This window comes from Rhizobium sp. BK399 (assembly GCF_014194695.1).
In the GTDB taxonomy this organism is placed as follows: Bacteria; Pseudomonadota; Alphaproteobacteria; order Rhizobiales; family Rhizobiaceae; genus Rhizobium.
In genome coordinates, this window is record NZ_JACIAH010000006.1 from 169,702 (window position 1) to 225,989 (window position 56,288).

At 60.4% G+C, this 56,288-nt stretch carries 55 protein-coding genes, 1 tRNA gene and 1 pseudogene (2 of these 57 only partly in view); 29 read left to right on the forward strand and 28 right to left on the reverse strand.

Translation table 11 applies throughout. The features are described from left to right. Nucleotides 1-219: the end of a mannitol dehydrogenase family protein gene (locus FHT97_RS15090; RefSeq protein WP_183863280.1), read on the forward strand. 1,236 nt of this gene lie to the left of the window's left edge; 219 of the gene's 1,455 nt are visible here — the last part of the coding sequence; the start codon falls outside the window, past its left edge; the stop codon is at nt 217-219. Between the two features lie 253 nt (nt 220-472). On the opposite strand, the gene FHT97_RS15095 is transcribed toward FHT97_RS15090, so the two are convergent. The 7 genes from FHT97_RS15095 to FHT97_RS15125 all read right to left on the reverse strand — a co-directional run bounded on the left by FHT97_RS15095 (nt 473) and on the right by FHT97_RS15125 (nt 9,197). Further along, nucleotides 473-2,923 carry an FAD-dependent oxidoreductase gene (locus FHT97_RS15095; RefSeq protein ID WP_183863282.1) on the reverse strand — a complete coding sequence of 817 codons (2,451 nt, stop codon included), beginning with the start codon at nt 2,921-2,923 and terminating at the stop codon, nt 473-475. Between the two features lies 1 nt (nt 2,924). Next, nucleotides 2,925-3,800, reverse strand: coding sequence for a choline/ethanolamine kinase family protein (locus FHT97_RS15100; RefSeq protein ID WP_183863284.1), 876 nt, complete (start codon nt 3,798-3,800; stop codon nt 2,925-2,927). A 66-nt stretch (nt 3,801-3,866) separates the two neighbouring features. Further along, on the reverse strand, nt 3,867-4,946 hold the full coding sequence (gene ugpC, locus FHT97_RS15105) for a sn-glycerol-3-phosphate ABC transporter ATP-binding protein UgpC (RefSeq protein ID WP_113365370.1): 1,080 nt from the start codon (nt 4,944-4,946) through the stop codon (nt 3,867-3,869). Between the two features lie 24 nt (nt 4,947-4,970). Next, a complete protein-coding gene (locus FHT97_RS15110) occupies nt 4,971-6,044 on the reverse strand; it encodes a Gfo/Idh/MocA family oxidoreductase (protein WP_183863286.1) in 1,074 nt (357 codons plus the stop codon). Nucleotides 6,045-6,065: 21 nt separating this feature from the next. Then, entirely contained in the window at nt 6,066-6,950 is an 885-nt protein-coding gene (locus FHT97_RS15115) for a carbohydrate ABC transporter permease (protein WP_183863288.1), read from the reverse strand. Next, a complete protein-coding gene (locus FHT97_RS15120) occupies nt 6,943-7,905 on the reverse strand; it encodes a sugar ABC transporter permease (protein ID WP_183753727.1) in 963 nt (320 codons plus the stop codon). The genes FHT97_RS15115 and FHT97_RS15120 overlap by 8 nt, the downstream gene beginning before the upstream one ends. Before the next feature lie 5 nt (nt 7,906-7,910). Further along, the gene (locus FHT97_RS15125; RefSeq protein ID WP_183753725.1) at nt 7,911-9,197 is read right to left on the reverse strand and encodes an ABC transporter substrate-binding protein; all 1,287 of its coding nucleotides are present in this window, start codon (nt 9,195-9,197) and stop codon (nt 7,911-7,913) included. A gap of 201 nt (nt 9,198-9,398) precedes the next feature. Here FHT97_RS15125 and FHT97_RS15130 point away from each other — a divergent pair, with 201 nt between their 5' ends. Beyond that, nucleotides 9,399-10,076 carry a TetR/AcrR family transcriptional regulator gene (locus tag FHT97_RS15130; RefSeq protein WP_183863290.1) on the forward strand — a complete coding sequence of 226 codons (678 nt, stop codon included), beginning with the start codon at nt 9,399-9,401 and terminating at the stop codon, nt 10,074-10,076. A 158-nt stretch (nt 10,077-10,234) separates the two neighbouring features. Further along, complete coding sequence (locus tag FHT97_RS15135; RefSeq protein WP_183863292.1) at nt 10,235-11,506, forward strand: Gfo/Idh/MocA family oxidoreductase; 1,272 nt, start codon at nt 10,235-10,237, stop codon at nt 11,504-11,506. Here FHT97_RS15135 and FHT97_RS15140 read toward each other — a convergent pair. The 3 genes and pseudogenes from FHT97_RS15140 to FHT97_RS15150 all read right to left on the reverse strand — a co-directional run. Continuing rightward, nucleotides 11,503-12,513, reverse strand: a complete 1,011-nt coding sequence (locus FHT97_RS15140; RefSeq protein ID WP_183863294.1) for a hydroxyacid dehydrogenase — start codon at nt 12,511-12,513, stop codon at nt 11,503-11,505. The two genes, FHT97_RS15135 and FHT97_RS15140, sit on opposite strands and share 4 nt — an antisense overlap. After that, on the reverse strand, nt 12,510-14,366 hold the full coding sequence (locus tag FHT97_RS15145) for a DUF2264 domain-containing protein (RefSeq protein ID WP_183863296.1): 1,857 nt from the start codon (nt 14,364-14,366) through the stop codon (nt 12,510-12,512). The genes FHT97_RS15140 and FHT97_RS15145 overlap by 4 nt, the downstream gene beginning before the upstream one ends. A gap of 17 nt (nt 14,367-14,383) precedes the next feature. After that, nucleotides 14,384-15,400, reverse strand: a pseudogene (locus FHT97_RS15150) (LacI family DNA-binding transcriptional regulator); the annotation flags it as partial. 140 nt (nt 15,401-15,540) lie between these two features. Between FHT97_RS15150 and FHT97_RS15155 the strand changes: the two are divergent. The 6 genes from FHT97_RS15155 to FHT97_RS15180 all read left to right on the forward strand — a co-directional run bounded on the left by FHT97_RS15155 (nt 15,541) and on the right by FHT97_RS15180 (nt 23,105). Further along, entirely contained in the window at nt 15,541-16,830 is a 1,290-nt protein-coding gene (locus tag FHT97_RS15155; RefSeq protein ID WP_183863300.1) for an ABC transporter substrate-binding protein, read from the forward strand. A gap of 178 nt (nt 16,831-17,008) precedes the next feature. Then, nucleotides 17,009-18,031 carry a LacI family DNA-binding transcriptional regulator gene (locus FHT97_RS15160; RefSeq protein WP_183863302.1) on the forward strand — a complete coding sequence of 341 codons (1,023 nt, stop codon included), beginning with the start codon at nt 17,009-17,011 and terminating at the stop codon, nt 18,029-18,031. A gap of 43 nt (nt 18,032-18,074) precedes the next feature. Continuing rightward, nucleotides 18,075-19,313 (forward strand): sugar ABC transporter substrate-binding protein, encoded by a 1,239-nt coding sequence (locus FHT97_RS15165; protein WP_183753709.1) that lies wholly within the window; start codon nt 18,075-18,077, stop codon nt 19,311-19,313. Nucleotides 19,314-19,388: 75 nt separating this feature from the next. Beyond that, entirely contained in the window at nt 19,389-20,303 is a 915-nt protein-coding gene (locus FHT97_RS15170; protein ID WP_183863304.1) for a sugar ABC transporter permease, read from the forward strand. Further along, on the forward strand, nt 20,303-21,166 hold the full coding sequence (locus FHT97_RS15175) for a carbohydrate ABC transporter permease (RefSeq protein ID WP_183863306.1): 864 nt from the start codon (nt 20,303-20,305) through the stop codon (nt 21,164-21,166). The genes FHT97_RS15170 and FHT97_RS15175 overlap by 1 nt, the downstream gene beginning before the upstream one ends. A gap of 25 nt (nt 21,167-21,191) precedes the next feature. Then, nucleotides 21,192-23,105, forward strand: coding sequence for a beta-L-arabinofuranosidase domain-containing protein (locus FHT97_RS15180; RefSeq protein WP_183863308.1), 1,914 nt, complete (start codon nt 21,192-21,194; stop codon nt 23,103-23,105). 28 nt (nt 23,106-23,133) lie between these two features. On the opposite strand, the gene FHT97_RS15185 is transcribed toward FHT97_RS15180, so the two are convergent. Continuing rightward, on the reverse strand, nt 23,134-23,874 hold the full coding sequence (locus tag FHT97_RS15185) for a type 1 glutamine amidotransferase (protein WP_183863310.1): 741 nt from the start codon (nt 23,872-23,874) through the stop codon (nt 23,134-23,136). 119 nt (nt 23,875-23,993) lie between these two features. On the opposite strand from FHT97_RS15185, the gene FHT97_RS15190 reads away from it, so the two are divergent. Then, nucleotides 23,994-24,290: a SelT/SelW/SelH family protein gene (locus FHT97_RS15190; protein WP_183863312.1), complete on the forward strand. Its 297-nt coding sequence runs from the start codon at nt 23,994-23,996 to the stop codon at nt 24,288-24,290. A 26-nt stretch (nt 24,291-24,316) separates the two neighbouring features. Here the strand turns inward: FHT97_RS15190 and FHT97_RS15195 are convergent, their stop codons facing one another. Beyond that, a complete protein-coding gene (locus tag FHT97_RS15195; protein ID WP_246712651.1) occupies nt 24,317-24,682 on the reverse strand; it encodes a BA14K family protein in 366 nt (121 codons plus the stop codon). 241 nt (nt 24,683-24,923) lie between these two features. Here FHT97_RS15195 and FHT97_RS15200 point away from each other — a divergent pair. Further along, nucleotides 24,924-25,010: transfer RNA gene (locus tag FHT97_RS15200), tRNA-Leu, on the forward strand. A 64-nt stretch (nt 25,011-25,074) separates the two neighbouring features. Here the strand turns inward: FHT97_RS15200 and FHT97_RS15205 are convergent. Then, the gene (locus tag FHT97_RS15205; RefSeq protein WP_183863316.1) at nt 25,075-25,710 is read right to left on the reverse strand and encodes an NrsF family protein; all 636 of its coding nucleotides are present in this window, start codon (nt 25,708-25,710) and stop codon (nt 25,075-25,077) included. After that, the gene (locus tag FHT97_RS15210; RefSeq protein ID WP_183863318.1) at nt 25,697-26,263 is read right to left on the reverse strand and encodes a sigma-70 family RNA polymerase sigma factor; all 567 of its coding nucleotides are present in this window, start codon (nt 26,261-26,263) and stop codon (nt 25,697-25,699) included. Before FHT97_RS15210 ends, FHT97_RS15205 begins: the two co-directional genes overlap by 14 nt. Nucleotides 26,264-26,491: 228 nt before the next feature. On the opposite strand from FHT97_RS15210, the gene FHT97_RS15215 reads away from it, so the two are divergent. The 5 genes from FHT97_RS15215 (at nt 26,492) to FHT97_RS15235 (ending at nt 29,283) form a co-directional block, all read left to right on the forward strand. After that, nucleotides 26,492-26,761 (forward strand): DUF2282 domain-containing protein, encoded by a 270-nt coding sequence (locus FHT97_RS15215; RefSeq protein ID WP_183753693.1) that lies wholly within the window; start codon nt 26,492-26,494, stop codon nt 26,759-26,761. A gap of 41 nt (nt 26,762-26,802) precedes the next feature. Then, nucleotides 26,803-27,087, forward strand: coding sequence for a DUF2282 domain-containing protein (locus tag FHT97_RS15220; RefSeq protein ID WP_183753691.1), 285 nt, complete (start codon nt 26,803-26,805; stop codon nt 27,085-27,087). Between the two features lie 69 nt (nt 27,088-27,156). Continuing rightward, entirely contained in the window at nt 27,157-28,011 is an 855-nt protein-coding gene (locus FHT97_RS15225; protein WP_183863320.1) for a DUF692 domain-containing protein, read from the forward strand. 9 nt (nt 28,012-28,020) lie between these two features. Next, nucleotides 28,021-28,776: a DNA-binding domain-containing protein gene (locus tag FHT97_RS15230; protein WP_183863322.1), complete on the forward strand. Its 756-nt coding sequence runs from the start codon at nt 28,021-28,023 to the stop codon at nt 28,774-28,776. A 21-nt stretch (nt 28,777-28,797) separates the two neighbouring features. Then, nucleotides 28,798-29,283: a DoxX family protein gene (locus tag FHT97_RS15235; RefSeq protein WP_183863324.1), complete on the forward strand. Its 486-nt coding sequence runs from the start codon at nt 28,798-28,800 to the stop codon at nt 29,281-29,283. A 2-nt stretch (nt 29,284-29,285) separates the two neighbouring features. Here the strand turns inward: FHT97_RS15235 and FHT97_RS15240 are convergent, their stop codons facing one another. Continuing rightward, on the reverse strand, nt 29,286-29,618 hold the full coding sequence (locus tag FHT97_RS15240) for a hypothetical protein (RefSeq protein ID WP_183863544.1): 333 nt from the start codon (nt 29,616-29,618) through the stop codon (nt 29,286-29,288). A gap of 337 nt (nt 29,619-29,955) precedes the next feature. Here FHT97_RS15240 and purU point away from each other — a divergent pair, with 337 nt between their 5' ends. The 8 genes from purU (at nt 29,956) to FHT97_RS15280 (ending at nt 40,649) form a co-directional block, all read left to right on the forward strand. Next, nucleotides 29,956-30,840, forward strand: a complete 885-nt coding sequence (gene purU / locus FHT97_RS15245) for a formyltetrahydrofolate deformylase (RefSeq protein ID WP_183753683.1) — start codon at nt 29,956-29,958, stop codon at nt 30,838-30,840. Nucleotides 30,841-30,948: 108 nt separating this feature from the next. Next, on the forward strand, nt 30,949-33,876 hold the full coding sequence (locus FHT97_RS15250) for an aminotransferase (RefSeq protein ID WP_183863326.1): 2,928 nt from the start codon (nt 30,949-30,951) through the stop codon (nt 33,874-33,876). Nucleotides 33,877-34,392: 516 nt separating this feature from the next. Continuing rightward, on the forward strand, nt 34,393-34,587 hold the full coding sequence (locus FHT97_RS15255; protein WP_016552281.1) for a hypothetical protein: 195 nt from the start codon (nt 34,393-34,395) through the stop codon (nt 34,585-34,587). A 121-nt stretch (nt 34,588-34,708) separates the two neighbouring features. After that, on the forward strand, nt 34,709-35,716 hold the full coding sequence (locus FHT97_RS15260) for a P1 family peptidase (protein WP_183863328.1): 1,008 nt from the start codon (nt 34,709-34,711) through the stop codon (nt 35,714-35,716). Nucleotides 35,717-35,830: 114 nt separating this feature from the next. Further along, nucleotides 35,831-37,360 carry an ABC transporter substrate-binding protein gene (locus FHT97_RS15265; protein WP_183863330.1) on the forward strand — a complete coding sequence of 510 codons (1,530 nt, stop codon included), beginning with the start codon at nt 35,831-35,833 and terminating at the stop codon, nt 37,358-37,360. Between the two features lie 47 nt (nt 37,361-37,407). Next, nucleotides 37,408-38,355 carry an ABC transporter permease gene (locus FHT97_RS15270; RefSeq protein WP_183863332.1) on the forward strand — a complete coding sequence of 316 codons (948 nt, stop codon included), beginning with the start codon at nt 37,408-37,410 and terminating at the stop codon, nt 38,353-38,355. Nucleotide 38,356: 1 nt separating this feature from the next. Further along, a complete protein-coding gene (locus tag FHT97_RS15275; protein WP_183863334.1) occupies nt 38,357-39,223 on the forward strand; it encodes an ABC transporter permease in 867 nt (288 codons plus the stop codon). A gap of 34 nt (nt 39,224-39,257) precedes the next feature. Continuing rightward, nucleotides 39,258-40,649 (forward strand): amidase, encoded by a 1,392-nt coding sequence (locus FHT97_RS15280; RefSeq protein WP_183863336.1) that lies wholly within the window; start codon nt 39,258-39,260, stop codon nt 40,647-40,649. Here FHT97_RS15280 and FHT97_RS15285 read toward each other — a convergent pair. The 3 genes from FHT97_RS15285 to FHT97_RS15295 all read right to left on the reverse strand — a co-directional run bounded on the left by FHT97_RS15285 (nt 40,642) and on the right by FHT97_RS15295 (nt 43,366). Further along, nucleotides 40,642-41,499 carry an NlpC/P60 family protein gene (locus FHT97_RS15285; protein WP_183863338.1) on the reverse strand — a complete coding sequence of 286 codons (858 nt, stop codon included), beginning with the start codon at nt 41,497-41,499 and terminating at the stop codon, nt 40,642-40,644. The two genes, FHT97_RS15280 and FHT97_RS15285, sit on opposite strands and share 8 nt — an antisense overlap. Nucleotides 41,500-41,509: 10 nt before the next feature. Then, entirely contained in the window at nt 41,510-41,860 is a 351-nt protein-coding gene (locus FHT97_RS15290; RefSeq protein ID WP_114710673.1) for a MarR family winged helix-turn-helix transcriptional regulator, read from the reverse strand. 117 nt (nt 41,861-41,977) lie between these two features. Next, nucleotides 41,978-43,366, reverse strand: a complete 1,389-nt coding sequence (locus FHT97_RS15295; protein ID WP_114710675.1) for a M17 family metallopeptidase — start codon at nt 43,364-43,366, stop codon at nt 41,978-41,980. A gap of 142 nt (nt 43,367-43,508) precedes the next feature. On the opposite strand from FHT97_RS15295, the gene FHT97_RS15300 reads away from it, so the two are divergent. Next, complete coding sequence (locus FHT97_RS15300) at nt 43,509-44,336, forward strand: tetratricopeptide repeat protein (protein WP_183753669.1); 828 nt, start codon at nt 43,509-43,511, stop codon at nt 44,334-44,336. A 2-nt stretch (nt 44,337-44,338) separates the two neighbouring features. Here FHT97_RS15300 and FHT97_RS15305 read toward each other — a convergent pair whose 3' ends face one another. From FHT97_RS15305 to FHT97_RS15350, 10 genes are all read right to left on the reverse strand, one after another. After that, nucleotides 44,339-44,971 carry a LysE family translocator gene (locus FHT97_RS15305; protein ID WP_183863339.1) on the reverse strand — a complete coding sequence of 211 codons (633 nt, stop codon included), beginning with the start codon at nt 44,969-44,971 and terminating at the stop codon, nt 44,339-44,341. Between the two features lie 76 nt (nt 44,972-45,047). Then, a complete protein-coding gene (locus FHT97_RS15310) occupies nt 45,048-46,031 on the reverse strand; it encodes a type II secretion system F family protein (protein ID WP_183753665.1) in 984 nt (327 codons plus the stop codon). 12 nt (nt 46,032-46,043) lie between these two features. Continuing rightward, nucleotides 46,044-47,051: a type II secretion system F family protein gene (locus FHT97_RS15315; protein ID WP_183863341.1), complete on the reverse strand. Its 1,008-nt coding sequence runs from the start codon at nt 47,049-47,051 to the stop codon at nt 46,044-46,046. A 4-nt stretch (nt 47,052-47,055) separates the two neighbouring features. Then, nucleotides 47,056-48,525, reverse strand: coding sequence for a CpaF family protein (locus FHT97_RS15320; RefSeq protein ID WP_183863343.1), 1,470 nt, complete (start codon nt 48,523-48,525; stop codon nt 47,056-47,058). Nucleotides 48,526-48,553: 28 nt separating this feature from the next. After that, nucleotides 48,554-49,831, reverse strand: a complete 1,278-nt coding sequence (locus FHT97_RS15325; protein ID WP_183753659.1) for a CtpF protein — start codon at nt 49,829-49,831, stop codon at nt 48,554-48,556. 15 nt (nt 49,832-49,846) lie between these two features. Then, nucleotides 49,847-50,599, reverse strand: a complete 753-nt coding sequence (locus FHT97_RS15330; RefSeq protein WP_183753657.1) for a CpaD family pilus assembly protein — start codon at nt 50,597-50,599, stop codon at nt 49,847-49,849. Beyond that, nucleotides 50,596-52,089, reverse strand: a complete 1,494-nt coding sequence (locus tag FHT97_RS15335; RefSeq protein ID WP_183753655.1) for a type II and III secretion system protein family protein — start codon at nt 52,087-52,089, stop codon at nt 50,596-50,598. The genes FHT97_RS15330 and FHT97_RS15335 overlap by 4 nt, the downstream gene beginning before the upstream one ends. 11 nt (nt 52,090-52,100) lie before the next feature. Continuing rightward, a complete protein-coding gene (cpaB, locus tag FHT97_RS15340) occupies nt 52,101-52,916 on the reverse strand; it encodes a Flp pilus assembly protein CpaB (protein WP_183863345.1) in 816 nt (271 codons plus the stop codon). A 109-nt stretch (nt 52,917-53,025) separates the two neighbouring features. Then, nucleotides 53,026-53,538, reverse strand: coding sequence for a prepilin peptidase (locus FHT97_RS15345; protein ID WP_183863347.1), 513 nt, complete (start codon nt 53,536-53,538; stop codon nt 53,026-53,028). Nucleotides 53,539-53,637: 99 nt separating this feature from the next. Then, nucleotides 53,638-53,835, reverse strand: coding sequence for a Flp family type IVb pilin (locus tag FHT97_RS15350; protein WP_183863349.1), 198 nt, complete (start codon nt 53,833-53,835; stop codon nt 53,638-53,640). A 401-nt stretch (nt 53,836-54,236) separates the two neighbouring features. Here FHT97_RS15350 and FHT97_RS15355 point away from each other — a divergent pair, with 401 nt between their 5' ends. The 4 genes from FHT97_RS15355 to FHT97_RS15370 form a co-directional block, all read left to right on the forward strand. Continuing rightward, the gene (locus tag FHT97_RS15355; protein ID WP_183863351.1) at nt 54,237-54,647 is read left to right on the forward strand and encodes a pilus assembly protein N-terminal domain-containing protein; all 411 of its coding nucleotides are present in this window, start codon (nt 54,237-54,239) and stop codon (nt 54,645-54,647) included. A 107-nt stretch (nt 54,648-54,754) separates the two neighbouring features. Beyond that, nucleotides 54,755-55,369, forward strand: coding sequence for a TadE/TadG family type IV pilus assembly protein (locus FHT97_RS15360; RefSeq protein ID WP_183753649.1), 615 nt, complete (start codon nt 54,755-54,757; stop codon nt 55,367-55,369). After that, nucleotides 55,369-55,944 (forward strand): TadE/TadG family type IV pilus assembly protein, encoded by a 576-nt coding sequence (locus FHT97_RS15365; protein ID WP_183753647.1) that lies wholly within the window; start codon nt 55,369-55,371, stop codon nt 55,942-55,944. The genes FHT97_RS15360 and FHT97_RS15365 overlap by 1 nt, the downstream gene beginning before the upstream one ends. Nucleotides 55,945-56,043: 99 nt before the next feature. Next, on the forward strand, nt 56,044-56,288 hold the 5' end (the start) of the coding sequence (locus FHT97_RS15370) for a phosphopentomutase (RefSeq protein WP_183863353.1). The gene runs 976 nt beyond the window's last position; the window shows 245 of its 1,221 coding nt (coding positions 1-245); the start codon lies at nt 56,044-56,046; the stop codon falls past the right edge of the window.

Here is a 56,288-nt window from a genome sequence, read left to right on the forward strand (position 1 = left end):
GACAGGAACGGCGAACGCTACGAATTGCGTGATCCTCGCGCTACGGAAATTGCCGCTTTGCTGGCCGAAGTGCCGCGCAATGGCGGTGCCGTCTCGAAAGCCTTGTTCGGTTTGCCGGGCCTCTTTCCGGCGGCGCTGACGGGCAATATCGGCTGGGCCGAGGATGTGGCGAACAAGCTGGAGATCCTGATCCAGGACAACAGGCTCCCGCTGTTTTGAGGAAGAGCCTGCGACAGATTTCATCGTCGCAGGGGATTTTCACAGACAAGTGATCGCCGCACTTTTATCACCCTTGGCGGCTGTTCTTGCCGGCTTACCTGCGCCCAGCCCGTCATCCCTGTGCTGTCATAGGGATTCGGTGTGCCCCATCCTTGGGGTGTAGGAGGCACGGCTTATGGTCATTCACCGCGCCGACGCTCGGCGCCTGGTTTCCGGTGACAAGCACAGGAATGACCGTCTCTCAGCTCAGTGGCTATCCCTTCACTCTCACCATATCCGGATCGTACAAGGGTTTCAGCGAAACTTGGCAGGGCACCCGCTCGCGCGCAACGTCGAGCTCGTAGCTGCCGGACAGCACGAAGTCTTCGCTCACGCCTTCGGGATTGCGGACATAGCCGTACCCGATCGGCTTGCCAATTGTGTAGCCGAAGCCGCCGCTCGAGAGCCAGCCGACGCGCTTGCCGTCACGGTAGATCGTCTCGCGGCCGAGCAGCACGATATCGGGATCATCAGGCACGAAGCAGGCGAGCATCTTCTTGACGCCTGACGCGAGCTGCCGTTCGATCGCCTCGCGGCCCCGAAACGGCGTGTTCTTCCTCGTCTTCAGGGCCCAGCCAAGCCCGGCTTCGATGGGCGTATGATCCGGGCCGATATCCGAACCCCAGGCGCGATAACCCTTTTCGAGGCGGCAGCTTTCGATGGCGCGATAGCCGGCATTGGTCAGCTGCAGCGGAGCGCCCGCCGCCATCAGCGCGTCATAAACCGTTGTTGCGTATTCGACCGGCACGTGCAGCTCGTAGCCGAGCTCGCCAACATAGGTGATGCGCAGCGCCCGAACCGGGCAGCCGGCAATGCCGATTGTCTTGACGCGCCCGAAGGGGAATGCGGCATTGGAAACATCGCTGTTTGTCACCTTTTCGAGTACGGCACGGGCATTCGGCCCCATCAGCGAAAGGACGGAATAGGCGGAGGTGACATCGACGAGTTCCGCGTGCATCCCATCCGGAATATTGCGTGCGATCCAGTCGAAGTCATGCGTCGCGAAGCCGGTGCCGGTGACGATGTAATATTCGTCGTCGGCTACGCGAGCACAGGTGAGATCGCATTCGATGCCGCCCTTGTCGTTCAGCATCTGCGTGTAGACAAGCGAGCCAACCGGCTTTGCCACGTCGTTGGCGGCGATCCACGACAGTGCCGCCTCGGCATCGCGCCCCTTCAAGACAAACTTGGCGAAAGACGTCTGATCGAAGATCACGGCCGCCTCGCGCACCGCCTTGTGTTCCCGCCCGACGGCCTCGAACCAGTCCTGACGGCCGTACGTGTAGATGTCCTTCGGTTCCTCGTTGGCGAAGAGGTCGGCAAACCAGTTCGGCCGCTCCCATCCGAGCTTTTCACCGAAGCAGGCCCCCTGCGCTTTCAGCCGGTCGTAGAGCGGCGATTTGCGGCATGGCCGGCCGCTCGAATACTCCTCGAAGGGGAAGGCCAGCGTGTAGTGCTTGCCATAGGCCTCCAGCGTGCGCGTGCGCACCCAGTCGGTGTCGAAATGCGGGCGGCCGAAGCGGCGGATATCGACCGGCCAGAGGTCGTAGGGCGGCTCGCCTTTGGCAACCCATTCGGCCAGCGCCATGCCGGCGCCACCGCCGGACGCGATGCCGAAGGCGTTGAAGCCGGCGCCGACGAAGAAGTTTTTCAGCTCCGGTGCCTCGCCGAGAATGAAATTGCCGTCGGGCGTAAAGCTCTCCGGCCCGTTCAGCAGCTGTTTAACGCCGACGGTTTCGAGAGCCGGAACCCGGCCAAGCGCCTGCTCCATGACCTGCTCGAAATGATCGAAATTGCTGTCGAGCAGTGTGTAGTGGAAGCCTTCGGGAATACCGTCCTTGGCCCAGGGGATCGGGTTCGGCTCGTAGCCGCCCATGACGATGCCACCGACCTCCTCCTTGTAGTAGGTCAGCCGGTCGGGGTCGCGCAACGTCGGCAGGTTCGACGGCACGCCGAAGGATTCGGTGATGATGTACTGGTGCTCGACGGATACGAGCGGCACATTGACGCCGAAGCGCGCCGCAAAGGCGCGCGTCCACTGGCCGGCGCAGACGACGACGCGTTCGCACTCAATGCGGCCATGCTCGGTGATGACGGCGCGAATCCTGCCCTTGTCGATCTCGAGGTCGAGAACCTCGGTATCCTCGAAAATCGAGACACCGGACATGCGTGCGCCCTTGGCAAGCGCCTGCGTGATGTCAGATGGATTGGCCTGGCCATCGGTCGGAAGATATGCGGCGCCGACGAGATCGTCTATTGTCATCAGCGGCCAGAGATCGAAGGCCTCCTGCGGCGTCAGCAGTTGCATCTCGAGCCCGAAGGATTGCGCGGTCGTCGCCTGGCGCTTGACCTCGGTCCAGCGCTCCTCGTTGCAGGCTAGGCGCAAGCCTCCATTCATCTTCCAGCCGGTGCCGAGCCCGGTCTCGGCTTCAAGCTTCTTGTAGAGATCGACGGAATAGCCGAGCAGCTGGGTGATGTTGGCGCTGGTGCGCAACTGGCCAACGAGGCCGGCCGCATGGAAGGTCGTGCCCGAAGTCAGCTTCTTGCGCTCCAGAAGCACCGTGTCCGTCCAGCCGAGCTTGCCGAGATGGTAGGCCGTCGAGCAGCCGATGATCCCGCCGCCGATAACAACGGCCTTGGCGGTCTTTGGCAATTCCTTCGTCATATTACCGATCCTGTTCAAAAGCGTCATAGGCGCGCTCGAAGCGCGCTAAATTCTCGGCCGTGTAGGCGGCGTAGTCGAAGTCGATGGTGGAGTGGATTTCGGACACCATGCTCCACAGCGTCTCGCGCAGCAGCGAGGCGCACTTCATGGCTTGATAGCGCCGCCAGAGGTCCGCGCTTAGCGGCATCCGATAGTAGGACTCGAGCATCGATCGCTCGGTCGCCTCGGAGAACTCGCTGTTGGAGGCAAGACCGCCAAGGTCGAAAAGCGGCGTGTTGAACCCCGCATAGTCCCAGTCGATCAGCCACAGGCGCTTGCCATCATCGAGAAAGTTGGCGGCCAGCATGTCGTTGTGGCCGAAGGCGATCTCGAACGGGCCACCCGCCGCCTCCAGCCTTTCGGCTTTGGCGAGCAGATCCGGGAAAAGCCGGCGATAGGGGCTGTCGGCTGCTTCCAGATTCGCGATGTAGTCGCGAATGACATGGAACACCCAGAAGATCGCCGCCGCGCCGCGAAATTCGCGGGCGATGTCATGGTGGCAGGCCCGCACCAGGGGGATCACACGCTCCAAAGTCTCGGGGCGCCGAAGATCCTCCGGCGTGAGCGCCTTCGACTCGATGTAGTCGAGGACGAGCACGCCCGGCGCATGATAAATGACTTCAGGCGACAGGCCCGCCGCATGTGCGGCCTGGCTGGCGGCAAGCTCGTTCTGCCGGCTGATATGGTGAACCGGAATGTCTTCGCCCAATCGGACGACGCGGCGAACCGTGCGATCCCGCACCAGATAATTCCGGTTTGTGATGCCACCGGTGATTGGGACAATTTCGATCGGACCCTGCCAAATGCCAAGCGCATGAATCCGATCTTCAGGCGTCACGCTTTTCCCCTTCGCGGCCTATCCTATTGAAATCATGGCCAGAGAGGGATCAGCTGTCAAGCGCGGCTAGATCGTGGCGCCTGATGCATCAAAGACATGACACCGGGCCGGATCGAAGGACGCTTTCACGTTCGTTCCGCGTTCGACCTTTTGCTGGCCGTCGAGTGCGATCGTCAGCTGCTGTCCGTCCGGAGTCTTCGCGTAGAGCATGGTTGCGCCGCCGAGGTTTTCAACGAGATCGACATTGACAGTCGTAAGCGTGATCCCGCCGGTTTCGAGCACCGAAAGATGTTCCGGTCTGATGCCGAAGGTAACGGCTTGCCCGGCCTCCGTATTGAGCCGGCGCGGCAGGCGAACGGCGTTGCCGCAGACGTTGATGGTCGTGTCTGCTTCGCCCACCTGCTCGATGCGGGCCTGCAGGAAGTTCATTTTCGGGCTGCCAATGAAGCCCGCGACGAAGCGGTTCGCCGGGTTGTTGTAGAGATCGAGCGGCGCGCCGACCTGCTCGATACGGCCGGAGTTCAGCACGACGATCTTGTCGGCCATGGTCATGGCCTCCACTTGGTCGTGGGTAACGTAGATCATCGTATTGCCGAGGCTGCGATGCAGTCGGGAAATCTCGACGCGCATCTGCACCCGCAGTTCCGCGTCGAGGTTGGAGAGCGGTTCGTCGAACAGGAAGATGCGCGGTTCGCGCACGATCGCACGGCCGATCGCGACGCGCTGACGCTGGCCGCCGGAGAGTGCCTTCGGCTTGCGCTCAAGCAGCTTTTCGATCTGCAGGATTTCGGCGGCGCGCTTCACCTTCGGCTGAATCTCTGCCTTCTTGTAGCCGGCCGTCTCAAGCCCGAAGGCCAGGTTCTTGTAGACGGACATATGCGGGTAGAGCGCATAGGACTGGAACACCATCGCGATGCCGCGCTTGGCCGGCGCCACCTCGTTCATCCGCTCGTTGTCGAGCAGAAGCGCGCCGCCGGTGATCTCTTCGAGACCCGCGATCATGCGCAAGAGCGTGGACTTGCCGCAGCCTGACGGGCCGACGAAGACCGCGAACTCGCCGGGATCAATCTTCAGGTCGATGCCGTGGATAACATCAAGCGCGCCGTAGCGCTTTTCGACCTTCTGGAGAACGACGCTTGTTGCCATGATCTCAGGATCCTCCCTGGTCCGTTACTTCGTGCGAGCACGCCAGTCGGCGTACTTCGGGCTGTCCGATCCGATCGGCAGGATGACTTCGCTGCCGGTATCGGACGATTGGTAGATGGCGGTCACGAGTTCCAGCGCGCGGCGCGCGTCCTTTGTCGTCACCGGCAGCGGACCATTGCCGCTGAGATAGGCGTGGAAATGCTCCATCTGCGTGGTGAAGCGAGGCGCGACCGGTTGCCAATGACCGATGATGGCGTCGATGCGCGCCTGCACATCGTCATTCGCGGCGATGATCTTCCATGGATCCTTACCCGGTGAGTAAGGCTCATGGTTGCTTTCGAAGGTGACGTTTTCGAAGTGCAGCCGCAACCGGCTGATCTCCTCCTGGGAGCCCAGCGTGCAGGAGAGAGACACGAAGGCGCCGCTCTGCATCAATAGGCTTGCCGAGGCGCAATCCTCGACCTCGATGTCGTTGACGCGAGTTGCGACCCTACCGAACACCTTCGATACCGGACCCATCAGATGCAACAGCATATCGTGTAGGTGCAGCGCATGGGTGACCAACACGCCCCCAAGCTCCGTCGCCCACTTGCCGCGCCAAGGCACGGAGTAATACTCGGGCGTGCGGCGCCAGAAAGTTTCCACCGAGCCCATATAGGGCCTGCCCGCGATACCCGCCTCGATGATCCGTTTCGCCTTTTCGATGCCGTCGCCGTAGCGATACTGGAAAATCGGCATCAGCGTCCCTTTGGCCGCCTTCTCCGCTTCGATGATCATATCGACGCCGGAAAGCGAGCCGGTCAACGGCTTCTCGCAGATGACGTGCTTGCCCGCTGCCAGCGCCGCCACCACCTGCTCCAGGTGGATGCCGGGCGGCGTGCAGATGTCGACGATATCGACGCTCTCATCGGCCAGCACGTCGGCAAACGAGGTCGTGCACTTGGCGATGTCGAACTCGTCGCCGATCTCGCGCAGCCGCTCTTCGTTCAGGTCGCAGATCGCCACCACCTTGAACTTCTCGGGATGCGGCAAGTAGCCTTCGACGATGTGGGAACGGCCGATGCCGCAGCCAACGATCGCAACTCTCTTGATAGTCATTGACCTATATCCGTAACTGCATCAGCGCTTCATGCCTGTCGTGGCGATGCCTTCGATCAGCAATCGCTGGAAAAACAGGAAGAAGAAGAACACCGGCACCAGCGTCAGCGTGGACATGGCGAACAGGCCGCCCCAGTCCGATGCGCTGGTCGAGTCGACGAAGGTGCGCAGGCCGAGCTGGATCGTGTAGGTGTTCATGTCGTTGAGGTAGATCAGCGGCCCGAAGAAGTCGTCCCAGGTCCAGATGAAGGAAAAGATCGCTGCGGTCGCTAGCACCGGCAGTGATAGCGGCAGCATGATCTTCCAGTAGATGCGCCAGGCACTGCACCCGTCCATCATCGCCGCTTCGTCGAGTTCGCGCGGGATGCCGCGGAAGAACTGCACCATCAGGAAGATGAAGAAGGCATCGCTTGCCAGAAACTTCGGCACGACCAGCGGCAGGATGGTGTTCACCCAACCGAGGTTGAGGAACAGCACATACTGCGGAATGAGCGTCACGTGGTACGGGATCATCAGTGTGCCGAGCATGATCGCGAACCAGAAGTTCCGGCCGGCGAAACGCAGCCGGGCAAAGGCGTAGGCTGCCAGCGAACAGGCAACAACATTGCCGATGACGGTCAGAACCGAAATGACCAGCGAGTTCCAGAAGAACCGGCCGAAGCTGATGTCGAGGCCGACCCAGCCGCGAAGATAGGATGAGAAGTCGATCGACGACGGAATGAGCGAGGTCGACGAGAAGATCTCGTTTTCCGGCCGAACCGACGCGGAGACCATCCACAGCAGCGGATAGAGCATCAGCAGCGAGCCGAGGATCAGCAGCGTATGGACCGTGATCGATGCCGGGAGGCTGCGCTTGGTGATATCGGAAGGTGGTGCCGCAACGGCCGATGTAATCCCGTTAGTCATCGTAGTGCACCCAATAACGCGAGGTCAGGAAGGAGAAGGCAGTGAAGACCGCGATGATCAGCACGAGGACCCAGGCGAGCGCCGAGGCGTAGCCCATGCGGAAATTTCCGAAAGCCTCCTGATAGAGATAGAGCGTGTAGAACAGCGTCGAGTTGATCGGCCCGCCTGTGCCGCCCGAGATGATGAAGGCCGGTGTGAAGGCCTTGAAGGCATCGATCGTCTGAACGACGGCGTTGAAGAAGATGACCGGCGTCAAGAGCGGCAGAGTGATCTTGTAGAACTGCCGGAACTTGGATGCGCCGTCGAGGCTGGCGGCCTCATACATATCGGTCGGAATTTGCCGCAGGCCGGCAAGGAAGATGATCATTGGCGAGCCGAACTGCCAAACGCTGAGCGCCACCAGCGTATAGATCGAATAGCTGGGATGTGAGATCCAACTCGGACCTTCGATCCCGAAATTGGCAAGCGCCGCGTTGACCAGGCCGTCGCGGGCGAAGAGCTGCCGCCAGAGGACGGCGATCGCCACGCTGCCGCCGAGCAGCGACGGCAGATAGAAGATGGCGCGGTAGACGGGCAGACCGCGCACACCCTTGTTAAGCGCCATCGCGACCAAGAGTGCGAAAGCGAGCTTGAACGGAACCGAGAGCACAACATAGGTCAGGGTCACCGACATTGCCGACGCGAACTTCGGGTCGGCCGTCGCGATACGCACGTAGTTGGCAGCACCCACCCAGCCCGGCGACTGCAACATGTCGAAGTCGGTGAAGGACAAGTAGAGCGAAATCAGAGCAGGTCCGAGGGTCAGCCCGAAAAAGCCCAGAAGCCAGGGCAATAGGAACAGGTAACCCGGCGCATTGGCATTCCACAGCCGCCGAAAACGGCTGTCTGCCACTGCTCCCTGGTAATGTTCCACTGCTACGGCTCCGCTAGCCGTCGTGCGCATCGCATTGGTCATAGGTTTCAACCTCGCGCGAGAATACGCGTGATCTCATCCACGAGCTGCTTGCCGCCATCGGCTGGCGCCACCTGGCCAAAAGCAACCTGCTCGGAAATGTTGCGCAAGGTCAGTTCGCCTTCGCCCGCGCCCGAGGGCGGCGGCGGCGGCAACTTGCCGGCAAGTTCTCCAAGTCCGGCGACATACTCCAGCGGAATTTTGCCCACTGCATCGAGCTTGCCAGCGACCACGTCACGCATGGCAGCGGACTCTGGAATGCCGCGCTCGACACCGAGCAAGACCGCAGCATCCGGATTCTGCACGAAGAAGTTGACATAATCGACCGCCTGCTCAAGCACCTTCGATTGCGACGACACCGAGAAGAACATCGATGGCTTGCGATAGTGCCCACCCTTGGAGTCCTTGGCGACCCGCATGTAGTTGGTAAGTGCGAGCTTGTCCTTGTTCATCTGCTGATAGGCAACGAACTGGTTCGAATGCGCGTAGCCGGCAGCCGACTTGCCGAGCGAGACAGTATTGGTCTCGATGTCGTTCTTGTCCAACGCCTGAATGTCGGCGGGGACGCAGGCGCCGCTTTCGCGGAACTTGTTCCACATATCGAACCATTCGGAGGCTTCCTCGACGCCGAAGGCAATCTTGCCGTCCGCCGTGTAGAGGGCCTTGCCGCGCTGGCGAAGGTAGTTTTCGAACAGGGGCTCGGCACCGCTGCCGTCGGCCATGCCGAACATGCCCTTCCGCTTGCCCGCCTTGGTCAGCTCGGCGGCCATCTTGCCGAACTCTTCCCACGTGGTTGCCTGGGTCGGCAGGTCTATACCTGCTTCCTGGAAGGCAGTGGTGTTGAGCACCGTTGCGGCCGAGTTGGCACCGAGGCTGACGCCATAGAGGTGTCCATTCACACTGCCGCCTTCGACCTGTGCCTTGTCGAAATCGCCCAGATTGAGCTTGGCCGGCATATAGGACTCAAGCGGTGCAAGCGCGCCGCGCCCGGCATACTCGACGATGTACCGATAATCCATCTGGATCACGTCGGGCGCGTTCTTGCCGGCAACCTGTGTTGCCAGGCGCGGCCAGTAGTCGCCCCAGCCGAGAAATTCGCCGGTGATCGAAACGCCGGGATTTTTCGACTTGTAGAGATCCGAGACCTTATTGGTGCGGTCTGCGCGCGGTTGCGAGCCCCACCAGATAAGGCGAAGTCGGGCATCCTCTGCGAATGCAGGGGCACCGAGCGCCGAAAGCGACAGGAGCGAAGCTCCCCCCGCCATGAAGCCACGTCTATTTATGCTGAACGTCATCTGTTCTCCTCCTCCCTTGGGGAACGCCTCCACACGTTCCTTGCTGGTTTCTCTTGCAACAAATAACTAATTGGTTACAAGCTATGGACAAGCGTTGAGGCTGTCAAGCGCTGATGTTGATGGTGCCGCTGACGCTTCTCGTTTTTACAATCTGTTCTCAACGTACTATGAGCGCAATGGGGAAATTGGAAAGGTGAGCCGATGGAAGGCGCCGGCAGAAATGGGCAAAAGAAGAGAGTAAGGCGTCAATCGCCCGAACGTGTCCTGCAGCGCGATCCGGAACGGACCCGCGCGGCAATCCTTGAGGCTGCGACCAAGGAATTTGCTGAGAACGGCATCGGCGGGGCGCGCGTCGACGCCATCGCCGAGCGTGCTGGCACAAACAAGCGCATGCTTTACCACTACTTCGGCGACAAGGAACAGCTCTATCTCAGGGTGCTGGAGGAGGCCTATGTCGGGATCCGCACCGCCGAACGCGAGCTCCATATCGGCGACCGCACGCCTGAGGAGGGCATTGGTGAGTTGGCGCTGTTCACCTGGCGCTATTTCCTGAAGCACCCGGAATTTCTCAGTCTGCTCGGAACCGAGAACCTTCATCGCGCCCGCTGGCTACGCCAATCGGTTCGGCTCAAGGAATTGCATTCGCATTTGATCGGAGAACTCGCCGACGTGCTGGAGCGCGGCAAGAAGGCTGGTGTCTTCATCGCCAATGCCGACCCGCTGAATGTTTACCTGACGATTGCCTCGCTCGGATATTTCTATCTGTCCAACCAGTACACGCTTTCGACGATTTTCGGCCGTGACCTGGCGGAGCCGGGCAATCTCAACGCCTGGGAGAGGCACATCGTCCACGTGACCCTCGCATCGATTTCCGCCTGATCCGTGAAATTCGCCATCGGCTATTGACAGGAAACCATCTCTGCCATCAGGTAACTGTTTAGTTACAGCTTTGCCATGAGCCGCGAATAGGGGGCGCAGCTTTCCTTGGTCAGGCATCAGGACGCTGTTCGTTTCATACGCATGAGGAGGATCATTCGATGGAGAAACGTCGCTTTGCTTTGATTGGAACGGGAAACCGCGGCACCACCATGTGGGGCAAGGAATTGCTTGCCGGCTGGCGCGAGCATGTGGATCTCGTCGCGATCGTCGACACCAACTCGCTGCGTGCCGAGCGAGCCCGCACGATGATCGGCAGCAATGCGCCGATCTACGAAAACATCGACGCCATGCTCGCTGAGCAGCAGGTCGATCTCGTCATCGTCTGCACGCCGGATTATACGCATGACGACATCGTCGTTCGTGCTTTGGAAGCCGGCATCGACGTCATTACGGAAAAGCCGATGACGACGGCTGTCGACAAGATCCGCCGTATCCTCGATGCGGAAAAACGAACCGGCAAGCGCGTGGACGTGTCGTTCAACTACCGCTACGCGCCGACGGCGGCCAAGATCAAGGAGCTGCTGAATGGCGGCGAGATCGGCCGCGTCACCTCGGTCGACTTCCACTGGTACCTCGATACGAAGCACGGGGCCGACTATTTCCGTCGCTGGCACGCCTATGCAGAAAACTCCGGCAGCCTTTTCGTGCACAAGGCGACGCATCACTTCGATCTCTTGAACTGGTATCTGGATAGCGACCCCGATGCCGTCACTTCCTTCGCCGACCTGCAGAACTACGGCCGCAAGGGGCCGTTCCGCGGCCCGCGCTGCAAGCTCTGTCCGCATACTGGCGAGTGTGACTATTATCTCGACCTCGAAGCCGATCCATTCCTCGATTCACTGTACGAAGACCCGTCGAAAATCGATGGCTACTTCCGCGACGGCTGCGTTTATCGCGAGGATATCGATATCCCCGACACGATGGTCGTCAGCATCCGCTACAAGAACAACGTCCATGTTTCCTATTCGCTGAATACCTTCCAGCCGATCGAAGGCCACCACATCGCCTTCAACGGCACGCATGGGCGCATTGAGCTCAGGCAATACGAAAAGCAGCCCTGGGAAACGCCTGACGAGGACACTATCCTGCTCGTCCGCAATTTCCCGAAAGACAAGCCGGCCGTCGAACGCATCGTCGTGCCGCATTCGGCGGGCGGCCACTACGGCGGCGACAACCGCATGCGCAACATGATCTTCAAGCAGGGGATGGAAGACAAGCTTGGCCAACGAGCCGGCACGCGTGCTGGCGCCATGTCGGTACTGTGTGGCATTGCGGCGCTCACCAGTTCGCGCACCGGCAAGGTCGTGAAGATCTCCGATTTGATGCCGGAGATCGTCGCCGCTGCACCGGCGAATTTGAAAGCCGGCTAAGCAATAAGTGCCAGGTCGCGGCGCAGGATCTGATATCGGAGCGGTTCGCCCTTGGTGAACCGCTCTATTTCATCGATTGCCATGTCCCCGAGGCGCCCGCGCTCGAGCCCCACTGCGCCGGCGATGTGCGGCGTCAGGAAGACATTCGGCAGATCGTAGAAAGCCGACCCCCTCTCGGGTATTTCAGGATCCGTGACGTCGATGATGGCGTCGATTTTCCCATTGGCGAGCGTCTTGAGCAGCGCAGCTTCGTCGATCAGGGCGCCGCGCGCCGTGTTGATCAGCGTTGCGCCGTCCTTCATCAGCGACAGCTCCTCTGCTCCGATCATATGACGCGTCGAGGCAAGAGATGGCGCATGCAGGGAGACGATATCGGATCGTGTCATCAACGTCGGCAGGTCGACCTTCTCGGTTCCGAGGCTTTTCGCCTCGACTACATCGACGGTGGGGTCGAAGAGAAGCACGTTGTATTCGAATGGTCGCAACAGCTCGATGACCCGTCGGCCGATGCGCGATGCGCCGACGATGCCGACCGTGCGGCGATAATTGCCGATCGCCAGCCGCTGCATCGCGTGCGTCCGGTGTCGGTCGCGATCCGCGACGTAAAGGTCGCGAAAGCGGAACACCTGCTTGCCGGCGAAGATGATTGTCGCAAGCGTAAACTCCGCAACCGGCACCGAGTTCGCTTCGGCGGCGTGCGTGACGGCAATGCCGGCATCGAAGATCTGCTCGTCGACGATTCCCTTCACGGTTCCGGCCGCATGGGCGATGAGCCGCAGCCGTGGTGCGGCCGCAAGCACCTCGCGACCGATATAGGGCGCCCCCCAACCGGTGATGAGGATGTCGGTCTCGGCGAGAACGCGGCGAGCACGATCGTCGCTAAAGCTCTGAAGCGGTGTAGGGTCGAGAAGATGGCCGATCTCCGCCAACCGGCGCAGCGCCTCGGCGTTCAGGACGTGCTCTGTTCGGGATGGCTGCATGGCAAGCGCGATGGACGGGTGCTTCATGGCATCTGCCCCGGTGCCTTGATGGCGCTGACCTCGATGCCGGCGCTCGCCACAAGGGCTTCAAGCTCCGCAATGTCAGGAGCCTTTGGTCGAGCAGCCCACGCGGCGGCTACCGTGCTTGTGTCGTTGGCGGCAAGGACCGCGGTCATCAGGATCGTCTGGCCTGCTGGAATTTCACCACGCAGCTGCGGCACCAGCGTCTTCGCAACGATCATGTTGGTGTTCGGCGGCGCCTTTTGTGTGACGCCGGTGCGCGGTGCCTGAGAGCCGAGATCGACAATTCCGCTGAAGTCAGCTTCCCCGACGGCGTAGGCGCTCGAACCGTCCGCGACAAGCGTATCGAGCTCGAAATCCCGGCGTGCGATCGCAAAGCCGCCTTCCGCGGTCTGCAGAGGCCGGGGTGTGTTGATCCGGTGGACGCGGATGTGCCATGGCGCTGCCGGCACCAGCCAAGTCTCGACGTCTACATCCTGGAATGGCGACCACTTGGAATAAAGAACATCACCAGCAAGCTTGGCCTCCCGGTTGGTCTCGCGAACACGGTAATGCAGGCCATCATCGCTGAAGGCGAGGGCTGAATCGAAGGCGGCGCCGGCGAAGTTGCGCTCGTCGGATTCGACGCTGAATCCGTAGCGGCTGGAATAGGCGAACTTCGCGTATTTCTCCGTGCCGAACCGCATCTGCAGGTTCTCCTGGCCGGAGGAAAGCGCGACGACGTCGCCGCCATTGCGCATCAGCACCATGCCGGGATGGCGCTGCGGCAGGACGCTCGCCGTTTCGACAGGCGGCTTTTCCGGCGCAGTCCAAAAGGGATGATCCTCGGCCAAAGCCAGCGGCAGGAACGCCTTGAATGCCCAATAGGGCGAACCGGCTGAATTGTAGTTCTCGGACATCAGCAGGTTGGGATAGCCGAAGCCGATCGACAGGATGCCGTCGCGGTTGGTCATCGGCTTGTCCTTCCACCAGCGCAGATGCTGCAGGCAGCGGCTCTTGATTTCGCCCCAAGGCAAGGCCTCAAGATCGGCGAAGGCAAGAGCTGACCAGAAACCGGCGCAGGCGAAGCGGTAGGTCAGGCTGCGGCCGAACGGAATCGTCGCACCATCCGAGCCGAACCAGTGTTTGAAGTCATTGGCGAAGAGGACAGCACGTTCGCGGTAACGCTCTGCGTAGTCGTCGTCGACGAGCTTGGAGTAGATCAGGCCGTAGAAATGCATGGCGAATGGAATGTAGTGGTCGATACGGCGAACATTGCCGTCACGGTACCAGCCGTCACCGATGTAGAAGCCCTCTAGCTCCTCGAGATATTGCTTGGTCAGGCTGCGGTCGAAATTGGCGCCGACGCGGTCGAGCGCGATGTCGACGAAGATGCGGAAGAATTTCCAGTTGTTGTCGGCATAGTCGAACTGCCGGGCATGCTTGAGATAGGCGACGACATTGTCGCGCGCCCGGCCGCTCAGCGGCTCCCAGACCTTCTCCGGCACCAGTGCCAGCGCGAAGCCGAGCGCCGCAAGCTCTACCATGCGCTGATCGCGACCGTTGACGGTCCCCCAATATTCAGGGTGTCTCGGGTCTGTGCCATTGGCGATGCCCTCGGCAAAGCGGTGCCATTCCTCGAAGTCGCCGCCACCCGCGCCAAACGGCGCCAATCCCCAGAGCGGCCGCGCAAAGCCTTCGAGATCCGCTGCCGCGCGATCGAAATGCGCAGCCGCGCCATCAAGCCGGACGCGGGCATTGCCTGCCGAAAAAAAGGGAAGCAGCGGATCGAAGAGGTCACGCAGCGCGCGCGACATGTCCTCGCGTGTCTTCAGCGGATTGTTGGCAAGCGGATTTGCACTGGCGGGGTCATAGGTCATCGGCATTGCTCATTTCAGGAGTTCGGAACGGTGCCGCCGCCAATTGGCACGACGGCATGGCAAATCTGGCGGGCAGGGGCATTGCGGTCCTTGAAGCGCGCAACAATAAGACTGACTGCCTCCCTGCCAAGCGCCATGCGATCGACGCGCATGGTCGACAGCGGTGGGTTGGTCATCAGCGCGCAGGGAAGATCGTCGAAGCCGACGATGGCGAAATCCTCCGGCACCCGCATTCCGGCCTCGGTTGCGGCTTCGAGAACGCCGACGGCGATGAAATCGTTCATGCAGAAGGCGGCAGTGAAGCCGACGTTCTCCGCGAGCACGGCGGACGTCAGTTCGTGCGCTTCGCGGGTTGCACTGCCATGGAAGGTCATCGACACAAGGCGTCCTTCCGCACCCTCCACCTCTGAAATCGCAGCTTTGAAGCCGCGCACGCGCTCGCGAATCGTGTTCCGGTGCGATCCCGTCAAATGTAGGATCCGGCGATGGCCGGCATTCAGTAGACGGGTCGTCGCTTCATAGGCACCGAAAAAGTTCGAAGGTGAAACGCCGTCGATCTTGAGCCGCGGATCGGTGCCGTTGACCAGCACCGTCGGGATCGCGGCGTCCTCGAACCAGGCGCGCAACTCGGCGCTCGGATCGATTCCGACGAGGAACAGCCCGCCGGCACCGGCCGTCTGCATATACTCATGGACCACGTCCGGCGTAGCCCTGTTCTCGCGGATGAGCCGCACCTCGAAGGGAAGACCGGCATCGAGGGCGCCGGCGCGCAACCCCTCGACGATCCCTTCGTAGAAGACACTCAGCCCGCCTGTTACCCCATCGCTGGCTATCAAGGCGAGAGTGCCGCGCAGCGGACCGCTCGTCGTGCGGGCCGAGTAACCGTTCTCGGCCGCCACCTTGAGAATGTGCTGGCGCACGCTTTCGCTGATTCCGGGCTCGTTGGCGAGCACGCGGGACACCGTGGATACGGAGACTCCAGCCATGGCTGCGATGTCGGCTTGTCTCAGTCTTTTGGTCTTCATCTCGTTCATATCGAGGAGATTATGCAAATAATGCAAATTTGCAAGAAAAAGATAATTTGTTGCATTGAGTATTTTTTTGCGTAATCTACGCCGCATAAGCCCACTAAGCCGTTGGAGGATGGCGGGGCGATGAAAGAGGAGGATGAAAGATGCAGGTCAATCGCCGTTCATTTCTGATGGGTTCTGCCGGTGTTGCTGCCGGTCTGGCCTTCGGCGCCGGAGGCTCGATCCCGGCTTTTGCGGAAGATTCGAAGCTTCGCGCGATGTGGTGGGGATCGAACGATCGTGCCAAACGCACGCTTGATGTCACGAAGCTCTACGAGAGCAAGAATCCCGGCGTGTCGATCGTCGGTGAGTCCCTGAGTGGCGATGGCTACTGGACCAAGCTGTCCACACAGATGGCTGGCCGCGCCATTGCCGACGTGTTCCAGCTCGAGCCGGGAACGATCTCGGACTACTCCAAGCGCGGTGCCTGCCTGGCACTGGATGAATTCGTACCCTCGACATTGAAGGTCGATTCGTTCGGCAAGGACATGCTGAAGCTGACGACTGTGGACGGAAAGCTTTACGGCGTCGGTCTTGGCCTCAACTCCTTCGCGCTGTTCTTTGACCAGACTGCCTTCGAGAAAGCTGGCATCCCGGTGCCGACTGCGGACCTTACTTGGGAAGAGTATGCCAAGCTTGCGGTCGAACTGACGAAGGCTGGCGGCAAGGACAACTACTGGGGCGGCCCTTACGGTGCGCGCTACACCTACGTCTTCGATGCCTGGTTGCGTCAGCGCGGCAAGAGCCTCTATGCCGACGGCAAGCTCGGCTTCAATGTGGACGATGCGACGGCGTGGTACACGTTCTGGGAGGATCTGCGCAAGAAGGGCGGCACCGTCGCTGCCGATATCCAGACGCTTGACCAGAACACCATCGACACGAACGCACTCGCGCTCGGAAAATCGGCAATGGGGATGGCCTATTCCAACCAGCTCGTCGGCTACCAGCTTCTTTCCAAAAATAAGCTCGCGATCACGCTCCTGCCGCGCGAAAAGAAGGGCGGCCCCTCCGGCCACTATTATCGCCCCGCATTGATCTGGAGCGTCGGTGGGTCTACCAAGAATGGCGAAGCTGCGGCCAAGTTCATCGACTTCTTCGTCAACGACGTCGACGCCGGCAAGATCCTTGGCGTGGAGCGCGGCGTGCCCATGTCGCCGGTCGTGCGCGAGGCGATTCTCCCCAACCTTAATCCGACCGAGCAGGCCACCGTGAAATATATTAACCTGCTGAAAGATCAGGTCGGCGAATATCCGGCACCGGCACCGCTCGGCTCGACACAGTTCGACCAGCGCGTTTTCCGTCCGATCGCCGATGAACTCGCTTTCGAGCGGACGACTCCCGCCGAAGCGGCGGCCCGTCTCCTTGAAGAAGGCAAGGCGACGATCAAGGGTTGATCGCATACACGTGGCTGAATTGGATCGCGGCAGTCGTAAAAACTGCCGCGATTTTCTTTGCTTTCGTGCCTCCTGGTCTCTCGATGACAATTGTATGATTTTTGATTGAGAAAACCTTTTCTCACTTGACGATCGGTTTGGGAAAAGCTTTTCTCATCGTCGAACAGGGAGGGGCGCGGTGAACGTCACTGGCGGAAAAAGAGGCCGGATCACCATTCACGACGTCGCAGCGGCGGCGGGTGTTAGTATCTCTACTGCGTCGAAAGCGCTGAATGAAACCGGGCGCATGAGCGCGGACACCCGGGAGCGGGTGAAGCGCATCGCCGGCGAGGTCGGGTTCCGTCCGAATGCGCTTGCCCGCGGCCTGCTGAGCAAACGCAGCTTCACGATCGGCCTGTTGACCAACGACACGTATGGGCGCTTCACGCTGCCTGTCATGGCCGGCATTTCGGAGGCGTTGCTCGATCACGGGGTATCGGTTTTTCTCTGCGCGATCGAAGACGATCCAGCGCTCGGTCAGATCCATGTCGACGCCATGCTGGAAAAGCAAGTGGACGGGATCATCGCCACTGGAAAGCGATTGGATCGACAGCTTCCGATCGATCTTTCGGACCTGCCTGTCCCCGTCGTCTACGCATTCACCGAGGGGGCATCCACAAGCGTTACCTTCCGCTCGGACGACGCGCAGGGCGCGCGGCTGGCGGTGGAATGGCTTGTGAAGATGGGCCGTCGTCGGATTGCTCACGTGACCGGGCCGGAGAGTTTCTTCTCGGTTCGCGAGCGCGCGGATGCCTATCGCGATGTCATTGGCGGCGAGGGCCTCGTCATGTTTGGTCACTGGGCCGAGGCCTGGGGTCACGAGGCTGTCGCTGAGATTTGGAGCAAGGAAGGCGAAAGGCCGGACGCGATCTTCTGCGGCAACGATCAGATCGCCCGTGGCGTGGTGGATGCGCTGCGCGAGCGTGGTCTACGCGTGCCGGACGATGTTTCCGTGGTCGGTTTCGACAATTGGGAGATCGTCGCCGGCCAGACGCGGCCGCCGCTCACCTCCGTCGATATGGAGTTGAAGGAACTAGGGCGTCAGGCCGGGTTGACGGTCCTGGCGCTGGCGGAGGGACGCCCGGTGGATCCGGGTGTCAGGAAATTGCCGTGCCGGCTTGTGGTGCGGCAGTCATGCGGGGCCCAAAACCCCAGGAGATGAGGAACCGGCGCGGAGGAGATGCGCCAATTTGGGAGGAAGTGCCATGATTAAGCGTCTGTTGGCTGCGACAAGCGTTGCCACCCTATGCCTGGTGTCCGGAGCGTCGGCCGCCGAGAAAGTCGAAATGTGGGTCCGTTCGGGCATCGGTGAGTCCTTCAAGAAGGTTGTCGAAGCCTACAATTCCAGCCACGAGAACCAGGTCGTTGCGACCGAGGTGCCGTTCTCGGAACTCGTCCAGAAATACGCAACCGCCATTGCCGGTGGGCAGGCGCCGGATGCCTTGTCGATGGATCTCATCTACAACCCGGCCTTCGCTGCTGCCGGACAGTTGGAAGACCTGACGGACTGGGCAAAGAAGCTGCCCTATTTCAATTCGCTATCGCCGTCGCACGTCCGCCTCGGCACCTATCAGGATCGCGTCTACGGTTTGCCGTTGTCAGTCGAGACCTCGGTCTTCGCCTGGAACAAGGACCTCTACAAGAAGGCAGGTCTTGATCCTGAAAAGGCGCCAGCGACCTGGGAGGAAATCACTGCTAACGCCGAGAAGATCCGTAAGCTCGGTGATGACACCTACGGCTTCTATTTCTCCGGCGGCGGCTGCGGTGGCTGCATGATCTTCACGTTCACGCCGCTCACCTGGGGTGCGGGTGCCGACATCCTGTCGGCCGACGGCAAGACGGCGACCCTCGATACCCCGCAGATGCGCAAGGCGGTCGACTACTATCGCGACATGGTTAAGAAGGATCTTGTCCCGGCAAGCGCTGCCAGCGACAATGGTGCCAACTTCCTGACCTTCACCAACGGCAAGATCGGCCAACAGAGCCTCGGTGCCTTCGCGATCGGCACGCTCGTCACCGAGCATCCCGACATCAATTTCGGCGTGACGCTCATCCCGGGCGTTGACGGCAATCCGTCTTCCTTTGCTGGCGGCGACAACTTCGTCATCACCAAGGGCACCAAGAAGATCGACGCCGTGAAGGAATTCCTCGAATACATCTACTCCATGGACGGCCAGAAGATCATGGCGAAATACGGCAGCCTGCCGACCCGCGGTGACATCGCCGACAAGGTGCTCGAGGGCCTCGATCCGCGGCTGCAGGTCGGCCTGAAGGCCATCTCGGTCGCCAAGACCCCTTATACGCTGCAGTTCAACGATCTGATCAACAGCGCCAACGGTCCGTGGGCGACATTCACCAACGCCGCCATCTTCGGCGACGATGTCGACGGCGCCTTCAAGAACGCGCAGTCGGAGATGCAGTCCATCATTGACAGCGGCCAATAATCTCCCGGCGGCCGTGGCCGGAGGGCGGTGGCAGTCCTCCGGCCGATTTTACCAGGAATGATGCGGAGTGTTTCGATGACCGTGACGGGTCAAAAGCAGATTGCATGCGTGCGCAGACGTGCCCCACGACCGGAATGGACGGGCCTCCTCTACATCGCTCCGGCGATGCTTTTGGTGATCGTTTTCTTCGTGCTCCCGGTCGGGTTCACCGCCTGGATGAGCCTTCACAACTGGCCCCTGATGGGTGCCCAGCGCTGGATCGGCTTCAACAACTACTTCCGCATGTTCAATGACGGCCGCTTCGTCGCGGCTCTGAACTTCACCGCCTACTACACGGTCATCGTGACGATCCTGATCTTCGCGGTCGCCTTTCCGCTTGCCCTGTTCGTCGAGCGGCAGCGGGCCTTCGTCAGCACCTATCGCACCGTCATCTTTCTACCCGTCGTCGTCGGTCTGGCGTCGGCGTCGCTGCTGTGGGTGTGGCTCGCCAACGTCGACAGCGGTTTCATCGGTCCCGCCTTGAAAGCGCTCGGACTGGTCGAGAAGAGCCCGAACCTGCTTGCCACCTTCGACAGCGCGTTCCTGACGATTTGCGTCATGGTCGTGTGGAAGATAGCCGGCTTTACAATGATCATCCTGCTCACAGGGTTGCAGGCGATCCCGACCGATCTCACCGAGGCCGCTGTCGTCGATGGCGCAAACTGGTGGCAGCGTTTCCGCTTTCTGACGCTGCCGTTAATGCGCAGGACGATCGCGCTTGCTCTGATTATTTCGGTGACCGGCTCGATCCTCGCCTTCGATCAGTTCTACATCATGACCTCGGGCGGACCGCAAAACAGAATGATTTCCGTCGTTTACTATATCTTCAACCAGTCGTTCGTGTCTTTCAATCTCGGCTATGGCGCAGCGCTGTCGATTGCACTGCTCGCCATTCTGGTCGTCATCAGTGTCGTGCAGCTTTGGCTGCTGCGTGTCGGGGAGGAGCGCTGATGAGCCTCGTCACTGGTCGCAGGCGAAGCCGTGTAATCCGTGGGCAGGCTGCCTATCACGGCACCGGCATCGCTATAGCCATTTTCTTCCTCGCTCCGTTTGTTATCACTCTGCTCGCCTCGCTCCGGCATGGCACGGAGGCGCGGTTGCCGCCGCTGCCGCCATGGCCGACGAACGGCATCAGCTTCGATTCCTATCGCTCGCTGGACAGTTTCGGCGCCGGCATCTGGCAGCATACTCTCAACTCGCTCATCGTGTCGGTTGCGACAGTTGTGCTGACCGTGGTCATCAGCCTGCTCGCCGGCTACGGCTTCTCGCGCTACCGCTTCCCGATGAAGAACGTCTTCTTCATCCTGATCATCGCGACGCTGATGATCCCCTTCCAATCCATTCTCACACCACTCTTCATCATCCTTGCCAGGCTCGGGCTCAACAATTCCCTCTTTGGCCTGACGCTGGTTTATGTGACGCTACAGCTGCCGTTTTCGGTATTCATGATGCGCAACGCCTTCGATGCGGTGCCAAAGGAGATCGAAGAAGCAGCGCGTATCGACGGCGCCCATGACCTGAAGCTGCTCGTGCTCGTGCTGCTGCCGCTTGTCCTGCCGGGTGTCGCGACCGTGGCGATCTTCGCCTTCCTCAATGCCTGGAACGAATTCCTGGCTGCGCTCGTGCTGCTTTCCAGCAACGAGAAGTACACGCTGCCCGTGCTGATGATGGCGGTGCGCGCCGGTCGTCTGGGCGCGATCAACTGGGGCGCCGTGCAGGCGGGTGTCGCCGTCATGACGATCCCGTGCCTCATCGTTTTCCTGCTTCTGCAACGCTACTACATGCGCGGGCTGATGGCCGGCGCTGTGAAATGACCTCCGAAGAAAGATGGATCAAGCCATGAACAAGTTGAAAAGAGATCGCCAGTTTCGTCCGCTTCCCGTACCTGATGTCGATGTGCATGGCCTGTTCGGAGAGCGCCAGGATGCGATCTGCAATAGCACCGCCGAAACGCTGCTCGATCGCTGTGTCGAGGCCGGCATGCTGCAGGCAATCGACGTTACCAAACCGAGCCCAGGTATTGTCATCCCGATCGGTCCCTGGGGCGGTTCGACGCAGATGTTTTGGGATAGCGATCTCGGCAAGTCGATCGAGACGGTTGCCTATTCGCTCTATCGCCGCGCCAATCCTGCTTTGGAAGGCCGGGTCGATGCCATCGTCGATATGTACGAGAAGCTGCAGGATAAGGATGGCTATGTGAATGCCTGGTTCCAGCGGGTTCAGCCCGACCGCCGCTGGACCAACCTGCGCGACCATCACGAACTCTATTGCGCCGGTCACCTGATGGAAGGCGCGGTCGCTTATTATCAGGCCACCGGCAAGCGTAAGCTGCTCGATATCATGTGCCGCTTTGCCGATTACCTGATTTCCGTCTTCGGTCACGGCCCGGGCAAGATGCCGGGCTATTGCGGCCACGAGGAGGTCGAGTTGGCACTGGTCAAGCTCGCCCGTGCGACGGGTGAGAAGAAGTACCTGGACCTTGCCAAGTTCTTTGTCGATGAGCGCGGAACGGAGCCGCACTTCTTCACCGAAGAGGCGATCCGCGATGGTCGCAGCACAGCGGACTATCATCAGAAGACCTATGAATACAGCCAGGCCCATCAGCCGGTTCGCGAGCAGAAGAAGGTCGTCGGCCACGCCGTTCGCGCCATGTACCTCTATTCTGGAATGGCCGACATCGCGACCGAGTATAACGATGACAGTCTGACCGGCGCTCTCGAGACCCTTTGGAACGACCTGACGACCAAGCAGATGTATGTCACTGGCGGCATTGGCCCAGCGGCGGCCAACGAAGGCTTCACTGACTACTATGATCTGCCGAACGAAAGCGCGTATGCCGAGACCTGCGCTTCCGTCGGCCTGGTCTTCTGGGCAAACCGCATGCTTGGCCGCGGCCCGAACCGTCGCTATGCCGATATAATGGAGCAGGCACTCTACAACGGCGCGATGGCCGGCCTCTCGCTCGACGGCAAGACGTTCTTCTACGAAAACCCGCTGGAAAGCGCTGGCAAGCACCACCGCTGGATTTGGCACCATTGCCCCTGCTGCCCGCCGAACATTGCCCGCCTGCTCGCCTCGATCGGCTCCTATATGTATGGTGTCGCCGACGACGAGATTGCCATCCATCTCTACGGAGAAGGCAAGGCGCGGTTCAAAATCGCCGGCTCGGATGTCGAACTGACGCAGAAGACCCGCTACCCCTGGCACGGTGCCGTTCATTTCGACATCAAGACAAGCACGCCGGCTCGCTTTGCGGTTTCGCTGCGTATCCCGGAATGGGCGAATGGCGCAACGCTCGCCGTCAACGGTGAGCCGATCGAACTGGGCTCAGTCGACGTTGATGGTTACGCCCGCATCGAACGCGAGTGGCGCGATGGCGACAAGATCGACTTGAACATTCCGCTGGAAGCGCGCGCTCTTTGGGCAAATCCACTGGTTCGCCAGGACGCCGGGCGCGCTGCTCTGATGCGCGGTCCTCTCGTCTATTGCGTCGAGGCAACGGACAACGGGGCAGGCCTGAATGGCATCCGGCTTGGCGAGGATCTATTGGCAAGCACGGCGGAGATCGCCGAGCTTGGTGGTGCGGTCGCCCTCGATGTCCCGGTGACCAAGGATGAGTCGGATTGGGGTACGACACTCTATCGGACCAAGCCGCCGGCAACCGGGAAGGGGACGGCACGCTTTGTGCCCTATCATCTGTGGGACAACCGCGCGCCCGGCGAAATGCTCGTTTGGATTCGCTCTGCCCAGTAGCGCAGCAGGTTCACTGTAAGTCGCCGGCTTACCTGCCGGCGACGGCTTCGGGCTGTGACCGCACCTGTGCTCTGATCATGCTGACCCAGTTGCGCCCGATGGCAAGGCCGCTGGCATCGGATTCGCTCGCGTGGGCGGCGGCAAGCGCCGCATAGCGTTCATGCCAGCCTGGCTCCATCTGTTCGATTGAAGTCGCAAATTCGACTTTCCAGCTGTCGATGACGGATGCGCTGGCCTCGAAATGGAACTGCGTGCCATAGGCCGCCCGTCCCACGCGAAACACCTGATTCTCCGCTAGCCTACTGACGGCAAGACGGGTCGCGCTGGCCGGTAGCGTGAAGGTGTCGCTGTGCCACTGGAACGTTGTGAAGTCCTCTGCAAGCCCGGAAAGCAGCGGGTCGATCCGGCCCTCCTCGGACTTGCTGACCGTGTGCCAGCCGAATTCCAGCCTGGCATTCAGCAGATTTTCGGCACCGTAGGCGCGCGCCAGGATCTGTGCGCCAAGGCAGATGCCGAGCACGGCCTTATCGGCCTCGGCAAACTCGCGCATCAAATGCGTAAGCGCCGGGAGGTAGGGATAGTTCGCGTCGTCGATAGCGTTCTGTTCACCACCGAGCACCACCAGCGCATCATAATCGGCATCACCGGCAGGCAGCGTACCGTCGATCCAGGGATAGAAGTGCTGGATTTCGGCATTGGCTTCCGCCAGCGCTAGGCCCAGCGAGCCGAGCGGCGTGCTCTTCATGTTCTCAACGACGGCGATCCGCATCAGCATCTCCCTACGATCCTCGAGACGGAGAGGAACACCAGCCGCTTCGCGATTGCAATATGGATTGCGCCATGCCCACGCAGTTCTTAAATCGGGATGAACGAAAGGGAGCCCCCGACATGAGCGACAAGAAAGCCCGCGTGACGATCCTCTATTGCACCCAATGTAACTGGCTGCTGCGCGCCGGCTGGATGGCCCAGGAGTTGCTCCAGACTTTCACTGACAGTCTTGGTGAGGTGGCGCTCATTCCCGGCACCGGTGGCAATTTTGAAATACGTGTCAACGGCGATTTGGTCTGGGAGCGCAAGCGCGACGGCGGCTTTCCCGGTCCTAAGGAGCTAAAGCAGCGCGTGCGTGACATCATCGAACCTGGCCGCGATCTCGGCCACGTCGATCGGGCCTCGCTGGAAAGCTGAGGCAGGATCGAAAACCGGTTCTGCCGCTAGTCAAAAGGTGAATTGCAGGTCTTGTAGAAACCCTCATAGGTTACGAAGCGATCAGTCTTCGGGTTATAGGTTCGATACTGAGTTCTGCACCAATCCACATGGAATTGCCGGTCCTGCGTCTTCGGCTGCACGGTACGAACAGGCGGCGGCGGATTGTAGTAGAGCGGCCCGCGTCCCTGTGCGCCCGGTCGATAGTAGGTCGGACCGGTGGCCGTTGGCGGTCGAAAGTTCGGCTGTACATAGGACGGCCGGAACGATTGCACCGGGCCGAAGGTAAAACAGCCGCGTGCGTCGCACATGGTCGACCCCACGCGGATCACGTCTGATTCGCCGACGTATGGCGAAAATCCGCTGAGCGGCATCGCAAGCACGGCGCAGGGCAGCAGGGAGAACAGCGCGATAAGGCAAAGATTGTGGAGGCCAGGCATCGGATCATCCTTTCTTGCTTCCATATAGGGCGTCTTGCGCCGATCGCTATCGCGTTGCTTCAGACTGGGCCGCTGCCATCATACACCGACATCAACGACTTTTTTGCTGCCTGTCAGGAAAACTTCAAAAACGCTGTTGACAGCAAGAGGCCACCCCCGTACATGGCTCTCCGTCGCCCAGATGGCGGAATTGGTAGACGCGCCAGCTTCAGGTGCTGGTACCCGAAAGGGTGTGGAGGTTCGAGTCCTCTTCTGGGCACCATTCCCTAAGAAATGCAATGGGAAAGCCGATATCCACGGCTTCCCGTTTCCTCTCCGAAAAGACATTACCACCGCAGATAACGACGCCCGATCAGGCTGCCGATGGCAGTCACGGCTGCGATCGCGATCGTGTACCAAGTGGCCACGAAAAGCGGACTGTCGTCGGGGCAATGCCAGGCGTAGAGCGCCGCTGCAATCCCACCCGCCGCAAGACCGGCAGCGCCTCCCGCCAGTGATGGGCGCTGCGGTGCGCCGTTCCTCAAGGCCAGCATGAAGCCTACCAAAGGCGCAAGCGACAGCAGCGGAATGAACATCAGGCAGAAGGGGGCATTGTTGCCAATCAGGTTTGCTTCCCATGCATCCGATGGGATCACGCGCATCTCCGCGATCACTGCGACGATCAGCAGGGCAAGCGGCAGAAGCAGCGCTGCGGCGCTTGCCTTGACGGAAACCCCAGGACGCCCGATGCGGAACACGACGATGCACGCTGTCACCGCAAGCACGACGGTGAAACCGATCTTGAAGAGCACACGCGAAGTCTCGAAGATACTCCACATGTTGTGACGGATGCCGATCGTTGTCAGCAGAATGGCACCTGAGACGACGACGCCGACAACAAGCGCTAGGACGAGGATTTGCCCTAGCCGGGCACGGACCGCTGCGTCTTCGGCCAACAGGTTGATCAGGTCATTCGTCTTCACGTGTTTCACTCCGATAGAGGGCCGCCAAAGACTTCAACGCGCGATGAAGCGCGACGCGCACGGCTCCTTCAGTCATTTTAAGCCTTTCGGCTGTTTCACGCACACCGGCACCTTCCAGCGAAATCGAACGGACGATGTCGCGCTGGGGATCACGCAGCCGTGCCAGCAGATGGCTGGCGTCAAGTCGATCCATGGCATCCGTCTGCTCTTCGGCCTCAAGCGTATCTATTACGTCTTCAACCGGCACATTCACATGTCGTCCGCGCCGGCGGAGGCTGTCGATTAGCTTGTTGCGCACGATGGCCGACAGCCAAGGACCGATCGGGCGCGACGGATCCCAGGAGCTGCGCTTCAGGTGGACGGCAAGCAGCACCTCCTGGACCACGTCTTCGGCCTCGCTCGCCGGGGCGCCCAGCTGATCACACCGCCTGCGGGCCATTGCGCGTAGATGCGGCGTGACGGCGGCAAGAAAGCGGTGATAGGCCTGCGTGTCGCCTTTGAGAGCGCCACGCATCCACCCTGCCCATTCCTCTTCACGCGTCGAATGCCTCATCCGCATTATCCTCTACGGACCGCCACACGTTTTTGTTACCAACATCGGAGCCGATTTTTCGATCCGGCCGGAAGGCTTTGCTGCGCAAGCGTTTTCTCTCGCAATCGAGGACGCGGCAAGATGGGGCCGCACAAAAAATCACGACCACTGATGTAACAACTCACCGGATGCTTCCGTAGACCCCAGTGCAGGCCAATCACGGCTTGTCCCTTAAACGGAGACGGAACCATGAAAAACAGCATCGCTACCCTGGCTCTCGCGGGCTCCCTTGCTTCCGCGCTTGCAACGATCGCGGCGCCGGCGGCCTCTGCCGCCGATGCCAAGGAAAAATGCTACGGCGTCGCAATGAAAGGCCAGAACGACTGCGCCGCCGGCAAGCATGATTGTGCCGGCAAGTCGACCGTGAGCTACGACAAGGCTTCCTTCAAGCTTGTCCCCGCCGGCACCTGCACCTCGATGAAGACGCCGAAGGGTCACGGCTCGTTGATGCCGGCCTGATTGCTTATCGACATCAGTAGTTTCAAGGACCGGAGATCATCATGTCCAACGTTTCAGCAACCGTCTTTGCCGCTTCCGTGGCGACTGCTTTGTCCCTGATCGGAACCGTGCAGGTTTCTGCCGCCGATACCTCGAAAGAGAAGTGCTATGGCATCGCGCTCAAGGGGCAAAACGACTGCGCCGCCGGGCCCGGCACGACCTGCGCCGGCACATCCAAGGTCGACTATCAGCAAAACTCCTGGAAACTCGTTCCGGCGGGCACCTGCGTTTCGATGAAGACGCCGAACGGCCACGGCTCGCTGATGCAAGGTCCAGCTCCGGCCTGATCGGGGGACCAGCCACCGGCAGCGGCACTAGGGATCGTGTCGCTGCCGCCAAGAAGTTGGAGATCAGCCATGAAACCGTCCGAACTGCCGCGCCGCGCCGGCATTGGCTTCAAGCCGGAGCACTTCGTCAGCATCAATGCCGGTCGCCAGCCGATCGGCTTTTTCGAAGTGCATGCCGAGAACTACATGGGAGCGGGCGGTCCACCGCACGCCCAGTTGAGTCGATTGAGGGAAGATTACGCCCTGTCGGTCCATGGCGTCGGCCTGTCGATCGGATCGATGCAGCCGCTCGACCGGGAGCATCTCGCACGGCTGAAGGTTGTCTGCGACCGCTATGAGCCCGAGAGCTTCTCCGAACATCTCGCCTGGTCGACGCATGACAGCGTGTTTCTGAACGACCTGTTGCCGTTGCCCTACACCGAAGCGACGCTGGCGCGCGTTGTCGAGCACATCGACGAAGTGCAGAGCATGCTGAAACGGCAGATGCTGCTCGAAAACCCCGCGACCTACCTCCTGTTCGAGGAGAGCACGATCGAGGAGACGGCGTTCTTGAGTGAAATCGCGCGCAGTACAGGCTGCGGCCTGCTCCTTGATGTCAACAACGTCTTCGTTGCTTCCACCAACCACCACATGGATCCTCGCGACTATTTGGCCCGCTTCCCGATCGGTCACGTGCGCGAAATCCATTTGAGCGGTCATTCGGAAACGATCGACGATCGCGGCGCGCCGCTTCTGATCGATTCGCACGATACGGCGGTCAAGGATCCTGTCTGGGCGCTTTACGAGGAACTCATTGCCCGAACAGGGCCGGTCGCAAGCCTTGTGGAATGGGACAACGAGGTGCCGGATTGGCCTGTGCTGCGGGCAGAGGCCGAGGCTGCCGACGCTATCTTGCGCCGCGCGGCCAGTGATCTGGCTGCATAGGGGGATACGATGGGCCTCTCGACGCAGACCAATTTTGCTACTGCCTTGATAAACCCCGAGGCGCCTGTTCCTTCCGGGCTGATTGCATGGAATGGGCCGACGCCGGAGCGTCGCTTTGGCGTCTACCGCAACAATGTTGCCCTCGGTTTGATCGGTGCACTGGCCTCCCGCTTTCCAGTTGCGGAGAAGATCGTCGGTGCGGAATTCTTTGCCGCGATGGCGTCTGAGTTCATTCACCACTACCCGCCGCGTTCGCCGCTGCTTTTATCCTACGGAGATGAATTTCCCAAGTTCGTCGCCTCGTTCGAGCCAGCGACGGAAATCGCCTACCTGCCGGATGTTATTCGCCTTGAATTGGCGCGTAGTCGCGCCTACCACGCCGCCGACGCGGTCCCTTTGGATCCCAGCGTACTGGCCGCAATTGATCCGGAAAAGCTCGCAGGTCTCGTTTTTGAACCGCACCCATCCCTGTCGGTCCTACGCTCACCACATCCGGTGGTGACCATTTGGGCGATGAACGCCGGCGAGATCGAGCTCGGACCGATCGACGATTGGCAGGGCGAAGATGCCCTGGTCACCCGAGCGCATTTGAACGTCGAGGTCTGCCGGCTGCCGCCGGGTGGCGCCGCCTTCCTGGAGGCACTGGCAGCCGGCGTGTCGCTCGGCGGCTCGGTCGAGGCGGCTGTCGGCGGGGCCGCCGCATTCGACTTATCGACGAACCTCGCCGGCGCCTTGCGCGCGGGTGCATTTCGTTCCGTTCGCTAACCGACCTCTGGAGATGCAGCCATGCACAACGAAATGACGATGCCCCGCACACAGGGGCCGACACTGCCGCAGAAGTTCTATATTGGGCTGCGAGTGCTCGATCGAATTCCACATGATGTGATCGCCCTGATCTCTCGCCTGTCGATCGGTGCTGTGTTCTGGCAGTCCGGTGAGACCAAGGTCGATGGCTGGCACGTCACCGACAATGCGGTCTATCTGTTCGAGAACGAATATAAGTTGCCGCTCGTGGATCCCTGGATTGCCGCTCATCTGTCAGCTTTTGCGGAACACTTCTTCCCGTTCTTGCTGGTGATCGGCTTGGCGAGTCGCCTTTCCGCCCTTGCCCTGCTCGGCATGACCTTGGTGATCGAACTGTTCGTCTATCCCGATGCCTGGCCGACGCATGGCACCTGGGCGGTGTGCTTCCTCGTGATCATTGCCGGTGGGCCGGGGCGGATCTCGATCGACCACCTGATAGCACGCCATTTTGGCAACAACGCGCGATAGGCTCACCGGACCGGCTGGTAGTGTCCGCGCAGCGGCACCTGCGTGCCGACGCTTTCGACGCCGTCGCGATCGCAGACATAGACTAGGGTAGGTAACCCGCCGGTCCGGAAGATCTTGTTATACGAACGGCGGAGCGGACGCGTTTCCGTCCGGCAATTGTATTGCTCCTCGTCCTTCGGGTCCGGTTGGGCTTTGACGCCGGGCAGGTTTACGAAGGGATAGTCCGATTGAACGGGAGCCTCACCGGCGCGCCGCCAATCTGCAGCAAAGCTCGAGCCTGGCGCCAAGGTTGCGCCGACTGCCAAGGCGATCAACAACGCTCTCGCGAACGACATCTTGCCGGATCCAGATTCATTTCCTTCATCGAGATAGGCGCGGACACCGCGTGCATCAAGCGAGGGGCTCATTCTGCCGCCCGTCATCTCGAAAACGTGACCTCGTTCGGCCGTAGCGCTGCTACGGCGGGGATACGCGTCTTGACGGCGCAAGCGGAACGGAATTTCGTGCTGTCTGCCGTAAGTTGATCGCGACGGGAAGACGCCAGAGAGCCTGCAAGCCTATGACAGTTTCTCCCAGCAGATAGTTGCATGAATGAAGGCGCGGTACTCTATCCGTGACTTTCGCTTTGATCTAAGCAGGCCGGCCGATGGGCGCCGCGAGAGGACGGAACAGATGACGAGCTATGTATTGACGGTGACGTGCAAGTCGACGCGCGGGATCGTGGCGGCTATCGCCAACTACCTGGCGGATCAGGGTTGCAACATTATCGACTCGTCGCAATTCGACGACCTCGATACCGGAAAGTTCTTCACCCGCGTCAGCTTCATTTCCGAAGAGGGGGTCGGGCTTGCGGCGCTCAAGGAAGGGTTCAAGCCCGTCGCTGAGAAATTCGACATGGACACCGAAATCCATGATGGCGACAGTCGCATGAAGGTGCTCCTGATGGTGTCGCGCTTCGGCCACTGTTTGAACGACCTGCTCTACCGCTGGAAGATCGGCGCGCTGCCGATTGAGATCGTCGGCGTGGTCTCCAATCATTTCGACTATCAGAAGGTCGTGGTGAACCACGATATCCCCTTCCACCACATCAAGGTGACGAAGGAAAACAAGCCACAGGCGGAGGCTCAGCTCCTTGATCTCGTCGATCAAACCGGCACCGAACTGATCGTGCTCGCCCGCTACATGCAGGTTCTTTCCGATGCCATGTGCCGCAAGATGTCCGGCAGGATCATCAACATCCATCACTCGTTCCTGCCGAGCTTCAAGGGCGCCAACCCCTACAAGCAGGCCTATGAGCGCGGCGTGAAGCTGATTGGCGCCACGGCGCATTATGTCACCGCCGATCTCGACGAAGGTCCGATCATCGAGCAGGATACGGCCCGCATCACTCACGCTCAGAGTGCCGACGATTATGTCTCCATCGGCCGCGACGTCGAGAGCCAGGTGCTGGCCCGCGCTATTCATGCCCATATCCATCGTCGCGTCTTCCTGAACGGCAACCGCACCATCGTATTCCCTGCAAGCCCGGGCAGTTACGCCTCCGAGCGCATGGGCTGACAGTCGCGGCGGATTCGCCGTTATCGGCGGCGATCTCCCCGCTTGCCGGTGGCAAGGATTCGATTATCTGCTTAGTCTGCAAAATCGAATCATGCCGCGGGGGATGCCATGACTGACGAGACGCTTGCCTATCGCGCGACGTTGCCACGCCCAGACGTGACCGCCGCGGAAGCCGGCGACCTTCTCCAGTCGCGGTATGGCCTCTCAGGAACGCTCACCGAACTCGGCAGCCAGCAGGATCGCAACTATTGCCTGGATACCGGCGAGCGACGCTATGTCCTGAAGATTTGTCATGTAGCCTATGAGACTCTGGAGCTCGAAGCCCAGAATGCGGCCATCCATCACATCAGTTCGAAAGAGGGGGCGCCGCGCGTTCCGCATGTAATCCCCTCGACCGATGGACAGGACATCGTCGCGGTTACCGTCCGCGACCAGACATATCAGGTTCGGCTGCTGGAGTATCTCGAGGGCGAGGGGCTGACGCATCGCAAGCACCTACCGAAGGAGTCGGTTGCGGCACTTGGGGCGCTTTGCGCCCGTCTGGCACAATCGCTCGCCGATTTCACGCATCCAGGCCTCGATCGCAGCCTGCAATGGGACTTGCGCCGCGCCGGTCCGGTCGCCGTCCAGCTGCTGTCGGCGATTACCGACAGCGCCGCCCGCGATCGCATCGCCAAGACGATGGTATCAGCCGTGCGGCGAATCCAGCCGCTGGCGCCGTCTCTGCGGTTGCAGGCCGTGCACCATGATGTGACCGGCGACAACGTCGTCAGCCACCGCGACAGCTACGGCCGTCTGGTTCCCGACGGCGTTATCGATTTCGGCGATATCATACGCGGCTGGCTGATCGGGGATCTCGCGGTGACTTGCGCCTCGCTGTTGCATCAGGCGGATGGCGACCCGCTCTATATTCTTCCGGCGGTGAAGGCATATCACGAGGTTTATCCTCTGACCGAGGAGGAGCTGCGCGCGCTCTGGCCGCTGGTCGTCGCCCGCGCTGTCATTCTCGTCGCGAGCGGCGAGCAGCAGATCTCGGTCGACCCCGAGAACGACTATGTTCGCCGCAATCTCGAGTTGGAGCGCCGCATTTTCGATACGGCGGTCTCCGCCCCCTACGAACTGATGGAGATTGCTGTCCTGAAGGCGGTTGGTATGAGCACGACCGTGCTTTCGACGGAAGGCTGGCGTCCACTCTTTCCTGATATCGATCCGGCGACAATTTCCTTCGTCGATCTCGGCGTTTCGAGCCCGCATTTCGCCGCGGGCAACTGGTCGCAAGCCGACATGGATTGGCGCCTGCTTGCCCGCGCTGCGGCCGAGACCGGTACGTCGGCAACGCGCTATGGCGAGTACCGGTTGTCGCGTTCCAAGCTTCGCAGCGCCACGCCGCCGGCGACTTACACATTGCATTCCGACATTTGCCTTGCTGGCGGTACCACGGTTTCCGCCCCCTTCGCCGGGAAGGTCAGCTGGAAGAATCACCATTTCGTTCTGGCAGGCGAGGGTATCAGCCTTCATCTCGACGGTATGGAGCCCACGATTGACGATGAGGCGGACGTGGAACCAGGTCAGCCCCTCGGTGCGATCTCCGGCGAAAGCGGATCTCTCGGCGGTCTGCGGGTACAGCTCTCCACTCTTGTGGGCACCGAGCCGCCGCTGTTTTGCGCTCCTCGGGAGGCGGCTGCCTGGTCGGAATTATGCCCGTCGCCGGCAGCACTTCTGGGAACCGGCGTCGATGCACCGAAGCCGGCGTCCACGGAATTGTTCGCTCTCCGCCAAGCTCATCTTGCAAAGCCGCAGAAGCACTACTATGAGGCGCCACCGCAAATGGAGCGCGGTTGGAAGGAGCATATGTTCGATGTCGAGGGGCGAGCCTACCTCGACATGCTCAACAACGTAACGATTCTCGGTCACGGCCACCCGCGCCTGGCCGAGGCGATCAGCGAGCAATGGTTGCGGCTGAACACCAATTCACGCTTCCACTATTCAGCCATCGCGGAATTTTCAGAGCGCCTTGCCTCTCTTGCCCCCGAAGGGCTGGACGCAGTCTTTCTCGTCAACAGTGGATCGGAGGCCAACGATCTCGCGTTGCGACTGGCGTGGGCGCATACGGGGTCCAGGCATGTGCTCAGCCTGCTCGAGGCCTATCACGGTTGGTCGGTTGCAAGCGACGCCGTATCCACGTCGATCGCCGATAATCCGCAGGCCCTGACGACGCGGCCCGACTGGGTACATGCCGTTCTGTCGCCAAATACCTATCGGGGTATGTTCCGCGGTTCTGAATCAGCCACCGGGTATTTGGAAGCGGTCGTTGAGGCCCTCGAGGGCATCGACACCAAAGGTGAGGGCTTGGCGGGCTTCATCGCCGAGCCGGTCTATGGGAATGCCGGGGGCATATCGCTGCCGGATGGCTACCTCGCCGCGGTTTACGGGCAGGTTCGAGCTCGCGGCGGCGTCTGCATCGCCGACGAAATACAGGTGGGGTATGGACGGCTTGGGCATCATTTCTGGGGTTTTGAACAGCAGGGTGTCGTGCCCGACATCATCACCATTGCCAAGGGCATGGGGGACGGGCATCCGCTCGGTGCCGTCATCACCACCAAGGCGATCGCCGGTTCGCTGGAGAAGGAAGGTTATTTCTTCTCTTCGGCTGGCGGCAGTCCGGTCAGTTGCGTCGCCGGTATGACCGTGCTGGATATCATGGCCGACGAAAAGCTGCAGGAGAACGCACGTGATGTCGGCGACTACCTCAAGGGTCGCCTTGTGGCGCTGATCGCAACCTATCCGCTCGTCGGCGCCGTGCATGGCATGGGGCTCTATCTTGGATTGGAACTGGTTCGCGACAGAACGACGCTGGAGCCGGCGACGGAAGAGACCGCGGCGATCTGCAATCGACTTCTCGATCTCGGCGTCCTGATGCAGCCGACCGGCGATCACCTGAACGTGTTGAAGATCAAGCCACCGCTTTGCCTGACGCCAGAAAGCGCAGATTTCTTCGTCGACATGCTGAAAAAGGTGCTTTCGGAAGGCTGGTAAAGGGCGGTCGCCCCGTTAACCATTTCGGTCATTTCAAGGCTTACGGCTTTTTAACCAAACGCCCATTGCCGGAATCAGTGATGCTTCCTATGTCTGCTCCGTGATCGAAAGAGAGCGTCAGGCTGTCACGCGAATTGCACAAAGACTTGATAGGGTTCTTGCAGTCAATTCGAGTATGATGGAATGAAATTTTCCGAATGGTCGATTTTTTGACATGTTTCGGAATATGTTTCTGACAGACTGCGAGATATAGTCTACAGAATAGATAGATTATAGCGCAGTCATCGCCAGGTCCCACCAACGGGGCCTCAAGCAAGCGCAACGCCAACGAAAGGAACGAGACATGAATGACATCAATACTCTCGCCGATTTCCTTGGGCGATTTGTGCTTGGCAATGACCGTCCGGGCGCCCTCTCCCGCCCGAACTGTCGAATGTGACCTTCGTCCACCTCTAACGGAATCAGACAAGTCAATTCGCCATCGCCAGCGCATACCGCGCGGCAGGAGTTCTACGCATGAAAAAAGAAGTAATCGAATACGCCGGCGTTCCCGTCGGGATCGTCATCCCGGATGAGAACCGGTTGAAGTTCATCGCAGTGAAGTACCACGTTCACGACCTGGACGAGCAGCATTTCAGCTCGCCGGCGGAGGTGAAGCTTGCGATCCATGATTTGATGACCCGCCGTGACCCGAAGCCGATCCATGCCTGAGCGCATGAGACACGGCCGATCCAGCCCTGACAGATTTGAGACCGGTCTTGCCCAAAGGTGAGGCCGGTCTTGTGTTTTGACCGCTGTTGCGGTCCTATCGCGCGCTCCTGTTCAAACGAGGATGGCGCGCTTGCTCAATCTGATCACCGACATTGAAGGCGTTTCCGTCGGGCACGCGACCGACCTGAAGCTCGGTTCGGGCGTGACCGCCATCGTGTTCGACGAACCGGCCACTGCATCCGGCGTGGTATTGGGCGGCGCCCCCGGCGGTCGTGACACGAGCCTTCTCGATCCCTCGATGACGGTCGGCGCGGTGGATGCCTTCGTGCTTTCCGGCGGCTCGGCCTTTGGGCTGGATGCGGGAGGTGGTGTACAGGCTGGGCTCCGCGAGGCCGGTCGCGGCTTTCCGGTCGGCGATGTGAAGGTACCAATCGTTCCCCAGGCAATTCTCATGGATCTGCTGAACGGTGGCGACAAGGACTGGGGTCTGCAGTCGCCCTATCGCGACATGGGCTACCAAGCCTTCAAGGCGGCGGCGAAAGGGCACATTGCCCTCGGGACAGTCGGCGCGGGCGCGGGAGCGACGACCGCCACGTTCAAAGGCGGGCTCGGCTCGGCCAGCGCGGAGACCGGCACCGGATTGAAGATCGCAGCGATCGTTGCCGTCAACGCACTCGGCTCGGCGACGGTGGGCGAGGGGCCGCATTTCTGGGCGGCGCCGTTCGAACTGAACGGGGAATTTGGCGGCCTCGGATTGCCGTCACCGATCTCTGAAGCCGACACCCGCCTGCGGCTGAAAGGCGTGAACATCACCGCGACAACAATCGGCGCCATTGTCACGGATGCCGAGCTGACTAAGCAAGAGGCGCACCGGCTGGCGATCATGGCGCATGACGGTTTCGCGCGCGCCTTGCTGCCAGCTCACCTGCCGCTTGATGGCGACACTGTTTTTGCTGCTTCCACCGGCAAAAAGCCACGGCCGGACTTTCCCGCCTTTCTGGAACTCTGCCATCTCGCGACCATCGTGATGGCGCGCGCCATCGCGCGTGGCATCTACGAGGCCACCGCACTTCCGGTTGCCGGCGCGCAGCAGGCTTGGCGAGATCGCTACCCCGATCGCGCGAGATAGCCTAAAGAATAGGCTATGCCGAGAACACATGCTCGCCATTGTGTGTGCACTCCGACAATGACACCTTAGCAGCAAAAGGCCATCGCTATCGCGGCGGCCAGACAAGGGAACAGAATGAAGAAGGTTTCGCTCGTGCCGTCGGCGCAGCTGGTTAGGCGACTTTATTTTGGCGCGGCCGTGTCGGCCGGTCTGGTTGCGCTGGGGCTTACCCCGGCGGAGGCCGCCAAGACCAATCTGACCCTTGGTATGACTGTCGAACCGACTGGTCTCGACCCGACGATCGCAGCGCCTGTCGCGATCGGCCAGGTCACTTGGCAGAACGTTTTTGAAGGCCTGGTGGCAATTGACGAGTCCGGCAAGATCCAGCCCCAGCTCGCCAGGAGCTGGGAGATTTCCCCCGATGGTCTCAGCTATACGTTCAAGCTTCAGAGTGGAGTCAAATTCCACGACGGCGAGGCTTTCGATTCGGCAGCAGCAAAATTTGCGCTGGATCGCGCTCGCGGCGCTGACTCGGTAAATCCGCAAAAACGCTTCTTCGCCTCGATCGCATCCATCGAGACACCCGACCCGGAAACGCTCGTCCTGCATCTCTCCGCGCCTACAGGCAGCCTCCTCTATTGGCTGGGTTGGCCAGCCTCGGTGATGGTCGGCCCGAAGTCTGCCGCAGCGGACAAGACGACGCCCGTCGGGACCGGCCCGTTCAAGTTCGTGAACTGGGCAAAGGGCGACAAGGTCGAACTCGAGAAGAACGCCAATTATTGGAACAAGGACGTCGCGGTAAAGCTCGACAAGGTGACCTTCCGCTTCATTGCCGACCCTCAGGCGCAAGCCGCCGCGTTGAAGGCGGGCGATGTCGATGCCATTCCGGAGTTCGCGGCGCCGGAGCTGATGAGTTCATTTGACGATGATGCAAGGCTTGCGACCAAGATCGGCAACACCGAGCTGAAAGTTGTTGCCGGCATGAACAACGCCAAGAAGCCCTTCGACGACAAGCGTGTACGCCAGGCGCTGATGATGGCAATCGATCGGAAGACTGTCGTCGACGGGGCTTGGTCAGGACTCGGCACTCCGATCGGCAGCCACTATACGCCGAACGACCCGGGCTACGTCGATCTTACCGGCGTCCTGCCCTACGACCCCGAGAAGGCCAAGGCTTTGCTTGCCGAAGCCGGCTATCCCAATGGTTTCACGTTCACGATCAAGTCGCCGCAAATGGCCTATGCGCCGCGAAGTGCTGAGGTCATGCAGGCGATGCTCGCCGAAGTCGGCGTGACGATGAACATTGAGCCGACCGAATTCCCGGCCAAGTGGGTGCAGGATGTGATGAAGGATCGCGCCTATGAGATGACCATCGTCGCCCACGCCGAACCGCTCGACATCGACATCTACGCCCGTGATCCGTACTACTTCAACTACAAGAATCCGGCTTTCAACGATCTGATGAAGAAGGTGCAGGAGACCTCGGATCCCGCTGCACAAGCGAAGGTCTATGGTGAAGCTCAGAAGATTCTGGCCGATGATGTGCCGGCGCTCTATCTCTTCGTCATGCCCAAGCTCGGCGTCTGGGACAAGAAGCTGAAGGGCCTCTGGGAGAACGAGCCCATTCCCTCCAATGTTCTCGCCAACGTCTCTTGGGAAGACTGATTGCGGATGAATGACATGGCGAGGCGGCAAACAGAACCGGACCTGACATGGTAACGCTTTTGTCGCGTCGCGTCGTTGGTCTGATCGTCACGCTTGCTATCGTTTCCCTCCTCATCTTCGTCGTGACGGACCTGCTGCCGGGCGATCCCGCCTCCATTATGCTCGGAACGTCGGCCTCGCCGGAAACGCTCGCGACTCTTCGCCACGAGCTCGGCCTCGATCAGCCGCTCCTGTGGCGCTATGGCGAGTGGCTCGCCGGCGTATTCCGGGGCAATCTCGGCCAATCCTATACCTATGGTGTCCCGGTTGCTGGCCTGATCCTCGAGAGGTTGGCAGTTACGCTACCTCTTGCGCTGATCGCAATCGCGCTCTCCATTGCCATCGCCATCCCTTTGGGCGCTCTTGCGGCAGCGCATCGAGGCGGCGTGCCGGACGCCGTCGCTTCGATCTTCTCGCAGCTTGGCATCGCGGTTCCGGGATTCTGGGTGGCGCTGTTGCTGATCATGCTTTTTTCGACGGCACTCGGCTGGATGCCGGCTGGAGGATTTCCGGGATGGAGTTCCGGCACGTGGCCCGCTCTCAAGGCGCTCGTGATGCCCGCAATAGCACTTGCCTTGCCGCAAGCCGCCGTCCTGACCCGCGTCACGCGTTCTGCCGTTCTGGAAACCCTGCATGAGGACTTCACCCGAACGGCGCTTGCCAAGGGACTGTCGAAGCGTCGGGTCCTGTGGCGCCACGCGGTGCCGAACGCGCTCGTTCCTGTTTTGACAATCCTCGGCCTGCAGTTCACCTTCCTGGTCGCCGGCGCGGTTCTTGTGGAAAACGTCTTCAACCTCCCGGGCCTCGGCCGGCTTGCCTATCAGGCGCTATCGCAGCGCGACATCATCGTCATGCAGGATGTCGTGTTGTTCTTTGCCGGGCTCGTCATCGTCATGAACTTCGTCGTCGATCTCTCCTATCTTGCGATCGACCCGCGCTTGCGGAAAGGCATTTGACATGGCGCCGCTCGTATCAAGTCATACGGTTGTTCAGCGGCGGCGATTCAACGTTAGCCGGAGAATAAATTTGGTGGCCGGCGGTGGCATCGTTGCCGTTCTCATTGCCGTCGCGCTCCTGTCGCTGCTCTGGACGCCAATGCCGCCAGCGAAGATGCAGATCATTCACAAGCTGCAGCCGCCCTTGACATCAGGTGTTCTCGGCACCGACCACTTTGGCCGAGATGTTCTGTCGATGATGATGGTCGGCTGCTGGAACTCGCTTTCGATCGCCATCACCGCCGTGGCAATCGGGGGTACGATCGGTTCGATCGGGGGCATTTCGGCCGCTGCCTTGCGGGGAGCCTTCGAGGCACTGCTGATGCGTGCCTGCGATGTCGTCTTCGCGCTGCCGCCGATCCTCTCGGCGATGATGCTGGGCGCCTTTCTCGGTCCGGGCCGGCTTACCGCCATCATCGCCATTGCAACCTTCATGGTTCCCGTCTTTGCGCGTATCACGATGGCAACAGCCCTGCAGGCCTGGAGCCGGGACTATGTGCTCGCGGCCCGTGCCATCGGAAATAGCCGCTTCACGATCTCGGTCCGCCATGTGCTGCCGAACATCATGAGCCAGATCATCGTTCAGGTAACGATTCAACTTGGGTTGGCCGTGCTGACCGAAGCCGGTCTCAGTTTTCTCGGTCTCGGCATCGCGCCGCCTGCGCCGACATGGGGCCGCATGCTCGCGGATGCACAGACCTACCTTGGACTTGCGCCGTGGCTGGCGATCCTTCCGGGGCTCGCTATCGCGCTCTGCGTCTTCGGCTTCAACATGTTGGGTGACGGCCTGCGCGACATGCTCGACCCGCGCGAGGTGCGCCGCCGTTAGTCTTTGAAACCTCATAGTCCCGGATGATAGTGCCATGTCCGAAACCGATTTGACGATCCGCGAATTGAGACAGCGCTTCGCTGATCGAAGCCTGTCCCCGCTCGAATACTGGCTGGCATTGGAACGGCACATCGAGGCCTGGGAGCCCGCTATTTGTGCCCTTTACGCCTACGATCCAGAGGCGGCGCGCCAGCAGGCGAAAGCGTCCACCGATCGCTGGACTAAGGGTGCGACGCTTGGCGTGCTCGATGGTATTCCGGCGACGCTGAAGGAGCTCATCGCAACCAAGGGACAGCCGGTGCCGCTCGGGACCAGGGCCATGGACTTGGTGCCAGCGGCGGAGGATGCCCCTGCGGCTGCAAGGCTGCTCGAAGACGGCGCGGTGCTGTTTGCGAAGACGACCTGCCCGGATTACGGGATGCTCTCCTCGGGACTTTCGAGCTTCCATCGCTTGAGCCGAAATCCCTGGGATACCTCACAAAATCCCGGAGGCTCGAGCGCCGGCGCATCCGCAGCGGCGGCTGCCGGTTACGGACCCCTGCATGTCGGCACAGACATCGGCGGCTCTGTGCGGCTGCCGGCAGGCTGGACCGGGATCTTCGGTTTCAAGCCGAGCCACGGTCGCATCCCGATCGATCCGTTCTATGTCGGTCGCTGCGCTGGACCGATGACGCGGACCGTCGAAGATGCCGCCTATGCGATGGCAACGCTTTCGCGCCCGGATTGGCGGGACGGGACCAGCCTGCCGCCGAACGATTTCGATTGGATGGACCTTGATATCGACGTCCGCGGCCTAAGGATCGGGTTGATGCTCGACGCCGGATGTGGCCTTGCCGTGGACGACGAGGTGCGCGCGGGGGTTGAGGCCGCTGCGCAGAGATTCGAAGATGCGGGTGCGATTGTCATTCCCGTTCAGCCCGTCCTGACGCGGGAGATGCTGGACGGGCTGGACGCCTTCTGGCGCTCCCGCTTTTGGGCCGATATCGAGACCTTGAGCTCAGAGCGGCGGAGCAGGATATTGCCCTATGTCTACGCCTGGGCAGAAGGCGGCGCCTCGATCAGCGGCGCCGGCGCCGTCAGGGGCTTCAATCAGACGATTGAGATGCGCAAGAGTTGCGGCAGGCTGTTCACCAAGGTCGACGCTGTGATTTCGCCGACCAATCCCATCGTCTCCTATCCCGCCGATTGGGCTTCGCCGACAAACGATCCGGCGCGGCCTTTTGAGCACATCTGCTTTACGGTGCCGTGGAATATGTCGGAGCAGCCTGCCTCGTCGATCAACTGCGGATTCTCGCGATCGGGAATGCCGATCGGTCTGCAGATTGTCGGTCCGCGCTTCGACGATATGCGTGTCCTCAGACTATCGAAGGCTTTCGAGACTTGGACAGGCGGGGTGGGGTCATGGCCGCAGCCGCCGGTCAGATGACCAGGCGGCGGTAACCCGTCGGCTGCTCGTACAGCCAGCCGATGCGCTTTACGGCATCCTCGAAGTTTTCGCGTGCAACCGTCATCGTATGGCCATTGGCATGAATGATCGTTTCCGGATCTTCCAGAACGGCGACGTGACCCTTCCAGAAAACGAAATCGCCTCGCCGTAGTTCGGACCGGTCGATCGGTTCGCCGAGGGTCGCGGATTGCATGTCGGTGTCGCGTTGTGCGCTTCGCCCTGTCATCAGCATCGAAAGCTGCACAAGACCAGAGCAGTCGATGCCAAGGCCGGAGCGGCCGCCCCAGAGATAGGGGGTCTCCAGAAACCGGGTCGCGACATCCACATAGTCCCCGCCGTCGCCAGCCCCGATCGGTTGCACGTGCTTGGCAAAGATTGCCGTCCCGTCTTCAAGCATCGCATAGCGGTTGCCGCGCGTTTCGGTCTCCCCGACGATCCGGACCCTGCTGCCCATGGACAGGATGCTTTTGTAGGGTTTGCGCAGCTCGGCCTCGAGATAGAGAAATGTCCGCTGAACTGTGACGACGTGCGTGGGCTCAGCGAGCCGATCCGAAAGGGCTGTTTCCGGCAGGTAGCCGACATAGCCGTCCGAGGCGGCCTTGACCCAGCACCAGCCGTCCGCACGGTCGAACACGGTGACGTCCTCGCCGAAGAGCAGTTCGGTGTCGATTCCCTTTGCGATATCCGGCGCGGGCCTCAATCCGATGACCGGCACTGCGATGCGGGCTGGCGCACCGGCAACGAAGCGCAGGGCTTCCACTCGTCCTTCGAGCCCAGCCTCGGCGAGGTCCGGCCGGTAGGCATGCAGGCGGCGATCAAGCATCGTCATTCTATCCCTTTCATGGCGTCAGGCGACGACCCTTGTCGCGCACGAGATCGCCAAGCTTTTCCAGATAAAGCGCGCCTCCAACGGTGCGCTTTATCACCACGTTGCGCCGGTCGCGTTCGTCGCGCACGCGGTCGACCAGACCCATCTCGCCCATCGTGTCTAGCGCGCGGGTTATCACCGGCTTGGTCACATTGAGCGTCGCCGCCAGGCCACGCACGGTATGCGGCGGCGGCACCAGATAGATATGCAGCAGGATCGCCATCTGGCGCAATGTCAAATCGCGATTGTCGAGCCTGACCTGATCGAGCGTCACGCCATGCCACAAGCCGAGTGCCTGCGAGGCCGTCAGTTCGAGCGGCATGGGTCCTCCGGAAATTCGTTGCGCCCGCGTTCCATTTTCCGGCAGCTCACCGCGCGACGCAACGGGGCGTCAGATTTTGCCGCCCGTCACGGTGAATAAAATTTTAACGATCGCCGCCTAGCGCACGCTCTGCCGGATGTGATGGTAGAGCGCGCGAATGGCCTGCGCCTCGCCGCCGCCCGGAGAGTGGGGGCGCTCCGAAGGCGCCCAGCCATAGATATCGAAATGTGCCCAGCTCGTGGTGTTGGAGACGAAGCGCTTGAGGAACAAAGCCGCGGTGATGGCACCGGCCATTCCGCCCGCCGGCGCGTTCGTGATATCGGCGAATTTCGCGCGGATGTCCTTTTCGTAGCCGGCATAGAGAGGCAATCGCCACAGCGGGTCGTCGGTCTCAAGGCTTGCCTCGGTCAAATCCTGGGCAAGTTCGGCGTCATCGGTAAAGAAGGGTGGCAGGTCGGGACCGAGCGCGACGCGGGCCGCACCCGTCAGCGTCGCCATGTCGATCATGAGGTCAGGCGCATCCTCGTCCGCATAGGCAAGCGCATCTGCCAGGATCAAACGGCCCTCTGCGTCGGTGTTGTCGATCTGGACAGTCAGCCCCTTGCGGCTCCGGTAGATGTCGCCCGGACGGAAGGCGTTCGACGAGATCGAATTTTCGACGACGGGGATGATGACGCGCAGATCGACCTTGAGCTTGGCGTCCATGATCATCAGGGCGAGGCCCATGACGTTTGCGGCGCCGCCCATGTCCTTCTTCATCAGCAGCATCGAGGATGCCGGCTTGATGTCGAGACCACCGGTGTCGAAGCAAACGCCCTTGCCGACCAGCGTGATCTTGCGATGACCCTTCTTGCCCCAGCGCATTTCGAGCAGGCGCGGCGCATCCGCACTGGCGCGACCGACAGTGTGGACCAGCGGGAAGTTTTGCCTGAGATCGTCACCGCTGACGACGTTGATCTCCGCCTTGTAATGGGCGGCCAGGCCACGGAATGCCGCTTCCAGCTCGTTCGGCCCCATGTCGTTGGTCGGCGTATTGATCAGGTCGCGGGCTAGGAAGACGCCGGCCAGCTGCCGCTTGATATCCGCGCCATCGGCATCCCGCGGGATCATCAGCGTGGGGCCTGCATTCTTTTCCGATTTGTAGCGGTCGTAGCGATAGCTGCCGAGGCCGAAGCCGAGCGACAGGCGGTTGGCCGTCAGCGGCGCCGTTTCGATGTGCCAGTCGCCGGCCGGCAACGTGCGCGCAAGCTTACCGGTGATGTAGGGGTGCTCGGAGGGATTGGTGCCGAGCCCGAACAGCGCGCCGCCGAGATGACCGTCTTCTGTCGGAATGAGCAGCAGCGAGCCACTCTCGGCCTTGTAGCCCGCCTTCTTCGCCCAATCGAGTGCGATCGGATCGATCGTGCCGGTTTCGATGTGCGCCGGGGTGACGGCAAAGATCGGCAGGGTTGAGCCGCCCTTGGTGTTGAACGGGGTCGGTCTCTCGATGAACTGATAGGGGGCCATGTGTATCCTTAGGGGCGTCCGGGAATCGCATCTTAACGGTCTGTTAGGGTTAACAGACTATTGCTGGAGTGAAGATTGCGTCAAAACCTTTCCCTGTTCCGTTTTGAGGTCAGACGCCGATTTCGGATCTCAGGGACGCACGATGCCTGCTTCGGCCAATAGTTTTCTCAAAACCCGGATTTTTCAGGGCGTCGCGACCGCGCTCGTCGTGCTGGCGCTGGCCGGCTGCACGACGACCAAGGACCGGATGACGACGGGATCGATACCGACACTCACCAAGCCGGTAGAAGCGATGAACGAAGCCGAGCTGCGCGGCTCGACCGAGCGCGTCGGGCAGGCCTATGAAAAGAACCCGCGCGATGCCGTCAACGGTGTGAACTACGCGAACCTCCTGCGCATGCAAGGCCGCGACGTTCAGGCTCTTGCTGTCATGCAACAGGTTGCCATTTCCAACCCGACCGATCGTACCGTGCTGGCGGCTTATGGAAAGGCTCAGGCTGCGGCCGGTCAATTGCAGCAGGCGCTTGATACGATTGGCCGCGCGCAGACCCCGGACCGTCCGGACTGGAAGCTGACATCGGCGGAAGGCGCGATCCTCGATCAGCTCGGCCGCCCCACCGAAGCACGTCAGCGCTATCGCGAAGCCCTCGATATCCAACCCGGCGAGGCATCGATCTTGTCCAACCTCGGTATGTCCTATGTGCTGACGGGCGACCTCAGGACAGCGGAGACTTATCTGCACCAGGCCGCGGGGCAGCCTACTGCTGATAGCAGGGTCCGCCAGAATCTGGCGCTCGTCGTCGGCCTCCAGGGCCGCTTCCCCGAGGCGGAAAAGATTGCGCGCGGAGAGCTTTCGCAAGAACAGGCAGATGCCAACGTGGCCTATCTGCGCTCGATGCTGTCGCAGCAGAATTCTTGGCAAAAGCTTGCCGCCAAGGACAATAGCAGCTCAGCCACGAGCACGAACTGACATCAGCGACCGGCCAGCCCCGAGGTCACGAGTTGCACGCCGAGACCGGCCATGACCGTTCCGGCAAGACGATCGATCCATGTTTTGGCCGCCAGATATAGCCGCCTCGGATGCCTTGCCGAGAATGCGAGCGCCACCACCGCATACCAACCGGCCTCAACGGCGAAAACGCCAACTGGCACTGAGAAAATCAACCCGAGCGGAACGGTCCTCGGCAGCAAGGCAGCAAAGATACTTGCATAGACGACGATCGTCTTTGGGTTGCTGAGCTGCGTCAGGAGGGCGGTGGCGAAGCTTCGGGCGAGCGCCCGGTTATCGCTTCCCGCATCGCCGATACGGATCGGCTCGCGTGCGCCACGCCAGATTCTAACGGCGATGTAGACCAGATAGGCGCCGCCAGCCACCTTCAGGGCCAGATAAAGCCATTCGAATTGTGCAAGCAGCGCCGTCAACCCGGCCAGCGCCAAGACACTGAAGGCAACGCCGCCAATTCCCATGCCAAGCGCGGCCGCAAGTCCGTCCAGACGTGAACGCGACATCGCAATCCGTGAAACGAGGACAAAACTCGGGCCGGGGCTCATCGCCCCGATGGATAGGGCTGCGATGATGCTCAAAAAGATGCTTGCGGACGACATCGCTCGCTCCTGCTCGCTCACGGAGAGATGCCGCTGAACCTAAGCTCAACGCCGCGGGATGGCCAGTCTCGAAAACTTAGAAACTGTCCGCCACCTTGATACCGGCGGGGCCGAGGATGACGGCGACGAGAACCGGCAGGAAGAACAGGATCATCGGCACGGTCAGCTTCGGCGGCAAAGCTGCGGCCTTTTTCTCGGCCTCGTTCATGCGTTCGTCGCGACCCTCCTGCGCAAGGACGCGCAGTGCCTGTGAAATCGGCGTGCCATAGCGATCCGCCTGGATGAGGGCCTGGGTGACCGACTGCACCAACGGAATCTGCGTGCGCAGGCCGAGGTTCTCAAGCGCAACGCGCCGATCGGGAAGGAAGGAAAGCTCGGCCGTCGTCAGAATCATTTCCTCCGCCAGCGGTGGCGAGGCTTCGCCGAGTTCTTCCGATACACGACGCATGGCTGCCTCGATCGAAATACCCGACTCGACGCAGATCAGCATGAGGTCGAGCGCATCCGGCCAGGCCCGCTTGATCGAATGCTGACGCTTCCCCATCCGATTGGATATGAAGATGTTCGGGGCGTAGAAGCCCGCATAGGCGACCCCCAACGTCACCAGGAAACGCATCATCGTTGGCTTGTCGGCGAGATTGTTGAGACCGAACACCCAGAAGATTGCGAGGCCGAAGAACAGGAACGGCAGCAGAAATCGCGCCACAAGGAACATGTTCAGCGCATTTTCCGAGCGGTAACCGGCCGCGCGCAGCTTGTTCATGGTGTTTTCGTCGACCAGCGCCTCGCGGAGGTTGAACCTCTCCACGATCTGCCGAACCGAATGGTTGTTCTGGTTGCGAAGCGTGGCCTTTCCCGACGAATCGGCATTCATGCGCGCGCGTTCGCGGGCGCGGATCTGCTCGCGCTCGGTCGACACGGCCTTCATGCGCTTGCTGAGGTCACCGCGCTCGAAAAACGGAACAGCAATCGTGTACAGGCTGGCGAACACTGCGATCGCCACCAGCACTGCGATCAGCATGGAAGGGTCAGTCAGTGTGGTCGCGAGATCAGATGACATCGCCCGTCTCCATCAAATGTCGAAATTGACCATATTGCGCATGACGAAAATACCGATCGACATCCAGACGGCAGAAACGCCCATGATCAGGTGGCCGCGGGGGTCGGTAAACAGGACCAGCATATATTCGGGCGAGGTGAGGTAGACGAGCGTTGCCACGATGAACGGCAGCGCGCCGATGATGACGGCGGACGCCTTCGCTTCCATCGAAAGCGCCTTCACCTTCGCCTTCATTTTCTTTCGATCGCGCAGAACCTTTGCCAGATTGCCGATGGCTTCCGAGAGGTTGCCGCCCGCCTGCGATTGGATCGCAATGACGATGGCAAAGAAGCTCACTTCCTGCAGCGGCATGTGATTTGTCATGCGTGCACAGGCATCCGGCACGCTGAGACCGACCTGTTGCGATTCAACGACGCGCCGAAATTCGCTCTTGACCGGGTCCTTGCCTTCGTTGGCGATGAGTCGGATAGCATCGTTCAACGGCAGGCCCGATTTGATTGAACGCACGATGACGTCGAGAGCGTTGGGGAACTCGTCGAGAAACTTGTTCTGGCGTCGCTTGATCAGGAAGCCGAGCACCCAGCGCGGCAGCCCAAGTCCGGCGACAATGGGCAGGCCCAAGACAACGACAACCGAGGCGTCGGCCAGGAAGGCCACGAACATCAGGATGAAGCCGAAGATGGCGCTGAACATGTAGAAGCGCCCCGGTGTGATCTTTAAACCTGCCTGCGTCAGTCGCGATTTCAGCGACAGCTTCTTCCTGGTATTCTCCTGCTGCCGCTTTTCGAGATCCTTCAGATTGTCCTGCACCGACTTGCGACGCTTCGACATTTCCTGAACGCGGTCGCGGGCTGCCTTGACGCTGGCTTTATCTGCTTCCGCTGAGGCGACACGGTTGACGCGGCTTGCCGATTTCTTTTCGGTTTCCATCCGGGTGAAAAGAACGCCATAGCAAACAGCGCCCGCCGCAACGGCGGCGAGCACGACAATAGCCAACACGACAGGATCGAACCCGAACATTTCACTAATCCTTGGACTTGGCTTCCATTTCGTCGAGCGCGGCAGCAAGGCGCTTCTCTTCATTGAAGTAGCGGGCGCGGTCCCAGAAATGCGGCTTGCCGATGCCGGTCGACTTATGCCGGCCGACTAGCCGGCCCGAGGCGTCTTCGCCCTCGATTTCGTAGCGCATCAGGTCCTGGGTGATGATGACGTCGCCTTCCATGCCGATCACTTCGGTGATCTGCGTGATGCGGCGCGAACCATCGCGCAGGCGGGCCGCCTGGACGATGATATCGATCGAACCGGAGATGATTTCGCGCACCGTCTTTGCCGGCAGCGTGAAACCACCCATGGCGATCATCGATTCGATACGGCTCAGGCATTCGCGCGGCGAGTTCGAGTGGATCGTGCCCATCGAGCCGTCATGACCCGTGTTCATTGCCTGCAGCAGGTCGAAAACCTCGGGTCCGCGCACTTCGCCGACGATGATGCGTTCTGGTCGCATACGCAGGCAGTTCTTGACGAGATCGCGCATGGTGATTTCGCCTTCGCCTTCAATGTTCGGCGGGCGTGTTTCCAGACGCACCACATGGGGCTGCTGCAGTTGCAGTTCGGCCGTGTCTTCGCAGGTGATGACGCGCTCATCCGTATCGATATAGCGGGTGAGACAATTCAGCAGCGTCGTCTTGCCGGAGCCCGTACCACCTGAAATGACGACGTTGCAGCGAACGCGACCGATGATCTGCAGCAGTGTCGCACCTTCCGGCGTGATCGCGCCGAAGCGAACGAGCTGTTCGAGGTTAAGCTTGTCCTTCTTGAACTTGCGGATTGTAAGTGCTGGTCCGTCGATGGCGAGCGGCGGCGCAATGACGTTGACACGCGAACCGTCGGGCAGACGGGCGTCGCAGATCGGGCTCGATTCATCGACGCGGCGGCCAACCTGGCTAACAATGCGCTGGCAGATTGAAAGCAGTTGCGAATTATCACGGAAGCGGATTTCGGACTCGATCGTCTTGCCGCCGACTTCGATGAAGGTTTGCCCGGCGCCGTTGACCATGATGTCGGCGATATCGTCTCGCGCCAGCAGCGGCTCGAGAGGACCATAACCAAGGACGTCGTTGCAGATGTCTTCGAGCAGTTCTTCCTGCTCGGAAATCGACATCGCGAAGTTCTTGATCGTGATAATGTCGTTGACGATGTCGCGGATTTCTTCGCGGGCGCTCTCACCGTCGAGCTTGGCAAGCTGCGAAAGGTCGATCGTGTCGATCAGCGCGGAGAAGACCTGCGCCTTTGTATCGTAATACTCGTCGGTGCGGGCAGGGCGCTTGCGCTGCGGCGTCTGCATCGGCGGCGGCGGAACCTGCTGGCGCGGCGGTTCGCGCTGGGGCTCGACGAGAACCGCAGGTGCAGACGGGGAGGGCTGTTGCACTGGCGGAGGCGGCGCGATTGTGCCGCCCGCCTTGCCAAATCCCTCGTTTCCGCGTTTTCCGAACATGCCTTATTCCAATCTACCCTTGCGGGCGTTACTTGCGCTTCAGCAGGCCGAGCAATCTACCTTTGCGCGCCTTTCTGACGGCAATCCGCCCAGTCACGATGTGTGATACCTGCGAAAATGTTTCCGCGGTTGGCGACTTCGCATCCATCTCCGAAATCATACGGCCGCTATTGGCCGCATTCCCGAAGAGGTTGGCGTCGAACGGGATGATGGCGATCGGATCGGTCTCCAGCGGCTCGCAGAAATCCGACGGGCTGATCTCCGGCCGTTTTGGCATGCCGACTTGATTGAGAATCAGATGCGGCATCTTGTCGTTGGGCCGCATCTTGCGCAGCGCGTCCATCATGTTCTTGGCGTTGCGGAGGTTGGCGAGGTCGGGGGAGGCGCAGATGACGACCTCATCGACGCTCGCGAGCACCGAACGCGTCCATTCCGACCAGGCATGCGGTACGTCGAGGACGGTAACAGGGGCATTGCGCTGCAATACCTCGAGAACGGGCTGGAACGCTTGTCCTTCAAAGTCATAGGCGCGATCGAGAAGGGAAGGGGCCGCAAGCAGCGACAGATGCTCGGAGCACTTGGTCAGCAGGCGATCGAGAAACACCTCATCCAGACGGTCAGGTGCATAGACCGCCTCGGCGATGCCCTGGGTCGGGTCCTGGTCGAAGTCGATATTGGCTGTGCCATAAGGCAGGTCGAGATCCGCGAGGATCGTTTCCGTCGAGAATAGGTTGGAAATACCGAAGGCGCAGTTGTGGGCGATTGTCGAGGAACCAACGCCGCCCTTGGCGCCGATGAAGGCGATGCTGCGGCCAAGCGGTTCCGCATCCGGGTCAACGAAGATCGTCGCCATCGCCATCATGATGTCAGGCATGGCAACAGGCTGGACCATATACTCGGAAATGCCGTTGCGGACGAGTTCGCGATAAAGCGCGATGTCGTTGTAATAGCCGACGATAATGACTTTGGTGGAAGGGTCGCATACCGAGGCAAGCGGCGCCAATTCGGTGAGCAGATTGCCGGCTCCGGCCTTGGTCTCGAGAATGATGAGATTTGGCGTCGGCGCCGACGCGAACATGTTCGCAGCGGCTGCGATGCCGCCGCTGGTGATCCGCAAGCCGACCTTAGACATGCGGCGGTCATGGCTGCAACGCTCCATGACCCGTTGCAATTCTTCGCTCTCGCAGAAGGCGTGCACCGATATGCGCGGAAGGGGACGCATGGTTTCGAGTTCGGCCATGCGCATGGCATCCTCGGCGTTCCGCAACTCGGTGGTATTCTTGATCTCGTATTCGACGGTGCTCATCTTCAATCCTACCGATCAGAAGCTGTCGGCGCTGCCGCTGACGTCCTCGATGTTGCTCGTGCGCTCACGGTATTCCTTGATCGCCGCGTTGCGCCGGGTCGCATCGATGGGGGTCATGCCGCGGGGCGCGATCAGGTCTTCAGGATTCGCTATTTGCGCGGCCAGATTATTCTGCGTTGCGCAGCCGAAGTTGTAATAATTCTGGTTGTTGAAATCGTTGATCATATCCCGCGGCCATTGTCCGCACTGCGAGGTCATCGCCGTCGTGCCGACGAAGGTCAGACGGATGGGAGCCGCGTCTCCGATGCCAGTGGCGGCATAGGTGCTGTTGACGATTTTGGAGCTGGCGACGCCGCGGGCCGAGAGCTCTGCGCGCACTTGGCCGCGGAGCTGCCGTGCTGCGGAGGAGTTGGGCGATCCTTCGGGGGTCAATAGGTAGACCGGTCCGGTCGCCCGCGACGTATAGTTCTGCGCAAAGCCGCGGATCATGTCGCGCTGGGCGATGTTTAGACGACGATCCGTCGAAGCGACCGGGATATCGACCGATTGCTCGGCTTCGGCAACCACGATCGGGTGACGCTGACGATAGTCGTCAGGAATGCCGCCGGTCGTCAGCTGGTCGTGGGAGGCGCAGCCGGAGAGCAGGGCGGTCGCCACTGTGATCGCGGTCAGCAGCGATTTCGAAAAGCGGTATTCATACGCAGTGTTCTGCTTGTGGGCCATCGGCTGATCTCTGTGTTGTGCCATCGCTGATCCTGCTGCGCTCATTTGTAGATGAACCCGATGGAGCCATGGAATTGAGCGTCGGCGACCGGCGTTTCGCGGCCGCCGTAAACCTTGTTGACGCGGTTGAGCAGGAAAGCCGCTGCGTCGTTTTCCGGGCTGAAGTTGTCGTCCGGACGGTTGAGTTCGTTGCGGGCAACCGGGCGGACGAGATAGGGCGTCGCGATGATGACCAGCTCGGTCTCGTTACGCTCCACCGTGCGCTGCCGGAATAAAGTGCCGAGTAGGGGAATCTTGTTGACGCCGGGCGTTCCGTTCGAGGTCTGCGCAACGTCGTCGCGGATCAGACCGGCGAGCGCGATCGAACCACCGGACGGAAGTTCAACCGATGTTTCAGCCGCGCGACGCTGGTAGGTCGGAGTCGAGCCGGAAACCGAAGGCGCTGGCTCCGATACGTTCGTCTTGATCTCCAAGCTGATGCGGCCGGAGGACAGAACCACCGGCTTGAAGGCGAGATTGATGCCATAATTGTACGGGACGATCGTCACGTTACCGTCGTTGTCCGTCGTGGAATAAAGCACTTGGCCGCCGGAGTTGAACGTTGCGGCCTGCCCGGAAATCGCTGTCAGCGTCGGTTCCGCGAGCGTCTTGACCACCTTCGCCTGCTCAAGAGCGCTCAGATAGGTCGAGATATCGTATTTTCCGATCGAGCTCTTGAAGAGTGCCGCAAGACCGCCGCCGATTGTCGCCGCTGCCCCGCTCGCGCTCGGAGAGCCGAGCTGCGCGACAGTCAGTCCGCCCGAGTTCGAAACCAGATTGTCGAAGCCGAGCTGCTTCAGTACTTCCCGACGAACTTCGGCGATAGTCACCTTCAACGTGACCTGATCTTCGCCCTGGATCTGCAAAAGGTTGACGACCTGCGAGGTTTGGCGGCCCTCAGCGAACAAGGCCACGGAGCCATCTCCACCTGAACTGGTGGCCGTTTCCGTACGCGTCGTCGCTTCGCCGCCCTTCAGGAAGACCTGGGCCAAATCAGCGGCCTGTGCGGCGTCCTGGGGCGTGCGAACCGTTCCGGTCAACACGATGTTGTCCGATACGATTTCCACCTTGATGTTGGAGTCCGGAATGAAGCGCCGGAGATTGGTTTCCAAGCCGGCGACGTCACGCTCGATTGCGATATCGAGGCTGACGATCTGCTGGCCATCGGCGCCGAAGATGAAGATGTTCGTTTGCCCGACGGTTTTGCCGAAGAGATAGATGCGGCGCGAGCTACGGGTGACCGCGTCCGCCATGGACGGGTCAGAAACGAGGATATCGTGAGCGTCGACCGGCAGGTCGACGACGATCGCCTTCTTCAAACCGAGCTTCAGACTGCGGTGTGCACCAGGTCCAGCCTGAGTGATGTTAACGATCCCATCTGAAACTGCGTATGCAGCTCTTGTAGCAAGAACGCCAGGTGCGGCGCCGGAGAGCCCGATTGCAAAAGACAAGCACCCTGCCATCAAGGGCTTCATGTGGCGCGTCAAACTGCCCATTCCCATTTCCTTTACTCGGCCTTCGGCGCGCTGGCGGCGTCTGTAACGATTGAGCCTGATTTGATGACCTGGACGATGGCACTGCCGTTGTCGCCGCTGAGGAGATAGTCCGCAGCGCTGGTATCCTGTTCCTGGGCATCGGCGACCGAGCGCAAGGCCAGTGACAGCCGGTCCGCCATCTGTTGCGCAACGGCCAGCACCTTGGTTTGGTCGGGCGTCAGTTCCAGTGTTGCGGTCGTGCCGACTACGGCTTTCGAGCCGTCTTCCTTTTCCTGAATCTGCTGGTCGATCGCCAGCACGCGGACGTTGCTGAGCACGGTCTCTGTCAGATACTTGTCCGCCTCCTTGGCCTTGCGAACCATGATGACGTCGACGCGGTCGTTCGGCAGGATGAAGCCGCCGGCACCCGTCGAAACCGAGATTTCGGTTGCGACCGCACGTTTTCCGGAAGGCAGGAGCGAAGACATGATGCGGCTGTTTGAGTCGGCGATCTTTTCCGCGCGGATCGGCTCGCCCTCGAAAATCGGAAAGCGGACGACGGCACCCTGCAGGTCTTTCAGGGCATCAGGCTTGTCCGCTTCGGTGATAAAGCCCTGGACGACGCCGCTCTGTGGCCACCCCATCCAGTGAACCGCCTTGTCATCCAATCGCGCGCCGACCGGAAGGTTGGCGCTGGAGACGAGCACACTGACGGTTGGCTCCTTTTCGACCACCGATTGAACTTGGGTGACAACGGAGCCGCGGCCCGCGAGCGTCATCGCCAGCACACCAGCAAGGCCGGCAGCAACGACAGCCACTCCAAGTATCAAAAGGCGGGCGGGTCTCATCGATCATTCCTCGGGGATTCGCGGTATTCACCCGAAGAATGGCTCACAATTGGTGTAATTATGGTTAATGAAAACCTTCGATCTTAAGTTAACGGAGGCTTAAATGACGCTATTTCAGGCCTTCTAATGCCGCAACAAAGATCGGTGAGGAGGGAAAGGCAATAAAGCCGCCCGCGGCGATAGCAATACCGTATGGGATTTTCTTGGCGAGAAGAATCGAACTCGGAACCGGTAGCCCGACCGCCAGGATAACATGGGCTTGTGTACGGATCAGGAGGATCAAAAGAGTGATGATGCCGCCGAAGACGCCGACATAAACCAGAAATTCAATAAGAGCCGGGCCAAAGCCGAACCAGAGGGCCGCCGCGGCGAGCAGCTTTGCGTCGCCGCCACCCATGATATTTAGGGCGAATAGGACAAAGCAGACGGCGAGAACTGCAAACGCAGCAACCAAGTGCGTCCCCAACACAATGAAGGGCATTCCTGTCGCTGTTGCGACTCCGAGGAACGTCACAGCGAGAATTACTGACGCACGGTTGGGGATCGTCATCGTGAACAGGTCCGAGAACGCAGCGATGGCAAGGCAGAGTGGGAAAATCACAAATACGACTGCCGAGATCATTCCGTTGAATCCCCATGAATAGAAAGGCTCACAGCGTTAACTGTGAGCCCGATTTTCACTTAGGCAAAGCGCGGTCTCGCCGCCGCCTTAAGCCGCTGATCAGGGAACGGCAGCCGGAGCCTTGGAGGCTGCCGAGTTCATGGTCACGGAAAGGTTGTTGAACAGAACGTTCAACTTGCCGCCGAGTGCACTGGCGCCGGTGATGAGGGCGACGGAGATCAGCGCTGCGATCAGGCCGTATTCAATTGCGGTCGCGCCGGATTCGTCCTTCAGAAAACGGCTAACAAGCTTGGTCATGGTAACTCCTACTCCAGTTGAGGTTCAGCACGTCCGCCAACTGTTGCCGTTGATCGGATTGCCACAATTTAGCCAACGCCTGTTTCCATCAACTTAAAGAGTTGGGTTACTGGTTCGTAAACACGACTAGACGATCTAGAGTGGTAAGTATTTTCTTTCCTGGTTACTTAGAATTTGACGAAAATCTAGCATGTCGCGCAGTAATCGACGCTTGTGATGTTCCAAAGATAATCTTGCGCGAACGCGCGAGGACCGGAAAGAGGCACTTCGCTAGCGAAAAGCTGTTTCTATCTGGTTCACAAAGCCGGCATCATGGACAAATTTGAATAGGTTTAAGGCTTCATTCACCAATTTTTCTCATCCTGTTCCGTGAAATCGCCGAAACCCGAAAGAGATCGAAAATGTCGCCGAGTGGCAAGAGGATCATTCCCGCCTGCTTTTTTGCCATCCTCGGCCTAGGTGGATCCGCGCTCGCTCAACAGGACATACTGCGCGTCTACATGGATCAAGCGCGTGTTTTGAAGCTCGACCGTCCGGTAAGCAAGGTGATTGTAGGCAACGCAAAGGTGGCGGACGCAACGGTCGCTGATTCCAAGACGATCGTCCTGACCGGGCGCAGTTTCGGAACGACCAACCTTGTGCTGCTGGATGCTGACGGTAACGCAATTCTGGATGAGAGCATCCTGGTATCGATCGACGAGGCAAACACGGTCCGCGTCTTCCGCCAGACGGAGCGCTCGGTTCTTTCCTGTACCCCAAATTGCGAACAGCACAGCCAGCAAGGCGCTGAAACCGCAGCGGCGGGCGAGTGACAGCCATCAAACGACATTTTCCGTTAAACTTCTGATCCGACCTGAAACGGAAAATCAACGATCACACCTTACAACAGTGTAGTCGTAGCTGTCCTCGGATGCATGCCATGAAGGAAACGGATAACGTAGCGGACGCGACCGCCCGCCTTCATCGGTGGAAGAGGCCGCGATTGACCGCATTTTCGCGCTCGCGTGACGGTGCAGCGGCGATCGAATTCGCTCTCCTGGCTATTCCCTATTTCATGGTTGTCTTTGCCATCATCGAGACGTTCGTCGCGTTCGCCGGCGAGCAATTGGTGTCCAATGCCGTCGATACGATGAGCAGAAAGATGCGGACAGGACAGATCACACCTGCAAACACGAATGCAACGGCATTCCGGACGGCGTTCTGCAATGAGATCGCAATTCTGATAACATGCTCTTCGACAGAAGTTGCGACGCCAAGCAAGCTGTTCATCGACGTGCAGAACTTCAGCACGTTTGCCGCCGTTCCCACGACGATACCGAGAACGTCCACCAGCACCTATGCAGATATCAAGACCTCTGACTTCAAGTACCTGCCTGGCGGATCGGGTACGATCAACATGGTCAGGGCCTACTACCGCTGGCAGATTATCACCGATCTGATCCGACCTTACATTAGCAGCGTCCGCCCCACCGACGGCTCCTCCTCCTATTTCCTGATCGTCGCCACGACAGCCTTCCAGAACGAGCAGTACTGATGGTAGCTCGTGGCGCGGTGATTCAACTTCACAGTCTCGCAAGACGCTTCATTCGGGATCGCCAAGGCGTGGGCGCGATCGAATTCGCCATCCTGTTCCCGATCCTAGTGATGCTGTACGTTGGCGCCTTTGAGATCACCGTTGGTCTCAGCATCAGCAAGCGCGCCAGTCGAGCGGCTGGGATGATCACCGACATCGTGACCCAACAAAAAAGCGTGACCAAGGTCTGGCTCACCGATATGCCGGCGGTCGCCACTGCGGCGTTCGTACCCTATGGCTCTACAGGTCTCGTGGTGAAGATCACTGGCATCGCGATCGACGGTACTGCAACCGCAAAGGTGGCATGGTCCTGGGCCCAGGATGGCAGCCGTCCTTACGCATTAAATTCTGCCACGACGATACCGACCGAGATGAAGAAGGCCAATACCTTTTTGGTCCGCACCGAACTCAGCGTTCCCTATAAGCTCTTCTTGTTCGCGCCCTATTTGGTGCCGAACGACAGCACGATCACCATCAGCCGCAGCTACCTCTATCTGCCGCGGGCGAGCCCGACTGTCACGTGTGGCGATTGCTGAGGTCCCAAGCTCGTTTGCCAAGCGCCCTCCACCGTTATAAGGCTTGAGCAGCAGCAGCCCGCACTACGCGGGCCGTCAATTTTTGTCGCTGGGTGGAGCATGGCGCGAGCCTTTCTTTTTGTTCTGGATTCATTTGGTGTCGGCGGCGCGCCCGATGCGACTGCCTATGGCGATGAGGGTGCCAACACGCTCGGACACATCGCGGAATTCTGCGCGGCCGGTGCCGGTGATCGCGAGGGATTGCGCTCCGGCCCCCTCAAGCTTCCGAATATGTCAGCCCTGGGTCTGGTCCATCTTGCCAAGGCCGCCTCGGGTCGCTTCCCGGCCGGGATGCCGGTGCCAGA

Bases quoted from the DNA above. Each gene is read 5' to 3' on its own strand.
- FHT97_RS15095 (WP_183863282.1), bottom strand. From the start codon at position 2,923: ATGACGAAGGAATTGCCAAAGACCGCCAAGGCCGTTGTTATCGGCGGC.
- ugpC (WP_113365370.1), bottom strand. From the start codon at position 4,946: ATGGCAACAAGCGTCGTTCTCCAGAAGGTCGAAAAGCGCTACGGCGCG.
- FHT97_RS15110 (WP_183863286.1), bottom strand. From the start codon at position 6,044: ATGACTATCAAGAGAGTTGCGATCGTTGGCTGCGGCATCGGCCGTTCC.
- FHT97_RS15115 (WP_183863288.1), bottom strand. From the start codon at position 6,950: ATGACTAACGGGATTACATCGGCCGTTGCGGCACCACCTTCCGATATC.
- FHT97_RS15120 (WP_183753727.1), bottom strand. From the start codon at position 7,905: ATGACCAATGCGATGCGCACGACGGCTAGCGGAGCCGTAGCAGTGGAA.
- FHT97_RS15125 (WP_183753725.1), bottom strand. From the start codon at position 9,197: ATGACGTTCAGCATAAATAGACGTGGCTTCATGGCGGGGGGAGCTTCG.
- FHT97_RS15130 (WP_183863290.1), top strand. From the start codon at position 9,399: ATGGAAGGCGCCGGCAGAAATGGGCAAAAGAAGAGAGTAAGGCGTCAA.
- FHT97_RS15135 (WP_183863292.1), top strand. From the start codon at position 10,235: ATGGAGAAACGTCGCTTTGCTTTGATTGGAACGGGAAACCGCGGCACC.
- FHT97_RS15140 (WP_183863294.1), bottom strand. From the start codon at position 12,513: ATGAAGCACCCGTCCATCGCGCTTGCCATGCAGCCATCCCGAACAGAG.
- FHT97_RS15145 (WP_183863296.1), bottom strand. From the start codon at position 14,366: ATGACCTATGACCCCGCCAGTGCAAATCCGCTTGCCAACAATCCGCTG.
- FHT97_RS15155 (WP_183863300.1), top strand. From the start codon at position 15,541: ATGCAGGTCAATCGCCGTTCATTTCTGATGGGTTCTGCCGGTGTTGCT.
- FHT97_RS15165 (WP_183753709.1), top strand. From the start codon at position 18,075: ATGATTAAGCGTCTGTTGGCTGCGACAAGCGTTGCCACCCTATGCCTG.
- FHT97_RS15170 (WP_183863304.1), top strand. From the start codon at position 19,389: ATGACCGTGACGGGTCAAAAGCAGATTGCATGCGTGCGCAGACGTGCC.
- FHT97_RS15175 (WP_183863306.1), top strand. From the start codon at position 20,303: ATGAGCCTCGTCACTGGTCGCAGGCGAAGCCGTGTAATCCGTGGGCAG.
- FHT97_RS15180 (WP_183863308.1), top strand. From the start codon at position 21,192: ATGAACAAGTTGAAAAGAGATCGCCAGTTTCGTCCGCTTCCCGTACCT.
- FHT97_RS15185 (WP_183863310.1), bottom strand. From the start codon at position 23,874: ATGCGGATCGCCGTCGTTGAGAACATGAAGAGCACGCCGCTCGGCTCG.
- FHT97_RS15190 (WP_183863312.1), top strand. From the start codon at position 23,994: ATGAGCGACAAGAAAGCCCGCGTGACGATCCTCTATTGCACCCAATGT.
- FHT97_RS15195 (WP_246712651.1), bottom strand. From the start codon at position 24,682: ATGCCGCTCAGCGGATTTTCGCCATACGTCGGCGAATCAGACGTGATC.
- FHT97_RS15210 (WP_183863318.1), bottom strand. From the start codon at position 26,263: ATGAGGCATTCGACGCGTGAAGAGGAATGGGCAGGGTGGATGCGTGGC.
- FHT97_RS15215 (WP_183753693.1), top strand. From the start codon at position 26,492: ATGAAAAACAGCATCGCTACCCTGGCTCTCGCGGGCTCCCTTGCTTCC.
- FHT97_RS15220 (WP_183753691.1), top strand. From the start codon at position 26,803: ATGTCCAACGTTTCAGCAACCGTCTTTGCCGCTTCCGTGGCGACTGCT.
- FHT97_RS15225 (WP_183863320.1), top strand. From the start codon at position 27,157: ATGAAACCGTCCGAACTGCCGCGCCGCGCCGGCATTGGCTTCAAGCCG.
- FHT97_RS15230 (WP_183863322.1), top strand. From the start codon at position 28,021: ATGGGCCTCTCGACGCAGACCAATTTTGCTACTGCCTTGATAAACCCC.
- FHT97_RS15235 (WP_183863324.1), top strand. From the start codon at position 28,798: ATGCACAACGAAATGACGATGCCCCGCACACAGGGGCCGACACTGCCG.
- FHT97_RS15240 (WP_183863544.1), bottom strand. From the start codon at position 29,618: ATGTCGTTCGCGAGAGCGTTGTTGATCGCCTTGGCAGTCGGCGCAACC.
- purU (WP_183753683.1), top strand. From the start codon at position 29,956: ATGACGAGCTATGTATTGACGGTGACGTGCAAGTCGACGCGCGGGATC.
- FHT97_RS15250 (WP_183863326.1), top strand. From the start codon at position 30,949: ATGACTGACGAGACGCTTGCCTATCGCGCGACGTTGCCACGCCCAGAC.
- FHT97_RS15255 (WP_016552281.1), top strand. From the start codon at position 34,393: ATGAAAAAAGAAGTAATCGAATACGCCGGCGTTCCCGTCGGGATCGTC.
- FHT97_RS15260 (WP_183863328.1), top strand. From the start codon at position 34,709: ATGGCGCGCTTGCTCAATCTGATCACCGACATTGAAGGCGTTTCCGTC.
- FHT97_RS15265 (WP_183863330.1), top strand. From the start codon at position 35,831: ATGAAGAAGGTTTCGCTCGTGCCGTCGGCGCAGCTGGTTAGGCGACTT.
- FHT97_RS15270 (WP_183863332.1), top strand. From the start codon at position 37,408: ATGGTAACGCTTTTGTCGCGTCGCGTCGTTGGTCTGATCGTCACGCTT.
- FHT97_RS15275 (WP_183863334.1), top strand. From the start codon at position 38,357: ATGGCGCCGCTCGTATCAAGTCATACGGTTGTTCAGCGGCGGCGATTC.
- FHT97_RS15280 (WP_183863336.1), top strand. From the start codon at position 39,258: ATGTCCGAAACCGATTTGACGATCCGCGAATTGAGACAGCGCTTCGCT.
- FHT97_RS15285 (WP_183863338.1), bottom strand. From the start codon at position 41,499: ATGACGATGCTTGATCGCCGCCTGCATGCCTACCGGCCGGACCTCGCC.
- FHT97_RS15290 (WP_114710673.1), bottom strand. From the start codon at position 41,860: ATGCCGCTCGAACTGACGGCCTCGCAGGCACTCGGCTTGTGGCATGGC.
- FHT97_RS15295 (WP_114710675.1), bottom strand. From the start codon at position 43,366: ATGGCCCCCTATCAGTTCATCGAGAGACCGACCCCGTTCAACACCAAG.
- FHT97_RS15300 (WP_183753669.1), top strand. From the start codon at position 43,509: ATGCCTGCTTCGGCCAATAGTTTTCTCAAAACCCGGATTTTTCAGGGC.
- FHT97_RS15305 (WP_183863339.1), bottom strand. From the start codon at position 44,971: ATGTCGTCCGCAAGCATCTTTTTGAGCATCATCGCAGCCCTATCCATC.
- FHT97_RS15310 (WP_183753665.1), bottom strand. From the start codon at position 46,031: ATGTCATCTGATCTCGCGACCACACTGACTGACCCTTCCATGCTGATC.
- FHT97_RS15315 (WP_183863341.1), bottom strand. From the start codon at position 47,051: ATGTTCGGGTTCGATCCTGTCGTGTTGGCTATTGTCGTGCTCGCCGCC.
- FHT97_RS15320 (WP_183863343.1), bottom strand. From the start codon at position 48,525: ATGTTCGGAAAACGCGGAAACGAGGGATTTGGCAAGGCGGGCGGCACA.
- FHT97_RS15325 (WP_183753659.1), bottom strand. From the start codon at position 49,831: ATGAGCACCGTCGAATACGAGATCAAGAATACCACCGAGTTGCGGAAC.
- FHT97_RS15330 (WP_183753657.1), bottom strand. From the start codon at position 50,599: ATGAGCGCAGCAGGATCAGCGATGGCACAACACAGAGATCAGCCGATG.
- FHT97_RS15335 (WP_183753655.1), bottom strand. From the start codon at position 52,089: ATGGGCAGTTTGACGCGCCACATGAAGCCCTTGATGGCAGGGTGCTTG.
- cpaB (WP_183863345.1), bottom strand. From the start codon at position 52,916: ATGAGACCCGCCCGCCTTTTGATACTTGGAGTGGCTGTCGTTGCTGCC.
- FHT97_RS15345 (WP_183863347.1), bottom strand. From the start codon at position 53,538: ATGATCTCGGCAGTCGTATTTGTGATTTTCCCACTCTGCCTTGCCATC.
- FHT97_RS15350 (WP_183863349.1), bottom strand. From the start codon at position 53,835: ATGACCAAGCTTGTTAGCCGTTTTCTGAAGGACGAATCCGGCGCGACC.
- FHT97_RS15355 (WP_183863351.1), top strand. From the start codon at position 54,237: ATGTCGCCGAGTGGCAAGAGGATCATTCCCGCCTGCTTTTTTGCCATC.
- FHT97_RS15360 (WP_183753649.1), top strand. From the start codon at position 54,755: ATGAAGGAAACGGATAACGTAGCGGACGCGACCGCCCGCCTTCATCGG.
- FHT97_RS15365 (WP_183753647.1), top strand. From the start codon at position 55,369: ATGGTAGCTCGTGGCGCGGTGATTCAACTTCACAGTCTCGCAAGACGC.